36 protein-coding genes and 1 tRNA gene are annotated in these 54,192 nt (G+C 45.6%); 23 read left to right on the forward strand and 14 right to left on the reverse strand.

The annotated features are described in order from the left end of the window. Positions 1 to 695 precede the first annotated feature (695 nt). The 12 genes from VFC92_10980 to VFC92_11035 all read left to right on the forward strand — a co-directional run bounded on the left by VFC92_10980 (position 696) and on the right by VFC92_11035 (position 13,577). Positions 696 to 1,157, forward strand: coding sequence for a hypothetical protein (locus VFC92_10980; GenBank protein ID HZK08712.1), 462 nt, complete (start codon positions 696 to 698; stop codon positions 1,155 to 1,157). Between the two features lie 566 nt (positions 1,158 to 1,723). Continuing rightward, positions 1,724 to 2,068, forward strand: a complete 345-nt coding sequence (locus VFC92_10985) for a hypothetical protein (protein ID HZK08713.1) — start codon at positions 1,724 to 1,726, stop codon at positions 2,066 to 2,068. A 211-nt stretch (positions 2,069 to 2,279) separates the two neighbouring features. Further along, the gene (locus VFC92_10990; protein ID HZK08714.1) at positions 2,280 to 3,299 is read left to right on the forward strand and encodes a DUF3089 domain-containing protein; all 1,020 of its coding nucleotides are present in this window, start codon (positions 2,280 to 2,282) and stop codon (positions 3,297 to 3,299) included. Positions 3,300 to 3,391: 92 nt separating this feature from the next. Then, positions 3,392 to 4,654, forward strand: coding sequence for a hypothetical protein (locus tag VFC92_10995; protein HZK08715.1), 1,263 nt, complete (start codon positions 3,392 to 3,394; stop codon positions 4,652 to 4,654). A 158-nt stretch (positions 4,655 to 4,812) separates the two neighbouring features. Continuing rightward, positions 4,813 to 6,276 (forward strand): arylsulfatase, encoded by a 1,464-nt coding sequence (locus VFC92_11000; GenBank protein ID HZK08716.1) that lies wholly within the window; start codon positions 4,813 to 4,815, stop codon positions 6,274 to 6,276. Positions 6,277 to 6,325: 49 nt separating this feature from the next. Continuing rightward, positions 6,326 to 7,054, forward strand: a complete 729-nt coding sequence (locus VFC92_11005; protein HZK08717.1) for a CPBP family intramembrane glutamic endopeptidase — start codon at positions 6,326 to 6,328, stop codon at positions 7,052 to 7,054. 24 nt (positions 7,055 to 7,078) lie between these two features. After that, complete coding sequence (locus VFC92_11010) at positions 7,079 to 7,843, forward strand: type II CAAX endopeptidase family protein (GenBank protein ID HZK08718.1); 765 nt, start codon at positions 7,079 to 7,081, stop codon at positions 7,841 to 7,843. 186 nt (positions 7,844 to 8,029) lie between these two features. Beyond that, positions 8,030 to 9,253, forward strand: a complete 1,224-nt coding sequence (locus VFC92_11015) for a hypothetical protein (GenBank protein ID HZK08719.1) — start codon at positions 8,030 to 8,032, stop codon at positions 9,251 to 9,253. A gap of 10 nt (positions 9,254 to 9,263) precedes the next feature. Then, positions 9,264 to 10,442, forward strand: a complete 1,179-nt coding sequence (locus tag VFC92_11020) for a biofilm PGA synthesis protein PgaB (protein HZK08720.1) — start codon at positions 9,264 to 9,266, stop codon at positions 10,440 to 10,442. A gap of 194 nt (positions 10,443 to 10,636) precedes the next feature. After that, positions 10,637 to 11,569, forward strand: a complete 933-nt coding sequence (locus VFC92_11025; protein HZK08721.1) for a DMT family transporter — start codon at positions 10,637 to 10,639, stop codon at positions 11,567 to 11,569. A 34-nt stretch (positions 11,570 to 11,603) separates the two neighbouring features. Continuing rightward, complete coding sequence (locus tag VFC92_11030) at positions 11,604 to 12,449, forward strand: bifunctional helix-turn-helix domain-containing protein/methylated-DNA--[protein]-cysteine S-methyltransferase (protein HZK08722.1); 846 nt, start codon at positions 11,604 to 11,606, stop codon at positions 12,447 to 12,449. A 216-nt stretch (positions 12,450 to 12,665) separates the two neighbouring features. Continuing rightward, positions 12,666 to 13,577 (forward strand): FRG domain-containing protein, encoded by a 912-nt coding sequence (locus VFC92_11035; GenBank protein HZK08723.1) that lies wholly within the window; start codon positions 12,666 to 12,668, stop codon positions 13,575 to 13,577. 185 nt (positions 13,578 to 13,762) lie between these two features. Here the strand turns inward: VFC92_11035 and VFC92_11040 are convergent, their stop codons facing one another. The 4 genes from VFC92_11040 to VFC92_11055 all read right to left on the reverse strand — a co-directional run bounded on the left by VFC92_11040 (position 13,763) and on the right by VFC92_11055 (position 21,688). Continuing rightward, the gene (locus tag VFC92_11040; protein ID HZK08724.1) at positions 13,763 to 13,927 is read right to left on the reverse strand and encodes a hypothetical protein; all 165 of its coding nucleotides are present in this window, start codon (positions 13,925 to 13,927) and stop codon (positions 13,763 to 13,765) included. Positions 13,928 to 14,029: 102 nt separating this feature from the next. Then, a complete protein-coding gene (locus VFC92_11045) occupies positions 14,030 to 20,041 on the reverse strand; it encodes an alpha-2-macroglobulin family protein (protein HZK08725.1) in 6,012 nt (2,003 codons plus the stop codon). A gap of 147 nt (positions 20,042 to 20,188) precedes the next feature. Beyond that, entirely contained in the window at positions 20,189 to 21,136 is a 948-nt protein-coding gene (locus VFC92_11050) for a DUF5668 domain-containing protein (protein HZK08726.1), read from the reverse strand. Between the two features lie 30 nt (positions 21,137 to 21,166). Next, the gene (locus VFC92_11055) at positions 21,167 to 21,688 is read right to left on the reverse strand and encodes a PspC domain-containing protein (protein HZK08727.1); all 522 of its coding nucleotides are present in this window, start codon (positions 21,686 to 21,688) and stop codon (positions 21,167 to 21,169) included. A gap of 738 nt (positions 21,689 to 22,426) precedes the next feature. Between VFC92_11055 and VFC92_11060 the strand changes: the two genes are divergently transcribed. Together VFC92_11060 and VFC92_11065 are read left to right on the forward strand one after the other, a co-directional pair. Beyond that, positions 22,427 to 23,671 carry a hypothetical protein gene (locus tag VFC92_11060; GenBank protein ID HZK08728.1) on the forward strand — a complete coding sequence of 415 codons (1,245 nt, stop codon included), beginning with the start codon at positions 22,427 to 22,429 and terminating at the stop codon, positions 23,669 to 23,671. Continuing rightward, positions 23,671 to 25,293, forward strand: coding sequence for a glycosyltransferase family 39 protein (locus VFC92_11065; GenBank protein HZK08729.1), 1,623 nt, complete (start codon positions 23,671 to 23,673; stop codon positions 25,291 to 25,293). Before VFC92_11060 ends, VFC92_11065 begins: the two co-directional genes overlap by 1 nt. Positions 25,294 to 25,300: 7 nt before the next feature. On the opposite strand, the gene selB is transcribed toward VFC92_11065, so the two are convergent. From selB to VFC92_11080, 3 genes are all read right to left on the reverse strand, one after another. Further along, entirely contained in the window at positions 25,301 to 27,259 is a 1,959-nt protein-coding gene (gene selB, locus VFC92_11070; GenBank protein HZK08730.1) for a selenocysteine-specific translation elongation factor, read from the reverse strand. Beyond that, positions 27,252 to 28,670, reverse strand: coding sequence for an L-seryl-tRNA(Sec) selenium transferase (gene selA, locus VFC92_11075; protein HZK08731.1), 1,419 nt, complete (start codon positions 28,668 to 28,670; stop codon positions 27,252 to 27,254). The genes selB and selA overlap by 8 nt, the downstream gene beginning before the upstream one ends. A gap of 29 nt (positions 28,671 to 28,699) precedes the next feature. Beyond that, positions 28,700 to 28,790, reverse strand: a tRNA-Sec gene (locus VFC92_11080). A 117-nt stretch (positions 28,791 to 28,907) separates the two neighbouring features. Here VFC92_11080 and VFC92_11085 point away from each other — a divergent pair. Next, complete coding sequence (locus tag VFC92_11085; protein HZK08732.1) at positions 28,908 to 30,215, forward strand: alpha-L-fucosidase; 1,308 nt, start codon at positions 28,908 to 28,910, stop codon at positions 30,213 to 30,215. A gap of 102 nt (positions 30,216 to 30,317) precedes the next feature. On the opposite strand, the gene VFC92_11090 is transcribed toward VFC92_11085, so the two are convergent. From VFC92_11090 to VFC92_11105, 4 genes are all read right to left on the reverse strand, one after another. Then, positions 30,318 to 30,962 carry a T9SS type A sorting domain-containing protein gene (locus VFC92_11090; GenBank protein HZK08733.1) on the reverse strand — a complete coding sequence of 215 codons (645 nt, stop codon included), beginning with the start codon at positions 30,960 to 30,962 and terminating at the stop codon, positions 30,318 to 30,320. A 111-nt stretch (positions 30,963 to 31,073) separates the two neighbouring features. Beyond that, positions 31,074 to 32,108 carry a hypothetical protein gene (locus tag VFC92_11095; protein HZK08734.1) on the reverse strand — a complete coding sequence of 345 codons (1,035 nt, stop codon included), beginning with the start codon at positions 32,106 to 32,108 and terminating at the stop codon, positions 31,074 to 31,076. Positions 32,109 to 32,397: 289 nt separating this feature from the next. Next, positions 32,398 to 33,822 carry an FtsX-like permease family protein gene (locus tag VFC92_11100; protein ID HZK08735.1) on the reverse strand — a complete coding sequence of 475 codons (1,425 nt, stop codon included), beginning with the start codon at positions 33,820 to 33,822 and terminating at the stop codon, positions 32,398 to 32,400. Further along, a complete protein-coding gene (locus tag VFC92_11105; protein HZK08736.1) occupies positions 33,819 to 34,517 on the reverse strand; it encodes an ABC transporter ATP-binding protein in 699 nt (232 codons plus the stop codon). The genes VFC92_11100 and VFC92_11105 overlap by 4 nt, the downstream gene beginning before the upstream one ends. A gap of 866 nt (positions 34,518 to 35,383) precedes the next feature. Here VFC92_11105 and VFC92_11110 point away from each other — a divergent pair. The 8 genes from VFC92_11110 (at position 35,384) to VFC92_11145 (ending at position 48,339) form a co-directional block, all read left to right on the forward strand. Next, entirely contained in the window at positions 35,384 to 36,667 is a 1,284-nt protein-coding gene (locus tag VFC92_11110; protein ID HZK08737.1) for a sugar MFS transporter, read from the forward strand. Positions 36,668 to 36,671: 4 nt separating this feature from the next. Next, positions 36,672 to 37,574: a sugar phosphate nucleotidyltransferase gene (locus VFC92_11115; protein ID HZK08738.1), complete on the forward strand. Its 903-nt coding sequence runs from the start codon at positions 36,672 to 36,674 to the stop codon at positions 37,572 to 37,574. Between the two features lie 5 nt (positions 37,575 to 37,579). Then, a complete protein-coding gene (locus VFC92_11120) occupies positions 37,580 to 38,689 on the forward strand; it encodes an aminoglycoside phosphotransferase family protein (GenBank protein ID HZK08739.1) in 1,110 nt (369 codons plus the stop codon). 326 nt (positions 38,690 to 39,015) lie between these two features. After that, entirely contained in the window at positions 39,016 to 40,983 is a 1,968-nt protein-coding gene (locus VFC92_11125) for an SUMF1/EgtB/PvdO family nonheme iron enzyme (GenBank protein HZK08740.1), read from the forward strand. Positions 40,984 to 41,313: 330 nt separating this feature from the next. Continuing rightward, positions 41,314 to 43,233, forward strand: a complete 1,920-nt coding sequence (locus VFC92_11130; GenBank protein HZK08741.1) for an SUMF1/EgtB/PvdO family nonheme iron enzyme — start codon at positions 41,314 to 41,316, stop codon at positions 43,231 to 43,233. 222 nt (positions 43,234 to 43,455) lie between these two features. Next, positions 43,456 to 45,384, forward strand: a complete 1,929-nt coding sequence (locus tag VFC92_11135; protein HZK08742.1) for an SUMF1/EgtB/PvdO family nonheme iron enzyme — start codon at positions 43,456 to 43,458, stop codon at positions 45,382 to 45,384. Positions 45,385 to 45,869: 485 nt separating this feature from the next. After that, positions 45,870 to 46,028 (forward strand): SUMF1/EgtB/PvdO family nonheme iron enzyme, encoded by a 159-nt coding sequence (locus tag VFC92_11140; protein ID HZK08743.1) that lies wholly within the window; start codon positions 45,870 to 45,872, stop codon positions 46,026 to 46,028. 496 nt (positions 46,029 to 46,524) lie between these two features. Beyond that, positions 46,525 to 48,339: an LPP20 family lipoprotein gene (locus VFC92_11145; GenBank protein HZK08744.1), complete on the forward strand. Its 1,815-nt coding sequence runs from the start codon at positions 46,525 to 46,527 to the stop codon at positions 48,337 to 48,339. A 113-nt stretch (positions 48,340 to 48,452) separates the two neighbouring features. On the opposite strand, the gene VFC92_11150 is transcribed toward VFC92_11145, so the two are convergent. The 3 genes from VFC92_11150 to VFC92_11160 all read right to left on the reverse strand — a co-directional run. Beyond that, positions 48,453 to 50,003 carry a hypothetical protein gene (locus tag VFC92_11150; protein HZK08745.1) on the reverse strand — a complete coding sequence of 517 codons (1,551 nt, stop codon included), beginning with the start codon at positions 50,001 to 50,003 and terminating at the stop codon, positions 48,453 to 48,455. A gap of 133 nt (positions 50,004 to 50,136) precedes the next feature. After that, the gene (locus VFC92_11155) at positions 50,137 to 51,291 is read right to left on the reverse strand and encodes a T9SS type A sorting domain-containing protein (GenBank protein ID HZK08746.1); all 1,155 of its coding nucleotides are present in this window, start codon (positions 51,289 to 51,291) and stop codon (positions 50,137 to 50,139) included. Between the two features lie 236 nt (positions 51,292 to 51,527). Further along, on the reverse strand, positions 51,528 to 54,192 hold a 2,665-nt coding region (locus VFC92_11160), incomplete at its 5' end, for a T9SS type A sorting domain-containing protein (GenBank protein ID HZK08747.1).

Consider the following 54,192-nt stretch of genomic DNA (forward strand, 5'->3'; position numbering starts at 1 on the left):
ATTGACAAACTCGGTTACATTTCAGTAAATGGTCAGAAAACCAAAGACTTTTGGAATGGCAAAATTTCAGCAGACAAAAAAACGCTTAGGCTGAAAATCAGAAACATCAGCGGAGACGAAACGATAAAAGTTTTTGGATAAAAAATAGCCCAAATATGCCAACGCTTCAAAGCCACACACATTGCCAAGCCGCTCAAGCCAACCGCACCAGCCAAAGCTTGTCAAAGAGTGTGTCTTTCCCAACGCACGGACGAAAAGAAAGCACGGGCATACAACATTGTATAAAAGCAATAGCGGGTAAAGTGGTAAAATCAAGGTATGTGCATTTAATAAACTTTTGTAGTGGCGGACAGGTAATCGCCTTGAAATCCGCTACTGCTCTTATACTTGACCGTTACCGCCAAGTGTAAAAAAAAATAGAAAACAACGATGTATTGAAAAGTAAACCATTATGAAAGGACAGAAAAAAGGAATATTGACAATACAGAACCCGACACTCAAGCCGACCCGATGTTTATTACTTTTTGCCCAACACACATTTTTTAAAACAATTGCCGACCCACATTGCACACATTGCCAAAGCCCCACGAGCCAAAGCAGAAACCGAAAAAGAAAATAAATTTTATTCAATTCGCAATAATTGTTGAACATTTATAAAATAACAAACGTATTAAAAACTATAAATCAGATTTAGAATGGATATAATAATAAAAGAATTCTTCAGCCAAAATCAGCAGATTGTATTTGATTTGATTATAGAATTTCGTGATAATAAAGATAATATGATTATTGACGAAGAGTATCGAAAAAACTACTTCAAAATTTTGCTGGAATATTTTAAAAGGACTTCAAATATTGCCAATAATGGTATGAAAACACTATCGTATTTTTTTCTTTTAAGAAAAATTGCATCAAAATACATTTTAGTGAAAAATTTCAGCGAGGAAATCTTGATATCTCAAATTTTAAAAGACTATTGTAGAAAAATATATTCGGAAGTTGATTTCTTTGTTTATAATATTCCTTATGAAAAGCATAAAGTATCTGGGTACTGTGTCGGAATTCAAGATTTTATTGAATATAAAAATACTTTAATCATAGAAAGAGACGTTTTCGGAAATAAAAATTTAAAAATAGCTTGTGAAATGGAAAAATAAATTTAGGTCTGCATAACAAATTCTTAAAATTTTCTTTATTTAAGGATTGTTTATTATGTGAATACACATAATAATATCAGTTTTTTTTAACATGGCAGTAGTAAATAATGTAAAATCGAATGGGGTATTTTAAAGCTAATAATGATTGGATTTATGAAACAGCCAACCTATTTGCAAGCATATTGCCAAAGCCCCACGAGCCATCGCTCCAACAACCAAAAATTTGTCAAAGAGCATGCAAAGCCAACGCATATAGAGAAATTATTTCAAAGAAATGCCGGCATTAATAAAATAAAAAACGCTGACATACGAGCCGACAGAAAAAACAGAAAGTAAAATGACAATAATACGAAAATTCAATATTGACAATGGTTTACAATACTGGCAGACAGAACACCAGGCGGTAACAAAAGCTATATGCAATAAGGGTTTCAGTGGTAATTCAAGCTTTCTACCACGCATCAAGTTTAGTGTAACTAAACTGGAAAGTAGCCCGCAATCCCCAACATTTCATACCGCCAACCGTTTAGCCCACACTTAAAATGAACTTCCTGCCAAAATAAAGAATGAATAATTTAGACGACCTACACATCGAGAAGGAGCTTTTGCCGCTGTTCGACTATTCGCTGAACAAGTTCGCCAGGAGTAAGATTCTGGAGCTATTAGAAACACCTTTGCCATCGACCACGGCCATTACCGACCGGCAAAATATCCTCAAAGGGTTTACCGGCAACAACAAAAATTTAAAGGATTATTCCTACACCGTTCTCTATTTGAACGAAGTCCATTACTTTCTGAACGACGATAAAATTGAAGACCTCTCCCAAAAAAAACTCAAATACAGACTCCTTGCTTCTAAACAGGGAAAAGCTCGCTACGCAAGCAGGTTCAACCAGTTGGTGCTTAACTGAAAGTTTGAAGCTTCGAAATCGCCAACTTTTTATGGCTGCAAACCGTTTCCCAACATAATAGCAAGCAATGGACATGGTAATCAAAATAAAGGGTTGATAACCCATTGTTAAACGGTTAAATGATTAAAAAACTGGAGTCCGGTAATCCATCAAAAAACAACGGGGAAGAACCTGAAAAGCCTTAATAGTAAGGATGACATTAAAATTATTGATGATGAAAAAGGAAAAAATGATTGTTAAACTGGGGATAGGGATTTTATTTTCTCTGCTTGTTTTTGTAAATCCCGGTTGTAATAATGAGAGTGAAGTCGCAACTTCTCAATATTCGAACGCTGAAAATTGGCTGAACATGCCATCACCAACAAAAGCAGTAGATGTCTTTTATGTTTATCCTGCTGCCTGGTACAGGGTGCCTGGAAACGACTCCATCAGTTGCCCGATTGATTATCCTATGATGCGTGCGGGTGCCCGGGATGTTTATGGCAGAACGGCTACTGCATTTGAAACTCTAGGGAATGTGTTTGCCCCCTTCTATAGTCAGATGGATGCACAATATATTTTGGATTTGCCTGAGACTGACCGTTGGGAGCCTGTTAAAAATACGCCGGCCAAAGATGTAACTGAAGCCTTTGATTACTTTATCAAAAACCTAAACAACGAGCGTCCGTTTATTTTGGTCGGGCATTCTCAGGGATCGATGTCGCTGATGGTTTTCTTGTCTGAGTATATGAAACAGAATCCTGAAATCTATAAACGTATGATTGCCGCTTACATTATCGGCTACCCTGTAACTGCCAAGTACATGGCTGAAAATCCACACCTAAAATTTGCTACCGGACCTGATGATACCGGAGTCATTATTTCCTACTGCGTTCAGTCGCCCAATTTAGCTCCTGGCAGCAATACGGTAGTGGGTGATAATGTGGGTCTGGTCATCAATCCTATCAGCTGGACAACTGCCGAAACGCTTGCCACAACTGCCGAGGGACTTGGGTCATACATGCCGGATCCCATAACCAGGGAGTTTTCGAGAGTGGATCAATATGCTGATGCAAGGATTGACAAAACGCAAGGTGTGCTGATTTGTAGCACCGCAAATGAGGATTCGATGCATGTGCTTTCTCCCGGTTTTGCCAAGGGAAATTATCACAGCTTCGATTACCCATTTTATTATTTCAATCTTCGGCAAAATGCGGAAAATAGAGCCAACAAATTTTTGAATAAACAATAGAGATTCTGATAATCGTTTTAACATTGTCATGGACGATAACTGGGAGAAATTAATTTGTTGCGCCTTTAACCTTGCCAAGTGCAAAATAAAGAATGAATAATTTAGACGACTTACATATCGAGAAGGAGCTTTTGCCGCTGTTCGACTATTCGCTGAACAAGTTCGCCAGGAGTAAGATTCTGGAGATATTAGGAACACCTTTACCCGCGACAGCGGCGATTAGCGAGCGACAAAATATCCTCAAAGGGTTTACCGGCAACAACAAAATTTTAAAGGATTATTCCTACACCGTTCTCTATTTGAACGAAGTCCATTCCTTTCTGAACGACGATAAAATTGAAGACCTCTCCCAAAAAAAGCTCAAATACAGACTGTTTGCTTCTAATCAGAAAAAAGCGCGCTACGAAAGTAGGTTCAACCAATTAATACTTTTCTTTCACCGCCTGCAATCAAAGTATTTTTCGAGGCTTGACTTAGAAGAATTTCCGGAAGAATACAGCCAGAGCATCAGGCGGATATTGGAATTTCTCTCAAACTTCGAGCTGCACAAATACGAAAGTATGGTGAGGGAGCATGGGCTAAAGGATAAGCATATAATAGCGCTGACGAAGAGAATTAACCAACTCAAAAAGGAGGGACTGATTCAAACCTTTTGGGAGGATCTGTTTCTATTTGAGGCGTATCTGTCGATAAATTTCGGGATATTAAAAAACAAATTTACCTTCCCGGGTTTTACCGAAAAAGGCATTAAACTTCTCCAACTTTATCATCCGCTGATCAATGAACCGGTCAAAAACGATTTTGAGACCGACAGCAACGTAATCGTTTTGAACGGCCCGAATATGTCGGGCAAATCGACTTTCCTCAAAGCAGTGGGGCTTTGTATCTACCTTGGTCATTTAGGTTTCGGCATACCCGCCTCTATTGGCGAGATTCCTTTTTGCAACCACTTTTCTATCCAAATCAACCGAAGAGACGATATCTTAAATGGGTACAGCCATTTTATGACAGAGATTATAAACCTTAAAAACGTAGTTGAAAAGGCAGCGGAGGGGAAGCAATGCTTTGCCATTTTCGATGAACTATTCAGCGGTACAAATGCAGAAGATGCCTTCGAGATTAGTAAAACAACAATAAATGGTCTGAGCAAATTCAAAAACTCCTGGTTTTTAATATCCACCCACATACAGGATCTCAAAAGCGTTTCCAGTGGTCGGATTTCAAATTATTACATCGATTGCGAGCTGATCGGGGAGAAACCGATTTTTACATACAAATTGAAAAAAGGCTGGTCGGACATTAAAGTGGGCAGGATTTTATTTGACAAAGAGGGATTGAACGAATTGCTGGGATAAATTGGAGGGTGGAACGGATGATAACCCTAATTGCTTTTCCAGAAAGCTTTAACGATTTCCTTGCGCCACGCCCCCTGCGACTTTTAATTACAACAGCAGACAAAGCCCGTCATGGTTTGTTTCTATTAAAATGTATGGAATTATAAAAAATCCTTTTTATGAAAAAACTAATTAATACATGTACAGGCAGGATAATCCTTGTGGTTTTTGTAGGGATGCTATTGAGCGCCTGCACCGGGCAAAAGCGCACGAATGAAACTGAAGCTGCCCGAAAGCCCAACATCATCTACATCATGGCCGACGATCTGGGCTATGGCGACCTGAGCATCACCGGACAGCAAAAATTCAAAACCCCCAACATTGACAAGCTGGCGCAGGAGGGAATCCTTTTTACCCAGCACTACTCCGGCTCTCCCGTTTGTTCGCCATCGCGTTCGTCGCTGATGACGGGCACACATTCCGGCCACACTTTTATCCGTGGCAACCGGGAAGTCTATCCCGAAGGGCAATATCCGCTGGAGTCGGCAGCAGTCACCGTTGCGGAACTTCTGAAAAATGAAGGCTATGTAACCAGCGCTTTTGGGAAATGGGGTCTTGGAAATCCGGGTTCGGAAGGCGACCCAAACAACCAGGGTTTTGACGAATTTTACGGCTACAATTGCCAGCGGCTGGCGCACAATTATTTTCCGTACCACCTGTGGCACAACCAAACCAAAGTGATGCTTGAGGGCAACCAACAGAAGCTAACCAATACTTATGCGCCGGCAATCATTCACGAGCAGGCGCTTGCCTTTATTGAAACGAATAAGGATATTAGCTTTTTCCTCTATTACCCATCCATTATTCCGCATGCAGAACTGGTGGCGCCCGAAAAAACTATGCAGAAATTTCGCGCACAGTTTACCCCGGAAACACCCTACAAAGGTATAGATGATGGCGAATCGTACAAAAATGGAGGTTATGCTTCCCAGGCAGCGCCGCATGCAGCGTTTGCCGCAATGATTAGTTTGCTCGACGATCAGGTGGGCGAAATCCGACAGAAGCTGGAAGAGTTGGGCATCGCCGACAACACGCTCCTCATCTTCACTTCCGACAACGGCCCCCATGCGGAAGGCGGTGCCGATCCCGATTTTTTCGACAGCAATGCAAATTTCAGAGGGATGAAACGGGATTTGTACGAAGGCGGAATCCGGGTGCCGATGATTGCTTGGTGGCCCAAGAAAATCAAGCCGGGAAGCACTTCTGAGCATATTTCTGCTTTTTGGGATTTTTTGCCCACGGCTTGCGAACTAGCCCAAATAACCTCGCCGGAAAATATAGATGGTATTTCCTACCTGCCGGAACTGTTGGGCAACGAGCAAAAGGCACACGACAATTTATACTGGGAATTCCACGAAGAAGGCGGCAAGCAGGCGGTTAGAATGGGCGATTGGAAAGCAATACGACTGAACATGAGCAACAACCCCGACGCTCCCATTGAATTGTACAATCTGGCCAACGATGCTGCCGAACAAAACAACGTTGCTCCCGACCATCCGGAAATCGTACAGAAAATGGCCGAGATCATGGCCAAAGAACACACCTATTCAAAGGAGTTTGCTTTTGAATTTGAGAAAAAGTGAGACGACGGCGTAAGGGATGCCAGCCCTGAAAGGGATAAATGTAAGCAATATGATAAACGCAATTTTAGAACCTACTATTCATTTGATAATTGTATTACCAATTATTTTACTAACTCTGAAAAGCAAAAAAAAGGAAAGTTTGAAAATTTTGCTTGCTTTCTCAATTTTCTTCCTTTTAAATAGTACACTTCTATTTCTTCCATTGAAATTTGAGGAATTAAGGATAATTGGCGGAAATTGGAATTGGAATGGCAAAATATTTGCAATTTTAGGTTCTATAATATTTTTATTACTCTACAGAAAATTTGAATTAAAAGATTATCATTTAACTTTCAATCAAAATAAAGAATTCTTAAAAGAAGGGGTTATAATAATCTCAGTACTTTTAATAATACAAACAGTTTTGGGTTTAATCTATAAATCTCCTAAAGAATGGAATGCAGAAACATTTCTCTTTCAATTAACAATGCCTGGAATCGATGAAGAAATAGCTTTTCGGGGAATTATGCTTGGATTATTAACTAAAATACTCAAACCAACTTCTAAAACTCTTTTTCATCCTGCAATTATTATAACTTCATTATTATTTGGAATGGCACACGGACTTTTTCTCAACGAATCTTATGAACTAACATTTAATAGTCATCCGTTTTTCACCACATTAATTCACGGAATGATCTGGGGATTTGTAACAATTAAAAGTGGGAGTATTTTACTTGCACTTGTTTCTCATAATATTGGAAATGTAACAAATCAATTAATAAGTATGAATAAGTAAAAAACACTGCTTACAATAAAGATCATGAGAAAACTAATAATAAATTCAGTATTAATTGTGTTGGCTTTCATAATCGCACATTTTGGAAGGGATGTGTTGCATTCTTATGTGGCAATACCTTTTTTGACACACTTTTTTAGAGTGTCGTACTTCTATTTTTGGTGGTTTTTCCCTACTTTATTGGTTCTTGGAATATTATACGGATTTAAGGATTTACTAAAAAACTTAGGGTTAAACAAAGGATTGCTAATCGGTTTTTTATTTGCTCTTATAACAGTGCTACCCATGCTCATCAGCTCTGCAATAATTGGCAAAATTGATGAGAATCATGATTTTGGAATTTTATTTCAGAATACATTTTGTGCAGGTTTTTTTGAGGAATATTTATTTAGAGGTTTTTTGTTCGGAATATTATTCCGAAAATTAAAGTGGGGCTTTATTCCCGCATCAATATTAGGTGCCTTGATTTTTGGCTTAGGTCACATTTATCAAGGCTCAACACCTATGGAAACATTAGGAGTGTTTGCCGTAACATCCATTGGGGCAATTTGGTTCGCATGGTTGTATATTGAATGGAATGCGAATTTATGGGTTCCAATATTTCTTCACACATTTATGAATTTGTCCTGGCTTTTATTTGAAATGAGTGAAAATGCTCTGGGAGGACTCTACACAAATCTATTTAGAGCAGTAACAATAGCACTGACAATAATTATTACAATTCGCTACCATAAAGAAAGAGGATTGAAAATAAGTCGGGAAAATTTAATTATCAATAACAACAGTTAACATTTTGTTCAAGTAATGGCAAAAAAAGAGCAAAACATCGATGTTTGTAGACCGCTCAAACTTCATCACGGTTTGACAGGAAAGTGCCACGCAGCCTGCCACTACTCATGCAATTTACCATTGCCTAACGGCATAGTAATAATATTCCCCCTCCCCCAAAGTTGAAATTTTAAGTAGGTTTGTGGAATGAAAAAATTCTTAATAATTGCAATTTCCTTACTCCTGGGAAGCGCAGGGATGGCTTGCACCACGGCTGTAATTTCCGGGAAATACACGGCAGACGGCCGTCCGATGATCTGGAAGTTGAGAGATTCCGACTATTTCAAAAACAAGATGATGTACTTTGATGATGGCAAATACGCCTACATCGGACTTGTAAATTCGGAAGATGTGGAAGGAGAGCAAGTGTGGGGCGGAGCCAATGCGACAGGCTTTTCGATCATGAACAGCGCTTCGTTTAATGTGAATCTCGCCGACACGACCTCGGAAAAAGATTTGGAAGGCTACTTTATGAAGCAGGCACTTCAGGCGTGTGCCACACTTGCCGACTTCGAGCAACTCCTCACCAACCGCCCGAAACCCATGGGACTGGCAGCCCATTTTGGCGTGATCGATGCAAAAGGCGGGGCGGCTTTTTATGAAGTCAACAATTACACCTTTACAAAATTCGATGCCAACAACGGTGCTGAAGCGCCGAATGGCTATATCCTCCGCACAAATTTCTCGTTTACCGGCAAAAAAGATGTGGGTTATGGATTTATCCGGTTTCAGACCGCTCAGGATATTTTCTATCAAGCCGAGTCGATGGGGCAATTGAATTATCAGACAGTCATTCAGGATTTTTCGAGATGTTTCAAGCATGCTGTGCTGAATAAAGATTTCGAGGAGGAGTTTAAAAACATTCCGGAGGGGAAACATTTTATTAATTCCGACGATTTAATAACGCGCCACGGATCCTCTTCAGCAATATTAATCCAGGGTGTAAAACTTGGTGAACCCGCCGATTTGACTACAATTTGGACAACGGTTGGTTTCCCGAATACCTGCATCGCGCTGCCTGTGTGGGTCGGTGGCGGGAAAAGCTTACCCTACATGTTGGTTGCAGACACATCGGGCAATGCCCCGCTAAATGAAATGGCGCTGCAGCTCAAAAAGCAGTGTTATCCGATCAAACGATCGTCGGGGTACAAATACCTGCAGATGTCGAAACTCATCAATGCCGAAAAAACAGGGATTGTTCAGAAGATAGAAATAGCTGAAAAAGCTATTTTTATTAAAACCGAAGAACAGCTTAATAAATGGAGAAACGGAGACGCCGGCCAAAAAGACATTGCAGCTTTCTATGCGTGGCTTGACGATTTCGTTGGTAAAACGTATTTTGATGAATTTGGAATCGACTACAGAAACTAATATTTATACTATGAAAAACTTATCATTGCTATTACTGATTTTCACATTTGCTATTACAGCGTGTCAAAACGAAACCAAAAACAAAGTAGAAAACACGAACACATCCACGTTTATAAAAGTAGGCGTCTTCGACAAAAATGGCGACAGCCCGGATTGTATAACGGATGCCCTGGAAGCATTAAAAATTGACAAAGAGATCGAACCCCGCGTCGTTTCGGCAGCCGAAATTATGCTGGGAGATGCGGATGATATCGACGTATTCCTGTTCCCGGGTGGCAGCGGCAGAAGCGAAACCGGCAGCCTGGGAGAATTGGGTCAGCAAAAAGTTATTGAGCTGGTAAAAACACAAGGCAAAGGTGTGGTCGGGATTTGTGCCGGTGCATATATTCTAACGGAGACGCCTGATTATCCTTCATTGGCGCTGAGTGGCGGCGAAGCAATCGACATAGAGCACGACAACCGCGGACATGGTTTGGTGAAATTTTCGGTTACAGAGGCCGGCAAAAAGATTTTCCCTGAGCTTACGAATCAGGAAATTTATTTCTCGCAGTATTACGAAGGCCCTGTGCTGATTCCTGCTAAAGATTCCCAATATAAATACGAATCGTTGGCCACCATGCTGAGCGATGTGCACACTGTGGAAGGCGCGCCGGCAAACATGACCAACAACCGTCCGTTTATAATTATCACTGATGTTGAAAAGGGAAAGACAGCTTCGGTTGTCGGGCATCCGGAAAATACGCCGGGTATGCGCTGGATAGTGCCGCGCCTGGTAAGAGTTGTGGCCGGAAAGGAGCTTGTTTCGTACAATGAAAACGTTGTGCGTCCGGAGATATATACAAAGGAAATTCTATTTACGGAAGAGTTAAGCAAACACCAGCGGACGGCCTACAACAACCTGATTAAATCCAAAGAAGAAAAGCTGAAAGCGATGCAGGATATCGTTGATATGAGTTCCTGGTCGGCCAAAAAATGGATACCGCCCATGATGCGGGACAATGATTTTGATGTACGGTTATTAGCAGCCAAACTTACGGTATATCTGGAAAGAACCGATGCAATAAACGATTTGAAAGCTGCTGTGAAGAACGAATCAAACCTGGAAAACAAACGGCTACTGCAGGAGCAGCTTCAGTTGTTGGAGAATATGTTGGGTAGGAAACTATTGATACCCGGTCAAAAACAATAGATTCTTCGCTGCGCTCAGAAAGACACTGGTTGGCGATGAATTGGGGGGGAGGGTTTAGCTGGCGGCGAAGCCGCCAGCTAAACCCTCCCAAGAATCCTAACAACCTGTCATTCTGAGCAAAACGCAGTGGAGCGAAGAATCTATTTATGGAAATAATTAATAAACTCAAAATTTGCATTTTTAAACAAAAATAGATGTCAACACATAAAAATCAAAACCTGGCTTACATCGGATTGATATTGATAACCATGATCGTTGGGTTATCATTCATTTTTGTAAAAATAGCGTTGCGATATTCCGGCGCCATGGACTTGCTGGCACATCGTTTTACGGCCGCAGTCCTCTCCATCGCACTCTTGTGGATTTTTGGTTTCGTCAAGCTACCCCGTTTTAGTTTCAAAAAGGCCAGGTGGTTATTGTTACTTTCGTTGTTCTATCCACTGCTGTTTTTTGCGTTACAGACTTTCGGATTACAGCACAGCACTGCATCAGAAGCAGGAATTATTTTTGCCACAACGCCGATTATCACACTCATTGCAGCCAGTTTTTTTCTTAAAGAGAAAACCACATTAATACAAAAAATCGGGATCGTATTGTCGATTGCCGGAATTCTGTACATCATCTATTTCACCGGAGAGATTTCCGGCAGCACTACCCTCAAAGGCTTGTTGCTGCTCATGTTGTCTGTATTAGTGCTGGTGGTATATTACGTTTTAGGGAAAGTGATTAGTGCTCGTTTTTCTGCCATGGAGATTACCGTGTGGATGACAATGCTCGCGTTCGTTGTATTCAACGGCTTTAGCATTGCAAGTCATGTCCAAAGCCACACGTTGAGCCAGTTTTTTGACCCATTGGTTCACACCGAATTCGTTTGGGCGGTATTGTATCTGGGCGTGCTCTCCTCCATGCTCACGGCCGTTCTCACCAATTTCGCTTTGACGCAGGTTCCCGCTTCACAGATAGCGGTGTTCAACAACCTCAGCCCGCTGGTTTCTATCGCCGGAGGCATCCTCATTCTTGGTGAAAAACTTTTCACTTATCATATTATTGGTGGCTTAATGGTTTTGGCAGGCGTGGCAATGACCGTGTTTTTTAAATATCAGAATAAGGCAAAGAAGCAACTTTAACTTGCGAAGAAAGCATTTATAAATATTGGTTTTAATGAACGAAAAAGAATACAGCGATTATAGCTGGATAGCAGAAGTTATCGAATACCTTCAGCAAAACTTCCGTGAGCAACCATCGCTTGAAGCAGTTGCGAAAAAAGTACATTTGAGCCTTTCTGATTTTCAAAAGCTTTTTATCGATTGGGCAGGCGTCAGCGCCGAAAGGTTCATGGAATATATAAGCGTTCATCGTGCAAAACAAATTCTGAACCTAGCACAACCCACATTATTTGAAACCCCACCCAAAACAGGACTTTCAGGAACTGCAAAATCGCACGACTCATTTGTAGAAATCGAGCGGATGACTCCCGAAGATTATGAAAATAAAGGAGAACATCTTTCCATAAATTACAGTTATCACGAAACCTTATTTGGTAGAATCCTGGTGGCTTCCACCCACAAAGGCATCTGTTATCTGGCGTTTTCGGACGATGACCAGATTGCTTTTGCAGATTTGAAAAAACGTTTCTCAAAAGCCACCTTCACCCAACAAATAGACGACATTCAGCAAAATGCTTTGCAGATTTTTACCCATGATTGGAGCGGGATTAATAAAATAAAACTCCACCTGAAAGGAACAGAATTTCAGCTAATAGTGTGGGAAGCACTTTTAAAAATTCCAATGGGAAGCTTAACAACCTACGGAAGTATAGCAGAAACCATCCAAAAGCCAAAAGCTGCACGAGCCGTCGGAACTGCTATCGGAACCAATCCCATCGCCTACTTAATTCCTTGTCATCGGGTCATCCAATCATCCGGCGCATTTGGCGGCTACATGTGGGGAACTACCCGAAAAGCCGCCGTGATTGGCTGGGAACAGTCGGCGATTCTCAGTCGGTAGTTAGCGTCCGGCAACCATTATCGTAAGGGATGGCAACGCTGATTAACTTTGCGCCATGTATCAATCCCCCGCGCCCTGCCCCTTGCTAAATCGCAATAAGGAATCAATCCACATTGGCTGCGTAAATGTGCTTTTGAAAAGAGTATTGAAGAAATAAACGAAATGTTACATTTGCACAGACGTTAGTGTTTATTGAAAATAACGAATTTAGATAATATGTCAAATGTCATTCTTGTAAAAAGCGTATCTGAATTTATTCAAAATATTTTTGAACTAAATAAAATTGCAATAGACTCAAATTCACCTTCTGTAAGCAGTATTAATTTTTATAGGGGGCAATCAAATTTCGAATGGGAATTGGAACCTAAACTATACAGAGAAAACTTATTAAATAAAGAAAGCGTATTAATTGCCGAATTTTTAAGAATTGCTCCAAATCATTTTGAAAACTTGACTTATTTTGACAAGCTCGTAAAAATGCAGCATTATGGTCTACCAACAAGACTATTGGACACAACTCGAAATCCACTTGTAGCTTTATTCTTTGCATGTTATGACACAAATCAAAAAAAACAAGATGGCTCTGTTTATTTTTTCCCCCAACTTCCGGTATTAAATCAGAATACTAGTTTTATTTCACTATTAATGAAATATGCTTTCGAATACTCAGGAATATCATTGGACATTGCGGAGTTTACTAAAGATGTTTTGAATGATAAAAAAATATTTTCCTCGCACACTCTAAAATATAAAACAACTGATGATGTACTTCATACTTTGTGTAAAGTTAGGTATTATGCAGTTTTACCAACTTTAAATAATCCTAGAATATACAATCAAGATGGTGCTTTTTTACTATTTGGAATGAAAATCAAAAAAATTACAAAAAGTACAAATCCCGGAAATCTAAATAAATTATACTACGACTTTGACCCAATTAAATTCAATAATGATTTAGAAAAGTTTTGGAAAAACTCAAAAATATTTAGGATTCCAGCATCATTTAAAGAATTAGTTTTAGGTGAATTAGGTTCTATAGGAATAAGTAGAAATAAAATGTTTCCAGAATTAGAATATCAAGCTGAATTTATTACAAATATGATATTAAAAGAAAACAACAAACACTAATTAAGGCGATAAAAATGGCGGGTGAGACACATACTTTGTGGTTTTATCACTCGCACGTTCATTTGTGTTGGTTTACAGAAACGAAACACACAAGCCGCTACATTTCATAGCCTCGAACCGTTGCAGCAAACTTTTAAATCCCTCACGAAAGCAAGAATAACAAGCCCTGATTCAGCAAGGGCATTTCAATAGCCGGAATCATAATCGATCAAAAAAACAGCCAACAGCCTGTAAAAATAACCCGGAAGAGGGCTTCGACAAGCTGGCTTCGACACGGTGGCTGAGCTGGCTTCGACAAGCTCAGCCACCGTGTCGAAGCCACCACAGCCACCAAAGCCTCGTCCGAACATCACATCATAATTTAACTGCTTAATATTAGCTTCTCGCGCATTGCTCTTTGCGCCTTGCTCTCTGCGCCCTGCGCCATGCGCCCCGCGCCTCGCGCTCCGCTTCTACCGCTCTTCCACCTTCACCCTTATTCCTTCCGAATGTGCCGAAAACTCCGGGGCATACATACATTGCAGGGTGGTGATGCCATTGCTGAAATCGCCGCGTAGGGTTGCTATCAGCGGATATTCAAAAACGTAAGTTCCTTTGGGCAGCGCGTCAAAGAAGAAATCAACGACTACATCGGTGGTGGTTTCGTAATAGCCCAGGCCGCTGCTGTATTTGTAATGCGACAACACATTGATGGGTTCGAAAGCCGATGCCCGCATGTCGCGCAGATGCACATACTCCAGGTCGCGGTCGGTGCGCATGATGATTCTCACCATTAGTTTGTCGCCCACCATCAGCTTTTCGCCATCCGTTACCGGAACAATCACGCGTCCGGTTGTGGGGGAGTCGCGCTCCACAAAGAGTTTTTTCTCCACTTGCAGCGGCGTGGCGGCGGCGGTAATTTTATCGAGGTCTTCAAAATATTGCCAATACATCGCTCCCCAGGCTATCCCTTCGTCGGGTTTGGCAACGGTAACCTGCGCCTGTGCGGGCGTAATCTCCTCCGCATTCCAGACGGTTGCAAAATATCCGGTGCCGGCTTCCACTTTGCCCATTTGCTGTGCAGAGAGTTCTTTGCCGCCAACTTCAATATTTACAAGCGCACTATTTTGCAGCAGGTTGGTGCCGCGTCCAAGCAGCGCATAAATAGCCTCGGTAGTTGCGCGCGACGACTCCCACGCCTGCACCTGTTTTTGGCGCAGCAGCCATATTTTCATCTGCTCCACAGCGGCGCTGTCACGGGCAACTTCATCAAAAGCCTCTATCATCATCGCCTGCGTCTCCACCGGCGCCTGATACCAATAATATCCCGGCTCCGTGCGCCAGTACATGCCCAGCTCTTCGCTGTGCAGCGCCCGCTCGCGCAGCGACTTGATGATAAGCTGCGCCACCTGCTCTTTGCCTGAGCGTTGCAGTGCTACCGCCAACATGCCCTGCAAATAATTATTTTGCTCCGGCCAATATTTGGCAGCTTGTTCCAGATAAAAATTTCTGGCTCCTTCCTGCGACGGATTTATCATGATGTGGTTGAAGAAACTCCGTGCATAAAGGTATTGGATGATCACCGGCGAAAGATGATTTGTTGTCAAATCTGCCTTTTCCTGTTTTTTTAGTTTAATAAAATCATCCTGCATTTCGCCATCGAGATAACGGACGGCCTTATTCATCATGCCGCGCAGGTTGTTGTCGGCGATGGCATCTTTTATCCCGAGTTGGTCGAGTTTGCCGGCTCCCTGCACAATCATCTGCGTGATGTAGCGGCTGGGGCGCATGCTGTTCATCCAGCCAAAGCCGCCTTCGGGTTTCTGAAACTCCTGCATCTTGCGGATGGAATGTTGCAGGCGGTATTGCATATTATTAATATCAAAAAGCAGGGCGATGCGCTGTTTGCGTTCTTTCTCGTTGCGCGCCTGCAGCACCCACGGCGTTTGCTGCAGCACCACCTCTTTGAGGTGCTGATTCTTTTCGAGCGCCGACAGGAAAGCCTCCGGCGAGCTGTTTTTCCATTCGTCAAACACCCGTTTTATCTCCGGATTTTTGTTAGAAATATCAAATGCGATGCTGTTGGCAAACCATGCCGAGAACCAGGCGACGGCGTTGTCGTAGGCCGGCTCGCTGATAACGGGCAGCGCCTGCACGGCATACCAGGCCGGGTTGGAACTGAATTCCAGCGTAAGCTGATAGTTTTCAAGCGTGGTGCTTTTGTCGGCTTTCGCCAAATGATCAAACGAAAACCTACGCGTCTGCTTGCCGCCCACGGGCATGGGCATCGCCTCCGTAACCAACTTGCGGTTGGTAACCACCGGTACCAGGCGCTCTTCGCCATCGGTGTAGTTGCCGGCAACAGCTTTGATGCGATAGGTTACCATGCTCAATCCTTTCGGTACGGCCATCTTCCATTGCAGCGGCCGGCTTTCGGAAGCGGCTACTGAGAAATTCTGGACAGAAGCATCCAGAAGCAATCGCGACGTCACCGGTTTTTCCGTAAGGGCATCTATAAATTCCAGCGATACGACGCCAGCAAGTTTCTCGTCGGAGAGGTTGGTTACTTTGGCAGCAAAATACAAAGTGTCGCCTTGGCGGAAAAAGCGCGGTGCATTGGCGACCAGCATCATCTTTTTGGCAGCAGTAAACTCCTGCTGCAACATTCCCGTCATCAAATCTTTGGTATGTGCCAGCGCCTGAAACTTCCAGCGTGTGAACGATTCGGGCAGCGTAAACTCAATCACCACATCGCCCTGTTCGTTGGTTTTGAGCTGTGGATAAAAGAAAGCTGTTTCGTTAAAATCGCGCCGCAACTGCACGTCCTGCAAATCCATCGATGGCGACTGAGACGCGGGAGGCACAGGAATCGTCTCCTCCATCTCTTCGGCGGGGCTTTCCTCTGCATCAATCATTTCGTTTTTTACCTGCCCATTGGCCATCGTTCGATCCTTAGAGAACATTATGTCACCCCCCCGATAATAACTGTCAAAACCAAACCAATTGAGCCGGTCATAATTTTGGAAATAATAGGCCACCGATCCGCCCTGGCCTGTGTATAACTGGTTGGCTTGCGCAATGCCAAAACCATTTGCAGCTCCCCATGCTTCCATGCGGTTGTTGGGATTGTAAAGATCAAAATTCCACTGGTGCGGAACAAAAGCATCCAACGAAGCATCGTAGATCGAAGCAAGCATTTCGGCAGCCATTTTGTCGCCATTTTTGTTGCGGATGGTCACCGTCCATTTCTCTTTGCTGCCGGGCACCAGCGTGCTGCGCATGGTTTCGAAAGCAAAGTCGAGCTGCTTGTTGGTGTAGGGAACTTCTATCACCACCGAGTTGCGGTAGAGATGATTGTCGATGACATAAATGTATTGAAAGGTAAAATTCCCGCGGTATGCTGATTTGATCGGAATTTCTATCAACTGTTGGTTGTTACTAATCTTCATCCATTTGCGCTCGATGGTTTTGCCCTGAAACTGCACTTCGGTAAGCACCTGTACATCTTTGGCCGACGAGCCAAGCAGAAAAATGGCCTTCTCGCCGGGTTCTCCTTTTTTGTTTAAAACTTCAAACCATTCGTAGGTATTGAGGGGCTGCTTTTTGGCCATCGGATCAAACAGGGTGAAGTAATCGTCACGTTTAGCTTTTTCGCCGGAAACATCGGTTGCATCAATTATCACCAAATATTTCCCTTGACTCCATTTTTCGATGCCCGGAAGATTTATCAACGAATCTTTTGCTGTATTAAATGTTGTTTCGTAAACCACGCCAATGCGATCCCACGTCATAAAATCCTCATCCTTATAATTGGCCGACGGGAAATCCTTGCGAAAATCCTGTTCGGGAATCGTGTTTTGGTCGGGCGTATCCCACTGACGTTGATGCGCCAGTCCGGCGGGCTGTTTCAGATTATAAATCGTCACCTTTACATCGGCTGCCTGTGGCTGGCCATTAAGATTTTTTACCAAAACTTTAAAATCATCGGGCTTACGCTGATTAACGTTTTCGGGAATATTGGTCTCGATAAGCAACGCCTCCTTGCCAACATTTACCCATTGCGAAGCGGAGTGTGTTTCGCCGGTAATATCCGTTACGTCGGCCTCAATTTGATACTGATAAGAAATATCCTGCTGTTTGCCTGGCAGTGCTGTAAAAGTAATTTCGAAAGTTCCATCGGATTGTGTGGTTACTTCACCGGCGGCGATTTCGACTGGTTGCTGTCGTGGCCAAATGAAGCGGCCATAGCTCCCGTAACCACGCCACGGCATGAAAACATTTCGCGTTACGCGGTATTTCACCGTGGCACCATCGATGGTATTTCCGGCGTAAGCCTGCGCTTTTCCTGAAATGGTAACGGGCTGGTTAAGTTTGTAGGAGCCTTCCACGGGCAGAAACGCCACCTCGAAGTTGGGGCGCTTGTATTCTTCTACATTTATGTAATGATTGCCGTTTTCAGTTTTCAGACGCATCTGTCCGTTGAGCACGCCGGTGGGAATGGTAAAGCTGCCGCTGGCCGACCCAAAAGCATTGGTGGTGAGTTGCGTCTGCGCAATCTGCTGGCTGTTGACATCCATAAACTCCACCTTCAGTGGCGTTTGTGGAAGGATATCGTATTTGTCACCAACTTTTTCGAGGACGATGGTTTTAAAATAGACAGTCTGTCCCGGGCGGTAAATGCTGCGGTCGGTAAAAAAGAATGTGCGCGTCTGTGGTTTTTCTACACGATCGCGTGAATCGGTAAGATAAAAACTGCCGGACGAAACAAAGCGATCGTCACCCTGCACCAGCGATAGCGTGACGGCTCCGCGCACCCCGCCGTCGGATTTTAGCTCCAGAAAACCATCGCGATCAGATTGCAGCGACTTGGCGAGCTTAAGATCATAGCTGCGGCTGCGCTGATCAAAAACGCGTGTATATGCATTTACAGTAACGCCCTGCATCGGCTTTCCGCTCTCGCGGTTGAGCACAAAAATATCGTATCCGCCGGCGTTGAGACGGCGCGAAACAAAACTTATTTCGGTAATCCAAATGCCGCTATAAACCGCTTTGGGAGCAGCACTGTCCGTTTTGGGGGTCTCAGCTATTACCAAATAAAAACCCCCAGGCAATGCCGGAATTTTTATTTCGGTTTGATGATTTTCATAATCCTGCCATCCGGGCGTAGTTACTTCCCACTCCATCATCGCTTTGCGACCAGCCAGTTTCTCGGCAAAGTCGTTGTTGCGCAGCTTGTCGTATTCTTCATACTCCATTTTTATCACCTTCATCTGCACCGATGCAACATTTTTGTAACCGAGCAGTGCCAGCGAAGGTTTGCCGGGCAATACGGCAGCTTCTGTTTGCAGCTTCAGCTCTGTTTCGGTGATTTGTTTAAGCAGCAACGAGCAATTATGGGCGCCGGTCGATTCAGGATAAGTCCGGATTGCTTCGCGGCAAATTTCGGCAGCCTTCCGATTGTTCGTAGACGGAATTTGTGCTTTTAAAGGGAAATATTCGCCGGTTTGCTGATAATAAAATTGCGCCAACGCAAAAGCCACCGTAGTGGATTCGGGGGAAGTGCTGAATTTCTTTTGTAATGCTTGCAAAGCCGCGGTGTAAAGGCTGTCGGTAGCGGGAGCCGCCGACACAGAATGAACAAATTCCAGTCGCTTCACATCGGCATCGATGAGCGCGGCAGGATTTTTATCATCCAAATGAAAAGCCAGCAGTTGTTGATAAAGCTCCAACACCTGCGCGGTATTAGATTGGGAATATTGCTCCGGTAATTTGATTTTAATAAAATCAGCAGCCCGGTCGTAATATTTGTCTTCGGTAGGGATGAGCTGCTGAGCGGCAACTTTTACATCTGTTTCGTTATTACTAAAAAAATCGAGGGCGCGCCATGCAAGGAAATCGAACAAAGTGGGCCGGAAAACCTCCGATTGTTTCTCACGCTCCAGAATAGCCTCAAAACCCGTGATGTCAGTTTTTTGAAGTTCCTTTTTGTTTTCTAATGATTCCAGGAAATGACCGGCAGCTTCCTGGTGAATTTTAGTCGCATCCCAAGTAAGCATATCCTCATTGTTATAGCCGCTGGTGGCGGAGCGTTGTAGAATCTGGTAGCGGTTGGCCTGAAAATATTTGAGATACAACTCGCCGGCAATTGAATGCAGCACCTGCGTGGCTGGTGGCTCCGACTGACGAATTGCCTCTTCTGTCTGAAGGATTGCTTTTGGAAAATAATCTTCTTCAAAATCTGCTACCAACTTAATGCGGAAGATGCCCGCTTTGAGTAACTGCGGTGCATTGTTTTCGGCGGCAGCCAGGCGATGGATTTCTTCGACCACCTCCAGCGCCGAGCGCGGCTGGCTCAATGCGCTAAGCGAATCGACGCGCTGCCATAATTTGTCGTAGTCTTTTTGCATGGCGGGTGTATTAGCAATAAAAAAAATAGCTGCAACAAAAAGTAGCAGCACCGGAAAAAGAGATTTGAAAAGTCGCATAGTCAGATATTTTTGTGATCATTTTCTTATGCAATAATGATGCAAATATTTCTTATCGCCGCCAAAGTCTTTGGTAGCTGCGGTTTTATTAAAAAAATAACAACGATAAAGTGAAAAACTTTGGAAGGAAGAAAAAGTGAAGCAGCATTAATATCTGATGATTTTCAGATTAGAAACAGCGGCGTCGATAGAGATCTCGATGCGTTCGGCAGCAGTGTCGAAGTTTTCGGTGAGATAAATACCTTTTTCGTTTTTCTCGAAACCATCGAGGCTTTTGTTGGAGAGGAAGGAGTCCGTTTTTACCTGGCAGCCGGAACTAATCGGCACCCTGATGGTAACATCTGTAGCTCCGGCGTCGATGGATAGGCGGCTGAGCGAATGGCGGTTGCCCAGCTTAAGATTGATTTGGGAAGCTCCGCCGTCGATGTCGACATTATCAACTTTAAACAGTGTAAGATCGAAATCAATCTTGGCAGCTCCGGCATCTATTTTAAAATCCCATAGCGGATCAGGATGAAGGCTGATTTTAGCTTTGTTGTGGAAATTATCCATGCGCCGGATGCGCTGCTTCATGGTGAGCTTAAGCACCACCACGCCTTCGGCACTGTTGGAATTAAGATTGTAACTGCCGAAATTGCCTTCGCGTTCAAAATTTAACAAATCATCGCTGAGGCCTTCAATAATGAATTCTCCTGCCATGGCATCCAAATCGAGTACCGCATTTCGGATACCAGCTTGGTAGCCCTGGGTCAGTGACTGGTCAAAATCCTCCATCACCTCATTCTGTGCATCGGGGTCGTGGTAAAGCCCTTGCCGGTGGTCGTGTCGAAAAAAATCGCGCCAGTTGTTGCCTCCGTATTGTTGCGAATCCTTGCCGGCCAAAAACCAGATAGAAAAGCCAACAACCACAAATGCCAGCACCACACGCACCGTCCCGTTGATGGGAAGCAGCGAGATGCCGAGGAGGACCAGAATAACGGGCCAGAGCTGCCGCAGCGAGTACCAGCCAAAATGGATGTAACCAAAGTTGCGCAGCACAAACAAAAGTCCTATGCTGATGAGGATGATGCCCCAGAAAACATTTTTTGATTTCATAATTAACTTGTTAAAAGTTAGACAAAACGTTTATCGTTTGTCTTCGCGTGAGCGACTAAAAATAATGAGAATCCCCACCACGATAAGCAACACAGGCCACAGGTCGCCAAAATTAATACGCGAAATGAAATGGCTTGCGAGAAAAAGGCCGCCCAGAGTAATGAGGATGATGCCGGCGATAAGGCTGCCTTCGTTAAGTTGTTTGTGCTCGTGTTGTTTTTTTCGCATTTCTTCGTCAGGATTTAACATGGTGTTATCAAACTCGGTATTTGCTTTTTCCTTATCCGAAAATCCTGCCCCGGCGCTACCAGATTCCGGTGGAACAGTGCGGCCGTAACGACTACTGTCGTAATAAACATCGTAAGGCTCCAGCGGCACTGCAATCCATGCAATAATATAGATTAATACTCCGCCGCCACCAAAGATAGCCAATACCACAAACATTAAGCGGACGATGATGGGGTCGATGGAAAGATACTTTGCCAATCCACCGGAAACTCCGGCAATTACAGAGTCGGTGCGGCTTCGATAGAGACGTTTTGTTGTTTGCATAGTCGTTTATTTTTTTTCAAAAGTAGGATTTTTTTGGGATTGCAACCTGTGGCATCCCATGTCTGCCTTTTGACGCACGAAAGCCCTGCAAGTTACGAAGTAAAATTATTTAATCGCTCACCTCTTTCTTTTTCCACCCACCAATCGCCGTTCACCACTCATATCCGGCCGTCAAAATTACCCGCCCACTGGGATGCAATCCTCAATCGAAGGGAGAGGATGGCAACCCTAAGTCATACCGCTAAAACATTATAGCTAACATCATCTTTTTTTAGCAATCTCACAAGGTGGTTTCGACTACGCTGTTTTCGACTTGGTTCGGCTTGGTTCGACTGCGCTCACCAGACACCGCTCACCAGCCGACGCTCAACCACCGCAATCACCGCAAACATTGCAGAGCAGGCGTAAATCGAAAATCCACCTCCTAATTCAAATTTATCCATCTGTTCTAAAATTGATGCCGTCTCTTCAGGGCTTCCATTCTTTTCGCTGACTATTATCAAAGGGCTGCACCCGGTGCTATTGATTTCGCTGCGATGGGGCTAAGCCGCGCGGCATTCTATCATTCTCACCGCTCATTTCCCATCTCTCATTTCTACCTACTGCCGACTGAGAACTTAGTGACTGCGGCCTTTCCCTCCGTTACAATATCCGACGACATAAAACATAGGTACGCATTTATTGTTAATTTTGCTTGTTGCTATAAAAAACGATAGTGTGCGCTAAAAATAATAAACGATGCTGGGACGATTTTTCAAGATTATTTTCAAAATGTTGGGGTGGCTAATCCTGATTTTAGTGGTAGTTTTTTTTGTGATTTACGCCGTTGCTCCGATTTATGATTTCCCGGAGTACAAGGCTTTTTCGGGTGACAAACTCTACAATCCCTACCGTGGCATGGACAGCAGCGACTGGAAAAAAGGCAACTTTCAGGTACAGTCGCGCGTATGGCTGGGCATCACCAACGGACGCCGCAACACCAACGAAGCCATCAATACGATATACCGCCAGTTGGGTTACGATATTATCGTTACTTCCGACTATCAGAAGATCAACCGCTTTGGGCAGGAGCTGCCGCAATACATCCCTACTTACGAGCATGGCTACAGCATACGCAAGACCCATCAGGTGTGCATCGGTTCTCATGGTATCGACTGGGTTGATTACCCATTTTATCAGAACGTAAATCATAAGCAGCACATGATAAATATGCTGAGCGAAAAGAATGAAATCATCGCTCTGGCACATCCCGATCTTCGCGACGGCTACCTGCTCGAGGATATGAAACAACTTACCAACTACGATCTGATGGAAGCCATGAGCCAGGTACGTTTTTCGATAGGACACTGGGACATGGCGCTCTCTTATGGCCATCCTGTTTTTATCCTTGGCAACGACGATGCGCACGACGTGTTTGATCCGGAAGAGGTTGGCCGGGTGTGTACCTTTATTAATTCGCGAAGCATTGATGGCGATCAGATAAAACGAAATCTGAAGGCCGGTAACGCATTTGGCGCCCGAGTGGCGATGCAACCCGACGAAGATTTTATTGAAAAAGCCTCCGTCCATCAGAATTTGCCAATAGTAAAAAATGTCGATTTAGTTGGCGACACACTTACCGTTAAACTTAGCGAAACTGCGGCGCTGATAGCTTTTGTCGGGCAGGGTGGCACATTGCGCCGTACTTTTAGCGACACCTCCGGAGCCACTTACATCATTCGCGCCGACGACACATACATACGCACGGAGGTTACTTTCGACGATGGCACCATGTATTATCTCAACCCCGTTTTCCGCTACAGCGGACTAACACCCGGACAACAACCTTCAGCCACCATCAATTGGGCGAAGACCTGGGTGCAGCGCGGCGTTGCAATAGTGATATTCATCGTGCTGCTGCTCATCGTAATTCGCATCATGCGTCCCCGCAAAATAAAAGGTAAAGGCAGAATCAGCCGCCGGACTTATTATTACCAGAGCTGATGGCGCAAAGCACAGTAATTTTACCATTAGAAAAAACACCGACGCCTGTAAAAACCAAACAGACGCTTGCGCTGATAATTGTTTTGTCAGTGCTTGTGCGCGGCTTGCTGGCCTGGTGGCTTGAGCTTGGCAACGACGAAGTTTATTACTGGACGTATGCCCTCTATCCGGCGCTAAGCCATTTCGACCATCCGCCCATGGTGGGGTTTTTTATCCAGGTCTTTAGTTTTAATTTGTTTTGGGATAATGAATTGTTTCTTCGCCTTAGCTCCGTGGTTTTGGGTGGCTTCAACACGTGGATTATCTACAATATTGGGCGGGAAATAAAAAATCCAACTACCGGATTGTATGCAGCGCTGCTTTACAATGCTTCTGTATATTGTTTTGTGATCGCGGGTATCTTTATCCTGCCCGATACGCCACAGCTCTTTTTCTGGCTGCTGAGTCTTTATCTGCTTGTCACATCTTTGCCGGCGCAGCCCGTGGAGAAGCGGCATGGATGGCGATTGCTCCTGGCTGCCGTTACTATCGGACTTGCGATGCTATCGAAATACACTTCTGTTTTTCTGTGGCTTGGCGCCGGACTCTATATTTTGCTCTATAACCGAGCATGGCTGCGGCGCGCTGAACTCTATGCAGGCATCGCAATTTCTGCCATTATCTTCGTGCCGGTGATCATCTGGAATTTCCAAAACAACTTTATCAGCTTCACCTTTCAGAGCGAACGAATAGGGTTTTTTGGCAACGGCTTGCGGCTGGATTATTTCTTTACAGAATTGTTCGGACAAATCGGATATAACAACCCCGTCAACTTTGTACTCATCGTGCTTGCGCTTATCGCAATATTGCGGAAACGGAAATTTCTGTCAGCAGCGCCACAACGCATGCTGCTGCTCACCTCGCTTCCGCTGATAGGATTGTTCTTGTTTTTCGCACTCTTCCGTCGCACGCTGCCCCACTGGACCGGCCCGGCTTATCTGAGCCTGATAATCATAGCTGCTGCCTGGCTTGCCGATATTGCCGCAAGGCGAAAAAAAACAAAGCTGTGGATACCCCGTTCCGTCGTTGCTTCTGTTGGGTTATTAATGGTGGTGCTGACAGTGGGCGTGGTTGAAATAAAATCAGGCCTGTTGGTTCCGACTCGTTACGATGATCCGCGCACAGTTGGCAACAACGACATAACCCTCGACATGTATGGATGGCGGCAGCTTGCCACCAAATTCGACTCGCTTCTACAGGCCGATGTGAGCTCGGGCTATATGCCTGCTGATGCCCCGATGATCAGCCACCGCTGGTTTCCGGCAGCACACCTCGACTATTATGTTGCGCATCCTGCCGGCCTGCCGCTCATCGCCATTAGCAGCCTCGGAGATATTCACAAATATGCCTGGATCAACCGGGAGCGTCCGCCGCTGCAACCTGGCAGCGACGCCTGGTATATCACCGGCAGCCGCGACTTTAATATGCCGGCCTATCTGTTCGAATATTACAAACACATCGAAGTGCCCGATATCATCAGAATTACCAAAGGGAACAAACACGTCGAAAATTTCTTTGTTTATCGTCTGCGCGACCTTTACCGCCAGCCCAAAGACGTTTTGACCGGTATAGAAAAGGAATGAATTTTTTCTAACCTTCCACCAACCCGCTGCCCTCCGGGGTAATGTGCAGGAAAAAGGTTTCTTTTTTAATCACACCTTCTTTCACAAAAATCTCTATCAGCATCTGAACAGTTTTTCTGGGTGCATCCACCAACTCTCTGAATTCTTTCTCGTTGAGTCCACGCGGTGCCTCAGCTAGTGCCCGCAGTATGGTGTAGCGGCTGGCATCCACGGCAGCAGCATCCAACACATCCTCACCGTCGGTGTAAATCTCTTTGCGTGCTTGCAGGAACCGGATTAATTGGTTTATTGTGTTTTTTTTGATGTTGCGTTCATGGGCTTTTTCTCCCAGCTCTTTTAGGGTGAGTCGGTTGAGACGATTATCTTTCAAACTTTCCCGCAACCATTCCAGGGCTTCCTGCTGCTTTTTGTCCATTGCGGCGCGATGGCTTCTCAAGGCGAAAGTCTTGCCTGCATTTTTCAAAGTATCTTTTTCAATCATGGCTTGCAGCAGCAAAATCAGCAGTTCTCTCTCCACCGTCGAACGCAACCCAAGTTTCCCTTGCAGTTCCGTTAGCTCCAGACCGGCTTCAAAAAGTGCATTTTCCTGATGCCAGGATTGCAGGATTTCAATGATTTTTGTGGTAAGTTGTTTTTGATAGGCAGCAGTGACCAGATACTCATCGCCACCGGCAATCAGCAGCGTGAGTTTTATAGGATTTCCGGCGGCCAACTGTTTTATCTCCTCAGCGGAAACGCCGGTGCGATGCACGATCTCCTGAAGCAGCATGGGCTTTCCTTCTTTTTCTGTTTCGATAAAGATATGCTGCAATTTATTCTCTTCGTTCACCGCCGCCTCGGCAAGTTGCGTCATCCGTTGTTTCAGTGTCACGGTGCGGCGGCGGTGGTGCAGCGGCTTCACGTCAAGGATGGTACCACCGCCCAGGGTCACGTCATTGGAGCTGTTGCGAATCACAAATTTGTCCTTATTAATCAATACCGCCGGTTTCTCAAAATGCAACTGAACAACCATTTGTGGGGTCGAATCATTTTCAAGGGTAACGAGCAGGTGCATGCGGGCGTAGGTGGTAAAGGTGCCGGTGTGAAACAGCACCTGCGACCAGGTTTTGGGTTGCGTCAGCGGCTCAAAATATTCTATAAGTGCATCGGCCATAGTGGTTTCGTCCAACTGCCGGTCGACCAGAAGCTGACCCCGCTCAAAATCATCATATTTAAGTCCGGATACGTTGATGGCAGCACGATCGCCTGCCGTCGTCTCCTTCACAGTTTTGCCATGACGTTGTATTGATTTAATCCGAATCTTGTCGCGATTATCCGGCAAAAGCAAAAGCTCCTGTCCGGTAGTTACTTTGCCACCCAGCACAGAACCTGTAACCACGATGCCATGGCCTTTTACATTAAAAATACGATCGATATACATCCTGAAAATGCTTGCCACAGGTTTTTCGCCGACCTGCCGCGCCAGCTTCAGCATCTCTTCTTTTAATTGATCGATTCCCTCCATCGTCACCGCCGAAACTTCTACGATAGGTGCGTCGGCCAGCGGAGTATGATCGAGAAATTCCATGATCTCAAGTTTGGCCATCTCGCGCATCTCTTCGTCAGCAAGGTCGGATTTGGTAAGGGCAACGATTCCGTGTTGGATTCCAAGCACACGCATGATGTTGACATGCTCGCGCGTTTGTGGCATAATGCCACTGTCGGCGGCCACCACCAGCAGCACGAAGTCGATTCCATAAACGCCCGCCACCATGGTTTTGATAAAATCTTTGTGACCCGGAACATCCACAATACCCAGCGAAATATCCTCGGAAAGTTCCAGATGAGCAAATCCCAGGTTGATGGTGATGCCGCGGGCTTTTTCTTCTTTGTGTGTGTCGCAGTCGATGCCGGTAATTGCGCGAATCAGCGCGGTCTTGCCATGATCGACATGGCCGGCGGTACCCATGATCAGATTCTTACTCATGGGCGATTACCTCCTTGTAACATTCGATGATCAGCTCTGCCACCACTTTTATCTGCCGATCGAAAAGCGTAAGCACATCAAACTGCACTTCACCCTGCCGTAAAATACCCAGCAGTGGCTGGTTGCCGGTGAGCAAGGTGTGATAAATAAGTTCGGCATTCCGGGCTGCTATTTTGCGGGAAGCATTTTTAAAATGAATTGCCACAGCAAAACTATCAATGGTTTTTCCGGGCAGCGATCCGCCTCCTGCCTGCCCCTGACTTGCTGCCACCGAGCAAGCTATTCCTAAGGTTTCGAGCTGCTGCTGCAAACTTTCGGCTTTGGTGCGCAAATCATCTGCTTTGGCCGTCATCATGGCAAAGATCGGGCTTAGCGCAATAAGTTTATCGGTGTCGAGATAGGCCAGTGCGATGGCTTCGAGCATTGAAAGGGTTTCTTTGCCCACCCGCAGTGCCCGTGTAAGTGGCTCCTTTTTCAGTTTAGCGATCAGCTCCTTTTTTCCGGCGATGATTCCGGCCTGTGGACCACCCAGCAACTTGTCGCCGCTAAAAGTCACCAGGTCGATTCCAGTAGCCAGCGTTGAGCGAACATCGGGTTCATCGGCAAGGAAAGCAATTTCCGCTTTGCGCAACAATCCCGATCCCATGTCGTAAACCACGGGCAACTGATGTTGTGCCCCCAGGGCAATGAGTTCCTGTAGCGAGGCTTCGGTGGTGAAGCCGCTGATGACATAATTGGAAGGATGCACCTTCAGCAACAAAGCTGAGTGTGGCGTTATGGCACTGGCGAAGTCAGTGATTTTGGTTTTGTTGGTGGTGCCCACCTCCACCATGTTGCAATCGGAGGCAGCCATGATGTCGGGCATGCGAAACGAGCCGCCAATCTCGATAAGTTCGCCGCGTGAGATAATCACTTCGCGGTTTTTGGCCAGCGAGCGCAGCACCAGCATGATGGCCGCCGCATTGTTGTTGACCACCAGCACATCTTCGGCGCCGGTGAGATGGCGCAGCAGCCGTGTGACGTGCGTATAGCGTGTTCCGCGTTGCGCCTTTTCCAGATCAAACTCCAAATTGTTATAGCCTGTCAGCACCTCATTTACCTCTTCCAGCAATTTCTGCCCAAAAGGCGCTCTGCCCAGGTTGGTATGGATGATAATGCCCGTGGCATTAATGACTGGTTTCAGACTTTTGGTGGTGAGTTCTTCTGACGTCCACAAAACCTGTTTTATAATATCCGCAAGCGGTGGCACCTCGGCGCCCTGCAAGGCAGCATCACGAAGGCCGGACAAGACATCCTGAATAATGCCGGTGATAAAAGTAGCAGGGAAATTTTGCATCAGCAAGCGAACAGGTTCCTGCTGCAACAACTTGTCGACGCCGGGCAGTTTTCTCAGTTCGTCTTGAATGGGCATAGCTGCGTTTTTTTTATTAAAAAAAAGCAGAGAGAGCAGGAATCGAACCTGCCACAGCCGGTTTTATCCGTCTGATATTGGTTTTGAAGACCAACCGGAACACCAGTTCCAACCTCTCTAAAGAAATCAGGCTATTGTTAAATAAAATTAGCACGTTATTGTTCATCAACAAACAACCCTGCAATAATAAGGCTTTTCATTGTCATAATATTTACATTTGCGCGAAATTTACACGTCATGAAAAATATAACGCTCTCGCTATTGCTGCTATTAGTTGCAACTACAGGATTCTATAGCCAAACCATGGCACAGGCGCCTGACAAAATGCAATGGTTTAAAGATGCCAAACTGGGGATATTTATTCACTGGGGTATCTATGCAGTGGATGGCATCGACGAATCCTGGTCGTTTTTTAACGAATACGTTTCGCACAAAGATTACATGAAACAACTCGATGGTTTCACTGCGCAAAAATACGACCCTGAGTTGTGGGGCAGCCTCCTAAGCAAAAGTGGTGCCCGCTACGTGGTAATTACCAGCAAACATCACGATGGGGTAGCGCTTTGGGATTCGGATTTCAGCAATTTGAACGTTGTGGATAAAACCCCCGCGGCCAGAGATTTGATTGAGCCGCTGGTAAAAACGCTTCGTAAGCAGGATTTGAAAGTGGGTCTTTACTACTCACTTTTGGATTGGTCGCACCCCGACTATCCGAACCTTACACGAAATACAAAACGCTATGAAACCGACACAGTGAAATGGAACCGGTTTGTGAATTTTAATTTTGATCAAATCAATGAAATTTCGCAACGATACCACCCCGACCTGATCTGGTTCGACGGCGATTGGGAGCAAACTCCCGAAGCCTGGAAAGCCGAACAAATCAGGGAATTACTTTTGGCCAACAATCCTGATGTCATCATCAACTCACGTTTGGCTGATTATGGCGATTATGCTACTCCCGAGCAGGGTCTTCCTATTACCAGACCGAAGGACGAATATTGGGAGCTGTGTATGACCATGAACGACTCCTGGGGTTTTCAGCATAACGACCACAACTACAAAACAGCCAACCAGATTATCCGGATTTTTACTGATGTGATAAGCAAAGGCGGCAACTTGTTGCTCGACATCGGTCCAAAAGCCGATGGCACCATTCCGGCTGAGCAGGTGGCAATAATGCAGGAGCTGGGGCGATGGATCAACAAAAACCAGGAGGCCATCTATGGAACCGAAGCAGGCATTTCCAAAGATTATTTCGCCGGCCCCTCCACACTTTCACCCGACAGCACCACGCTTTTTCTTTTTGTCGAAAACCGGCCTACCGGGCCTGTTGCTCTCAAAGGCCTCAAAAACAAAATCAACCGCATAAGGATAGTGGGAGAAGGCACTAAACTGGCATGGGAGGAGAAGATGAAAGCCTACTGGAGCGAGAAACCCGGAATAATTTATATCGACATCCCGGCAACTTCAGTTGACGAAAATATTACGGTAATTGCGCTGCAGCTCGATGGGAAAATAGCGCTGTGGAGCGATCCGGAATAAACTGTTTTATAACCAATGCCGATAATTTTTGGAATAAAAAAAGAGCCTGACAATCATCACCAGGCTCCTTTTTTCGCTATCGCTAAATGAAAATATTTTCGTTTAACGAATCACCACTTTGCCAGTTTGGCTGCCGGCATTTGTTTTAATATTATAAAAATAAATTCCCTGCGGCATATCAGCGGCGTGCCAATGGAACTGATGTGTTCCGGCAGATAAATTCTTTTCTGTATCCTGGCGAACCAATCTTCCGGTTGCATCGTAAATGGAGAACGCTACCGGGGAAGCATCGGCAAGATGAAATTCGAAATGGGTTAGTCCGGACGATGGGTTGGGAAAGGCCTTTGCGGAAATTTGTGCAAACGACGCAAAAGCTTCCTGCAGGTCGGTGATGGTGGAAATATTGAGCAGATAATTAACGATTTCGGCCATCATGTATGCCTTTGTACTGAGGCTGTCGCCATCGGCAATAGCGCCAAAGGTAACCGTGGACGAAACGACGCGATAAGAATTATCCTGTACTTTTACAAAGATGCGGTCGAAACCATCGGCGGAAGCATAAAGCGGCAAGCTGTTGGTTGCTGACATCCTGTCGATGCTGTAATGGGGCGAATCGCCACCAAGATATTCGAACCGTATGCGAGCCAACAAGCTGTCACTTTTTGGATTGAGGTCATGAACGTTATCCTCGAGGCCATCATCCATAAATTTGAGTCCTAATACCTGCAGCAAATCGGAGCCGCGCATATCGAAACCGAGATTAACACTTTCGATATAGAGTTTACCATCGTAGTTTTCGAGGTAATCAATGATCCTGGCCTGGTCTGCTTCAATTACAATACCGGGCGGGGTGAGTCCTCAGCTCAGGCAGTAGTTGCCCATGGTGGTTATCACCAGATCGTAGGCTACGAGGTCTTCAGGTAAATCATACACATAGTCAAAATTGATTCCGGACATTTGCAATGCTTTTTTCAATCCTACATGAGGCTGTTGCAATTGTCCGGTTTCGGGCGACACCACCGACTCGATGCCGTTGTCGTTGTTCCAAAAAAGAATGTTGTAATCAGTTTCCGGCTGCACACGCAAAAAATAGCCTGAAGATTTGTTGTTGGCGGGATATTCATCCTGCGGTGCGTCGATGGTAGCATACAACATGGTGTTGTGCACCTGGTGAGGTGTGTAGTTAATGTTAAGGGTAGCCGTTTCGCCCGATCCAAGGTTGCCGTTGTAGGCAGTGGATGCAAGCACTTCGCGGCTTTTGTAACTATGGAGATTCACAATAAAACCTGTCTCCTGGCTCAACCCCTGGTTTTTAACGTTCACTTCCCAAATGCCTTCCTGCGACACGCCCAGATGCATCGGGCCATTGATCTGCATTGCGCTAAGCTCATGCTCGAACCAGGTGGTAAGATTGATATTAAAAATAAACCAGCCCCACAGCGCGCTGGTTGACGCGCCAAGTGAACGAAACCGCAGACGCACGTTTTGGCCGCTAAAGTCGTCGAGTGAAAGCGTAAGATCGCTACCCTGGAAAGTGCCAAAGGGGCCTTCGGTAAGCGGCCGGTTCCAAAGCTCGGTTTCGTTGTCGCCGGAAACTACCGAGATGATGCAGCTTTCGTCGGTAACGTTGGCCGCATAAACATCAAGAAAAGTGCTGATGACCACTTCGCCACCACCTGCCGGCACATCAAAAGCATTGGTGTAGGCAGAAAAGTCGTAATTGGTTACGATGGGATAATAATAAAGCATCAGGTAGCCATCTTCCTGCATCCAGTTGCCCTGCATTTCCCAGCCAACCGGATTGGAAAAATCCTCCGAGATGATGGCTGTTTGAGAAATAGCGGCAGACTGTAGCACAAGAAAAGCTATCAGTGTGTAAATAAGTTTTTTCATAAGCAATAGAAGGTTATTAATTTTAAAAGCTGCAAATCTAAATCTTAAATTATTCGACAAAGCAAGATTAACAGTAATTTAAGAAAATGGTTGCGAAGAGATAAAAAAAGGCTGCGGGCAAATCATATAAAAGATGTTTGTTATAAATTGCCAAAAGCTTCTGACTTTTTTAATCCAATTAACCGTAATTGATCATTCATTCCTCGCTCTGTATGATTTAGAGTCAGGCTCTAGCAGAACAATTTCTTTATGGCTGTTAGGATTTTTGAAATGATCTATTTGCTTATTTCTAATCATGCCTAAGTGCTCGCACCGGATCGATGCGTGCGGCGCGGGCAGCGGGATAAAGGCCGGCAGCAAGGCTGATGATGATTGCAAATGCAATGGCACCCACGATGAGCCAGGCCGGGAAATAAAACAGATTGACCGGTTCCGTACCATCCGGCAATATTTGAGTATTCACCACTACGGTAGCAACCTGCGTTACCAGCCAGCCAAGCACAAGCCCGAACAAGGCACCAATAAGCCCGATTACGCCTACTTCTACAAAAAATATCATGCGTATTTCTTTTTCGCTGGCGCCGATGGCTTTCATAATACCAATCTCCCGTTGACGCTCCAGTATCGACATCACCATGGTATTGATAATGCCCAGGCCGGCCACGATGAGGGCAATAGCACCCACCGCTCCCAGCAAAGAAGTTAGAATCAGGAAAACTCTTTTGATCTCGTCCATCTGGTCGAGTATGGAAAATACACCCACGTTCATCGTGCGCAACTGCTCCGACACCGGGTCGATTTGCTGCATATTTTCCACGCGCACCTGTATGGAGCCATATGAGTCGGTTTTTTTGTTGCTGCCCAGTAAATCCCAAACACTCGAAAAGCTCAGTTGTGGTATTTTTTGCGCTGTTATTATCGGGATAAGCATACCTCCGCCAATAGCATTGCGGCCAAATTCGCCTGCACGTCTGGTTATTCCTACAATCTTTAATTCGCTCACAGTTTCATCAAAAGGCATCTCCGACTTGTTGTGCATCATATTGATAACAGCTCCCGGAATTTTAGAGGCATTCATCGATAGTGATACCAGCCTTAAGGTTTTATTAATCAACGAATCGGGATGAATCAGTTGGAAACCACGCGCCGAATCTTCTTTCGAAAGCACAATATCTTTTCCGTCTTCCAGCAATCGTATTTTTAGCTTGTGGAGAAACTCCGCTCCAAGGATGCACTGCAGTGCTGTGTCGTTGATAAAAAAACTGCCGGTCAGCAAATTATCAAAGGGCTTAAATGCCCCCATGGCGGAGGGTATAGCTTGAACTCTGGAAGTAGTGGAATCACCTAAAAGCACCACCCTGGCAGGGAATTCCAGATTGGGATAAGCAATCTTTACACCCGGGATATTCTTAATTTCCTGCAAAAGCGAATCGGTCAGCGGGATGCTTTCCTGTTTTAAAGCGCTGGCCATTTCGGCTACGTTGCCCGAGGCAATATCTTCGAGATTAATTTCTTTAGGGGTAACGGTGATGCTGGTAAACAAATCGTTGGCTGCAAAGGCATCGGTAATATTTTTCTGCATCCCGGTGCCAAACGACACCATCGAGGTAAGCGCGCCAATTCCGATAACTACACCCAGCGTAGTGAGAAAAGTACGTAATTTGGTTCGGCGCAGGTTGGCAAAGGCCAGCAATATCATGTCGCTTATATTCATCGCGTTTCCTCCCCTAGTATTATTTCGTCGATGTTACCATCTTTCAATTTCACTATCCAATCCGATACTTGTAGGGCTATTTCCTGGTCGTGGCTTACCATGATGATGGTGATGCCCTGATTTTTGTTGAGATCAACAAGCAAATTAATAATCTCTGTAGAAGTTTCGCTGTCGAGGTTTCCGGTGGGTTCGTCGGCAAGCAATACTTTGGGATTGTTGGCCAGGGCGCGGGCGATTGCCACGCGCTGGGTTTCGCCACCCGAAAGCTCGTCGGGTAGGTGGGTTAGTCTGTCGCCCAGCCCAACTTTTGTTAGCAGATTGGTGGCGATGGCTTTGCGTTTGTTGCGCGGAACGCCGCCAAAAGTCAAAGCCAGATCTACATTTTCGAGGGCATTGCGGCTTTGGATGAGGTTGAAGGACTGAAAAATCATGCCTACGGATTTCTTGCGATGTTGGGCAAGTCCGGAACGGCTCATTTTGTTAAGGTCGTTTCCGTTGAACAAAATTCTCCCTTCGGTGGCGCGATCAAGTCCCCCAATTAAGTTCAGCAACGTTGATTTACCCGAACCTGATTTCCCAACAATGGATACAAATTGACCTTCTTCAATTTCCAGGTCGATATTTTGCAGGGCAGGAATATTGATTTTTCCTTTTTGATAAATCCTGCTAAGATTTGATATTTGGATAAGCTTCACAATGTCGCGAGTTTTGTTTTGATAGAACGAATCACTTAAAACATCATTACAATCTTTTAAAAATTTCCTTATGGCTATGAAATATTTTTTTAGTATTTAAACCGCAGCCAAAAGGGGAGGGGAGCAATTCTTCGAGGCGGTAGGAGTGTTTGCAAGTCGAAGCACGTTGCTTTGGTTTTTTCACTATGCCATGAAAGAGAGTTTTATTCAGTGTTGAAATTCCAAAATATTGGTGTCCGATAAAGTCCATAGATTCTTCGCTACGCTACTAATGACAATGGTTTGCGATGAATTAGGGAAGGGAGGGCTTAGCTGGCGGCGCAGGCATTTAGTAAGCGATACAGAAGCATGCGTAGGCCTGTGCGTTGGCGCGGCTTGTATCGCGTGGGGAATCCGAGCCGATAGAAAACCACAGAACTAATTTTAAGCCTTGATTTTTTCTTTGTTACTTTCTTTTGTATCAAGACAAAAGAAAGTAAGCATGAGTTTTAAAACTATGAATGAATTTTAAAATGTCTCACATTAACACAGAAGCTACTGCCTTTCTGTAAATTACAAAAACTTGTCATTAGTAGCGAAACGTAGTGAAGCGAAGAATCTATATTAGCAAGGATTTTCTTTACCGGACAATAACGATTCCAAAATTAAATCTTAATCTAAAAATCCCACAATCTGACAACTCGATAACTTGTTAACCCGACAACCCAACAACTTTCCCTTTTCATCCTCTCACAAAACAACCGCCGGAAATAAAATGTAGCTATATTCGCCGCCTGAAAAAGCTGATTGCTGCCATTGCGTTACAGGCCTCGGACAGCTGCTCATAAAATAACTCGATAAACGAACATTTTAAACTAATACCGCACATGTCAGTAACTCCTGCTGCCGCTTCCCGGCGCACCTCCACCGCCGTAGCCATCACCATCATCGGCGTTTTGTTTTTTATCTTCGGATTTGTAACGTGGCTCAACGGCATCCTGATACCGTATCTGCAGATAGCCTGCGAGCTTACTAACTTCCAGGCACTATTCGTGGCTTTTGCCTTTTACATCTCCTATTTCATTACGGCGCTGCCTTCGGCGTGGGTGCTTGAAAAAACAGGATTCAAAAATGGGATGACGCTCGGATTGCTTGTGATGGCAGTCGGAACATTACTCTTTGTGCCCGCGGCATTGTCGCGTACTTACGGGCTTTTTCTCACTGGACTTTTTGTAATGGGCACTGGATTGTCGATTTTACAAACGGCCTCCAATCCTTATGTCACCATCCTCGGGCCACGTGAGAGCGCTGCCCGCCGCATCAGCATCATGGGCATCTGCAACAAGCTGGCAGGAGCTATCGCACCACTTATTTTGGCTTATTTCATCCTGAGCGATGGCGACGCCTTTGTCGAAAACCTTGCTTCGTTAACCGAACCTGCCCGCCAGCTTGCCCTCGACGGGCTGGCACGTCGCGTTATCAATCCTTACCTGGTGATGACCGTGGTGCTCGTGTTGTTGGGTATCGGCATACGTTTTACTTCGCTGCCCGACATCAATGCAGAAGATGACGAAGATGCTGATCAACACATTGAAGCTCCGCGAAAAAATATTTTTGCCTACCCGCATCTTATCCTTGGCGTTATCGCAATGTTTTTTTACGTGGGTGCCGAAGTGGTTGCCGGCGACACCATCATACGGTACGGCATCTCGCTGGGCATTAATATCTCCGTGGCCAAAGCATTTACCTCCTACACGCTGGTGTCGATGCTCGCAGGCTACATTCTGGGAATCATACTTATTCCGCGTTATCTTTCCCAGCGCATGGCCTTGCTTTACTCGGCTGTATTGGGTTTGCTCTTTACGTTGGCCGCAGTATTTACGTCAGGAATTACGTCGGTATTTTTCATTGCCATTTTGGGTTTTGCCAATGCAATGGTATGGCCGGCTATCTGGCCTCTGGCCCTCCACAATCTTGGACCATACATCAAAGTTGGTTCTGCGATGCTCATCATGGCCATTGCCGGGGGGGCCGTGCTGCCGCTTATCTGGGGCTGGCTCTCCGACCTTTTGCATGCAACTCCACAGCTTGCTTACCTGATGCTGTTGCCAGGCTACTTTATTATTTTGTATTATGCCACCAGAGGTTATAAAATAAAGAATCATGTATAAAAACATTAAACCAACACTCCTGGTGCTGGCTGCCGGTATGGGAAGCCGCTACGGCGGATTAAAACAGATCGACAAAATTGGGCCGTCGGGCGAAGCCATCCTCGACTATTCGGTGTACGACGCCATCAGAGCCGGCTTTGGCAAAGTGGTGTTTGTGATCCGTCACGAACTTGAAGAGGATTTCCGGAGCTTTTTCGATCATAAACTAAAAGGCAGAATTGAGGTAGAATACGCCTTTCAGGAACTCGACAATGTGCCCGAAGGGATTGCTGTTTCGGCTGATCGCAAAAAACCCTGGGGTACAGGACACGCCATCCTCGTGGCAAGGGATTTTATCAAGGAGCCTTTTGCAGCCATCAATGCCGACGATTTTTATGGTGCTGGCGCTTATCAGGCTGTAGCCGAATATTTTAAAAATAACGACAACCCCAGCCATCATTGTATGGTAGGATACCGTCTCGGAACCACTCTGTCAGAACATGGCACCGTGTCGCGGGGCGTTTGCGTCACCGACAAGGCAGGCTTTCTGGAAAGTATCCGCGAAGTGACCAACATCGGTCAGAAAAATGGCCTGCCAGGTTACGAAGATACCGCCGGACAATGGCAGCCGCTCAAAGGTGACGAAATCGTTTCGATGAACATTTGGGGGTTTTATCCCGAAATGTTTGGGGTTTTCCGTGAAGGTTTTACCAATTTTATCCAGCGCGCTAAAGACGATCCCAAAGCTGAATATTTCATTGCGCTTCCGCTGATGGATGCCATCCGCCACGGCAAGGGGAAGATTAAAGTTTTAAAAACCGATGACCAGTGGTTTGGCGTAACTTATAAGGATGATAAAGCTGTGGCCATCGAAAGCATCAACCGTTTTATTAATGCCGGGAAATACCCAGACAACCTTTGGAAATAGTGACAATGCAAAAGTTTTCTTCTCAGGATATTTCTCCGATAATCAGTCGCTTTCCCATCCGAGGCACTTTTACGCATGCGATTCCACTCAAGACCGGGCATATCAACGATACGCTGCTGGTGCATGTGGACGACCGCAAGCAACCTGATTATGTGCTGCAACGCATCAATACCCATATTTTCAGGAATGTTGATCAATTGATGGAAAACATCTGGAATGTCACCAGCCATCTGCAGAAAAAGATGAGCAATGATGATTACACCGGTGAAAAATTAGGAACTTTGGAACTGGTAAAGACCACGGACGATCGGTTGTACTGTACCGATGCTGAGGGCGGTTGCTGGCGGTGCTTCATTTACTGTCGTAACAATGTTGGCGCTAGTGCACACATTACCACGGCTATCGCTGCCGAGGGAGGCAGGGCGCTGGGATTGTTTCAGTCGATGCTGGCCGATTTGCCGGCGCTACGACTACATCAGACTATTCCCGATTTTCACGATCTTCCCTCACGGCTGCTGCAATTTGAAACTGCCATGCAAAAAGACCCGCAAAAACGATCTCTCGTAACGGTTTTAGAAATTGAAGCTATTAGAAGTCGGGCCGATGGGATGTTGCTGGTTTACCGGCTGGCAGAAGAAGGGAAAATTCCGCTGCGCATCACCCACAACGACACAAAAATTAACAACATCCTCTTCGATGACCAGGAGAAAGCCCTTTGCCTGGTCGATCTCGATACCGTGATGCCCGGCTATGTCCACTTCGACTTTGGCGATGCAATCCGCACGCTGGCAAGCACTGCCACAGAGGACGATCCTGAAATAGAAAATATCGCTGTCGATTTAAACCTGTACGAAAGTTTTGCGCAGGGTTATCTCAAGGTGATGAAAGATGTGCTCACTCCTACAGAAATTGAGACGCTTGCTTATTCAGCCCGCCTGATGACTTACATTATGGCCGTGCGTTTTTTCACCGATTATTTGCTTGGCGACACCTATTATAAAACCAACTATCCTGACCACAACCTCGTCCGCACCCGCAACCAACTGGCGCTGCTGCAAGCCATGGAAGCAGCCTCCGATAAAATGGAATCGATCATCCGGGAAATTGTGGATTAGTTTTAACTGGGCGAAATCATTAGCCCGGCTTGTTTTTTTACCTCACCCCCGGCCCCTCTCCAATTGAAGAGGGGCGCACTTCTGCCGGGGCTTTATGGGAGTTCGCCAGGCGGAATGCTTCGTTTGGGTTTTACTTGGGTTTGGTCGAGGTTGTACCTCGTCCACTTTATTTTTGCAGGCTTAGCCTGTTGTGAAACAGCCACTTGCATAAACTTGTTATTCGCACTAAAAAATCTCATCCTGCCTCGCCCACCTTTCTCCTAATTTAAAACCAGTCTAACGACCTTTTTCTTTACTTTTGCTTCCGTTACAAAAAGATCGAAAAGATGAAAAAACTATTAATCCTGATTTTGACGTGCTTTATCACCGTTACCCTTTATCCGCAGAAGACTAAACAAATGCACATCGTCGGGAAGCCGCAACTGCTGCCCAACGAGATGGTGGCCAAGCAGGATGCAAATGGCGAATATGCGGCTGCAATACAGGTGATTTCTGAATTGGAGGGGTTGAGTTATGATGCAAATGATGGCATGGTTACCGGCATCGATCATTGGCCGGGTAAAGATATGGTGTATGTAACCCACCGCGAACGCATGCTTTATGTTTATAAACAGGGCTACGAACCCTTCAAAATTATCCTTTCTGATCATGGCATCGTATTGAAGTCGCGGCAAGTGTGGGAAGTCAAAATCTCCGGCGATGAAACCGCCGATGTGCTGCCGGTTACCTTCCGTTTTACGCCCGCCGATGCTACCCTTTTTATCGATGGTAAAAATGCCGGAAAGGAGCTAACCCAAAACCTGAACGTAGGCGAACATCAGATAAGATTGGAAAAAGCTGGCTATCAAACCATCGAGAAAACGGTTACCGTTAATGAAAAGCAAGTGTTTTTTCAATGGCAGATGGAAGATGATCCCGATGCTGGATTGCAGATTACCACCACGCCTGCAGGAGCAACCATTTTGCTTGATGGCGTAAGGATTGGCGAAAGCCCGGTGGCTGCATTTTATCCACCCGGCACCTATCCAATAAAGATCTCCAAAGAAGGCTATGTGACCATCGAAAATGAAACCCTCGAAGTAAAAGTGCCACAAACCCGAAAGAGCTACACCCTCGACGAAAACGTGGGCTATCTCACCATAAATACCAACCCCGGAGCCACGATTTATTTTAACGATCAAAAGATCAACAACCCAAAAAACGTAAAACTTGCACCACAGTTGGTAAAAGTAAAAGTGACCATGCCCAAGGCCGAAACGCTTGAACAGCAGGTGGCACTTAAACTCAATGATAAACTTTCGCTGGATATGTTCTCCAACGTGCAAACCGGAACCCTGCAGGTTGCCTTAACTCCCTTCGATGCCAAAATTGAACTTACCGGCGATGCCGGCGAAAAATACACCGCCGAGGGAATGAAGATTTTTGAAGAAATCCCCGTTGGTGTTTATACCATAAAAGTGAGCGCTGCCGGCTATACCGCCGCCACTGAAACCGCCACCGTAAAGCAAGACGAAACCACCAAAAAAACCATTAACCTTGTAAAGATTAATGCCGGCAATACCAGCACAGGTGGCGCTACAGCTACTTCTGATGATGGCATCGAAATGATCTTTGTAAAAGGCGGCACTTTTACCATGGGCTGCACTAGTGAGCAAAGCGATTGCTCTGGGAATGAAAAGCCCACCCACCAGGTTACGCTCAGCGATTTTCAGATCGGGAAATATCAGGTGACGCAAAAGCAGTGGCGGGAGGTGATGGGCGCTTCGACTTTGCGCAGCAACCCAAGCTATTATAAAGGTTGTGATGATTGCCCGGTTGAAAATGTAAGCTGGAAGGATGCCACGGAATATTGTAAATGGCTGAGGAGCCGTAAAACAGGTAAACTTTATCGTTTACCTACTGAAGCTGAATGGGAGTACGCCGCGCGTGGTGGGGCTTCGACAAGCTCAGCCACCGGTGCAACCAAATACGCTGGCAGTAATAATATTAATGAAGTGGCGTGGTATTCTGGTAATAGTTACAGTAAAACCCACCCGGTGGGACAGAAAAAGCCCAACAAACTTGGCATTTATGATATGAGTGGCAATGTGTGGGAGTGGTGTAGCGACTTGTATGGGAATTACAGCAGCGGCAGCCAAACCAATCCGAATGGAGCTTCCACAAGTACTTACCGCGTTCTCCGGGGCGGCTCGTGGTACGACAGCTACGGGTTCTGCCGCGTGGCCTTGCGCAACCTCGACAACCCGGTCAGCAGGAGCAGCAATTTCGGGTTCCGGCTCGCCCAGGACTTTTAAACTTTATTACTTTCACACTATTACCCTTTTGTTCTTTTATTTTTATTGAATGGCTGAAAACGAAAGCATCATCGCAAAAACGCAGGATGCCCCTGTTCCCAATAGTTTACCCTGTGAAATAAGGCGAAGCCTTCCGCAAAGCGGATTTCGCAGGGTGAAGTTGGTTTGCTTTTCCGGTCTTGCCTTTTGAGCTAAAGTAGGCATGGCTTAAGAAAAATCTTCTATTTTTGGAGCGGCTTTTATACCTGCCTCTTCTTTATGAAAAAATTATTGATCCTTCTTCTTGCTTGTTTACTTTTTTCTTCTGCCTTTGCCCAGGAGCTTAAAAAGATGGAAATCATCGGTAAGCCGCAAAAGCTCACCACCGGCGAAATGGTTGCCCGGCGCGATCAGAACGGGAATTACTGTGCAGCCATCCAGGTGGTTTCGGATATGGATGGCTTTAGCTACGATTCGTTTGATGGCATCGTTGGCGACATACTCGACAACCCGGGCGAAGACATTGTTTATCTCACCAAAAGTGAGCGCGTTTTAAAGATTTTCAGAATTGGCTATGAACCATTGCAAATCATTCTTTCTGATGTTGGAATTGTGCTGAAGGAGCGCGAAATATGGCAGATCAAAATTGCCGGTGAAGAAACCGCCGATGTGCTGCCGGTTACTTTCCGGTTTACGCCCGCCGATGCCACCCTTTTTATTGATGGTAAAAATGTCGGCAGTAAGCTAACGCAGGAGCTGAGCGTGGGCGAGCACCAGGTTAAGTTGGTGCGCGATGGCTATCAGACCATCGAGAAAAATATTGATGTAAATAAAGGAAAAGTGTTTTTTGATTGGCAGATGGAAAAAGAGCCGGATGCCGGATTGCAGATTACCACCGAACCTTCCGGAGCCACTATTTTTCTTGATGGTGTGGAATTAGGTGAAAGTCCGATTGCCATTTTTTATCCGCCTGGGATTTATCATATAACAATTACTAAAAGGGGGTGTTTTTCCATTGAAAATGAAACGCTCGAAGTGAAATTGCCCCAAACTACCAAAAGCTTCATCCTTGAAGAAAATGTGGGTCTTCTCACCATCAACACACGACCCGAAGCTAAGGTCTATTTTAATGGGGAGCTTGTTTCTAATCCCGAAAAGGTAAAGCTTTCCCCGCAACTGGTAAAAATTAAGGTTACCATGCCTAAAGCGGCTGACCTTGAACAACAGATTGTACTAAAAAAAGACGACGACATTGTGCTGGATATGTACCCTGACATCCAAGTCGGAACCTTGCAGGTAGCCGTAACTCCATTTGATGCTGCTATAGAACTTACCGGTGATGCCGGAGAGCATTACATTGCGCAGGGTATGAAGATTTTCAGTGATATTCCTGTGGGAACCTACACATTAAAGATTGCTGCCGAAGGCCATAGAACCGCTGAAGAAATTCTGGTTTTAAAAGCCAGCGAAAAACTCAGCAAGAGCATTTCCCTCGAACAAGGAAGTGATCCCGAACCTGATACTGAAAAGGTCGTATCCCTTGAAAAAGTAAATTACACAGATCACGGTATCGATATGGTTTTTGTAAAAGGCGGCACCTTTACCATGGGCTGCACCAGCGAACAAAGCAACTGCCGTGGTGACGAAAAGCCCACTCACCAGGTTACGCTGAGTGATTTTTACATAGGGAAATATGAGGTAACACAAAAGCAATGGCGAGAAGTGATGGGTGCTTCGACTTCGTTCAGCAACCCAAGTTATAATACAGGTTGTGATAATTGTCCGGTTGAAATGGTAAGTTGGAATGATGTGCAGGAGTTTATTAAAAAGCTGAACCAAAAAACAGGGAAAAAGTACCGCCTGCCTACTGAAGCCGAATGGGAGTATGCCGCGCGTGGTGGGGCAAAATCGGACGTTGAGCGAAGTCGAAACGCCGATTTTAAATATGCCGGTAGCAACAATATCGATGAGGTGGCCTGGTACCGCGAAAACAGCGGCATGAGAACCCACCCGGTGGGGCAGAAAAAGCCCAACGAACTGGGTATCTATGATATGACCGGCAATGTGTGGGAGTGGTGTAGCGACTGGCATGGCAGATATGGGAATGTCGACAAATCAAATCCCCTTGGGGCATCATCTGGCTCCAGTCGCGTCTTGCGCGGAGGTAGCTGGCATTTCGATACCAAATACTGCAGGTTGTCCTATCGCGGAAACTATAATCCTGATAATCCTGGAAACAATAGTGGTTTCCGTCTTGCGCGTTCCCTATAGTTTACCCTGTTAAATAGGGCGAAGCCTTCCGCAAAGCGGATTTCACAGGGTAAAGTTGGTTAGCTATTGCTGCCATACCTTTTGAGCTAAGGCAGGCGAGGTGCCATTAAAAATTCCAATTTTTGAAATGCTTTTATTACACGCTTTTTTATGAAAAACTTACTGCTTCTTCTTCTGACTTGTCTACTGTTTAACCATGCCTTTGCCCAGGAGCTTAAAAAAATGGAAATCATCGGTAAGCCCCAAAAGCTCAACACCGGCGAAATGGTTGCCCGGCGCGATCAGAACGGGAATTACTGCGCAGCCATCCAGATGGTTTCGGATATGGATGGCTTTAGCTACGATTCGTTTGATGGCATCGTTGGCGACATACTCGACAACCCGGGCGAAGACATTGTTTATCTCACCAAAAGCGAGCGCGTTTTAAAGATTTTCAGAATTGGCTACGAACCCTTGCAAATCATCCTTTCTGATCATGGAGTTGTGCTAAAGGAGCGCGAAATATGGCAGATCAAAATTGCCGGCAACGAAAGCGCCGATGTGCTGCCGGTTACCTTCCGGTTTACGCCCACTGATGCGTCCCTTTTTATTGATGGTAAAACTGTCGGAAAGGAGCTAACCCAAAACCTAAGTATTGGCAAACATCAGATAAGATTAGAAAAAACTGGCTACCAAGCCATCGAGAAAACTGTTACAGTTAACGAAAAACAAGTATTTTTTGAATGGCAGATGGAAAAAGTTTCGGATGCCGGATTGCAGATTACCACCACGCCTGCGGGAGCTGTAATTTTTCTGGATGGTGTAAAATTGGGCGAAAGCCCTGTGTCTGCATTTTATCCACCCGGAACCTATCCAATAAAGATTACAAAGGATGGCTGTATTTCCATCGAAAATGAAATGCTGGAAGTAAAGCTGCCTCAAACCACCAAAAGCTACACCCTTGATGACAATGTAGGTCAGCTCACCATCAACACACGACCCGAAGCCACCGTTTATTTTAATGAAGAGCCTGTTTCCAACCCCCAAAAGGTAAAGCTTTCCCCGCAACTGGTAAAAATTAAGGTTACCATGCCTAAAGCGGCTGACCTTGAACAACAGATTGTACTAAAAAAAGACGACGACATTGTGCTGGATATGTACCCGGACATCCAAGTCGGAACCCTGCAGGTAGCCGTAACTCCATTTGATGCCAAAATTGAACTTACCGGCGATGCCGGCGAAAAACACACCGTCGAGGGAATGAAAATATTTGAAGAAATCCCTGTTGGCACCTACACCATAAAAGTGAGCGCTGCCGGCTATACCACCGTCACCGAAACTGCCACAGTAAAGCAAGCCGAAATCATCAAAAAAACTATAAATCTTGCAAAACCCAATGCCGACAATGCAAGTACAGGTGTTGGTACAACTATTTCTGCTGATGGCCTCGAAATGATTCTTGTAACAGGCGGCACCTTTACCATGGGTTGCGCCAGCGAACAAGGCGATTGTGAAACGGACGAAAAACCTACCCACCAGGTTACGGTGAGCGATTTTTACATAGGGAAATATGAGGTAAGCCAAGAACAATGGCGGGAAGTGATGGGTGCTTCGACTTCGTTCGGTTCCGCTCACCAACCAGCGCTCAGCAGCCCAAGCTATTTTAAAGATTGCGATGATTGCCCGGTGGAAATGGTAAGTTGGGATGATGTGCAGGAGTTTATTAAAAAGCTGAACCAAAAAACAGGGAAAGAGTACCGCTTGCCTACCGAGGCTGAGTGGGAGTATGCCTCAAGAGGTGGGGCAAAATCGGACGTTGAGCGAAGTCGAAACGCCGATTTTAAATACGCAGGCAGTAATAATATTGATGAAGTGGCGTGGTATGATGGCAACAGCGGTAGCAAAACCCACCAGGTGGGACTGAAAAAGCCCAACGAACTGGATATTCATGATATGAGTGGCAACGTGTGGGAGTGGTGTAGCGACTGGTATGGAAATTACAGCAGTGGAAGTCAGACCAATCCGCAGGGATCTTCTTCAGGTTCTTACCGTGTTTTGCGCGGCGGTAGCTGGAGCAACCTTGCCGGGGACTGCCGTGTGCCCATTCGCATCGACGGCACGCCCGACGGCCGCTACCACGACGGCGGTTTTCGGTTGGCCTGTTCCCCATAGTTTACCCTGTGAAATAAGGCGAAGTCTTCCGCAAAGCGGATTTCGCAGGGTGAAGGTGGTTTGCTTTTGCGGTTCTGCCTTTTGAGCTAAGGCGGGCGGGTGTCCCCATCATCCCGAAGGGATGGCATATTTCTAGCAAAACCGGTGATAGGCAAATCTTCGACCCCGCAGGGGTCGCATTTCTCCACACACCCGGCTTTCTATAAATATTTGACCCCTGCGGGGTCGGGTGAACCGGAGTGTTTCCATAGCTTACACTGGAAAGTACCGGGGTTTGGACGAGGCTGTGGTGGCTGTGGTGGCTGAGCCTAAGCTGAACAAAGCCAAAGTCAGGGCTTGACTCAAAGTCAAACCCTGACTAAACGCTGGAAAGTTGCCCGGCGTTTGGGCGAGGTTGTGCCTCGTCCTGATTATTTTTACAGGCCTTTGCCTGTTTTATTTACGCAAAAGTTTGTTTTGAAAGCAGGCGCAGCCTGCAGAAATAGATGCAGCTTAGGCGCAGCAAAACTTCAGGTTCTTACCGTGTTTTGCGCGGCGGTAGCTGGAGCAACCTTGCCGGGGACTGCCGTGTGCCCATTCGCATCGACGGCACGCCCGACGGCCGCTACCACGACGGCGGTTTTCGGTTGGCCTGTTCCCCATAGGTTACCCTGTGAAATAAGGCGAAGCCTTCCGCAATGCGGATTTCACAGGGTGAAGGTGGTTTGCTTTTCCGATCCTGCCTTTTGAGCTAAGGCGGGCGGGTGTCCCCATCATCCCGAAGGGATGGTATGTTTCTAGCAAAACCGGTGATAGGCAAATCTTCGACCCCGCAGGGGTCGCATTTCTCCACACACCCGGCTTTCTATAAATATTTGACCCCTGCGGGGTCGGGTTAACCGGAGTGTTTCCGTAGCTTACACTGGAAAGTCGGTACAAAATTAGACGGAGGCTGTGACGGCTGAGCCTAAGCCGAACAAAGCCAAAGTCAGGGCTTGACTCAAAGTCAAACCCTGACTAACTATAAAGTGTGAAAGAATATCTTAAAAAATTGTTTGAGAAAGCAACGGCTATCTAACCACCAATAAATTGGGTGGTTTAAGTACGATGTGTAACAAAAACCCCTACTTTTGTTGATGAATCAAAATCAAAAAACCTGAAATGAAGATCACCCCGTTTTTGTTGTTGCTGCTTTTTGGCGTTTCCGCGCTGGCACAATCTCCATCCAAATCCTTCATTATCAACTCGCGTGAATATTATTACGGAACTGGCGTTTCCACCGACGAAAGCCGTGCGCTCCAGGAAGCCATCCGCGAGCTGAGCGAGATGATCTCGGTAACGGTGAAAAGCAATTTCGAGCAGCGGGCAAGAGAGGTAAACATGCAGGTGGAGGAGTTTGCGGAATCAATTGTTGAGACCTACTCTACGGCAACCCTCAAAAATGTGAAGCAAATCCGTACCATCCTGCCCGACGGACAAACGGAAATATTTTGCTACCTCTCGGCCGATGCCGTAAAACACCTGTACGACGAACGCGCCGAAATGGCGTATCAAATGTATCAAAACAGCCTCGAAAATATTAAGGCAGGTCAGTTGGCTTTTGCATTGAAAAATCTGTTTTTCGGTAACCTGCTTGTCAAATCTCTTCCCAACGAAAGGGTTATCTTCAACGAAAAAGAGATCAGCCTAGAGATCCCCCGAACCCTCAACAGCGTGATGCAGGGGATACAATTCCGGCTTACTGCCGACAGGATGATCAGCAGCCGTGAACGGCAACTCTGCTTCGATGTTACCTATCTCGACAAGCCCATCTCGCTTCTACATTTCAGGTTTTGGGACGGCAACCAGCTCGCAGGCAACGGGCAGGTGCGCGACGGAAAAGCGACAGTGAAATTGGTAGGCAACAGCGTAGAATTTGACGAGCTGAAAATGTTTGTGGAATATACTTACTATAATTCCCGCCAGGAGTTCAAAGCTGTGGAAGAGCTTTGGGAACTGGTGAAGCTGCCGGTATTTAAAAACGAGTTTGCCATCGACCTCACACATTTGGCAAATAGTCCCGACACACGGAACATTCCAGCAAAAACTGATTTGATGATAGAAGCGAATAGAGATGTGGACGCTACCAAGCAGCTTTTGCTGGCAGCCAATGACTTTATCGCTGTGCTCGAAAAAGGTAAGGAATCTCTGGTAAGGGAGCAATACGCGAATGATGAATTTTTGTGTAACAAAATTTCGGCTTACATGAGCAACAACCATCCTGAGCCTGCTGCGGGATATCTCGAAGCTGCTGTGAATAAAACGCGGTCGGGCTACGAGATTCGCAAAATGATGGTGAACCACTACTACCCGAGCCTGCACAAACAAGCCACCGAATACCTCGTCCTGGATTTTGATACCGCCGGCACTCTCGTCGATTTCAATCTTTGTATTACCGACGATCTGTATGAGAAATTTGTGCAGCAGGTCGAGTATGGCGACGATTGGGGCAACCGCCAGGAGATCATTAAGTTTATCGAAAAATACCGGACGGCCTTCATTTGCCGCGACATCGAAACCATCAACCTGATGTTTGCCGAAGAGGCATTGATACTTGTCGGGCGCAAAATACAGCCGCGGATGAATCCCGCCTCCGAAGTTACCTATCAGCAACTTCCCGGGCAGCCAGGCTTTGAGCAGATACAGCTTACCAAAAGGGATTACATCGAACGGCAGCGCAGGGTTTTTGGGAGTCAGAAGGATATTTTTATCGATTTCAGCACTTTTGAAATCATCAAGAAAAACAATGCGCCGCAGGTGTACGGTGTGGAGATGCGGCAGAACTACTCTTCCACCACCTATGCCGACGAAGGTTACCTGTTTCTGCTTATCGACTTCAATGGCATCGACCCGTTGATTTATATTCGTGCCTGGCAGCCCAACGAGTGGGATTCATCCGCGCTCGTCAACACCTCAAACTTTAGGATTTATAAATAGGTGTTGACCAAATTCCGCCTCGTACGGGACGGAACAATCGTTTGGAATATTCTTTCTATCCATATTTCATCCCTGACGGGATGTTCAGCCAACCATTGTTGAACCATCCGGCTCTAATTAAAAATCAGCTTGTTGATATAAAAAACGGAGCGTTTGCTGCCTCCACCTACGTCGCTGTTGCGCAGGGTCTGGTAGCCCCAGGCAAGATAATAATTGTTGTACCAGTGTGCGGTCATGCCATTGGAAGCCTCCAACTGCACGTCGCCCGGGTTTTTGGTGGCGAGCCTGGTTTTTTCCACCTCACCAATGTCGTAGTAACCATCGATGATTTTTGAAACGATGCGTCCGTTGTCGTTATAAAAGATCACCAACTCCTTACCAGCGCTGCTGGTCTCCACGCGCCGTAGCAATTGCATCGACCGCATATCCCAGATTTTTATGCCGTTGCTCCAGAGGAGACTTCCCTGCTTATCGAAACCGGCAACAAAAGCATTGAAGTAGCGGTAGCCATCAAAAACATTGTAATAATAGGGCATTGGCCGGCCATAGAAATCATAGCTCATGGTAGTTACCTGGTGGTATTCGGGATAATATACCTCGGCAAGCATCACAAATTCCCCGTCGTGGTGAGAAAGGTCGTGCATCAAAAACTGATAGTTGAGCGACTGCGGCTTACCTCTTTTCTTTTCCTTTTCCACCATGTTTTTTATATCCCGCAACTCTTCGTTATTTAATATGGTGGTAATATTTTTAAAATCGATCAGCTTGTGCAGCCGCAGAAACTGCTGGTTTTGCTTTTCTATTTTGGCAATATAAAAACCTTCGGAAGGTTCGCCCAACTTATCTTCTTCGGAGCGGGGGAGGCTGCCATTGAGACGATTAAAACTTCCCAGAATATACCATTCGTTGGCAGCCGCAATATGTATTTGTACATTCATCAATTTTACCGACGACTGTGCCGGCGTGAGTTGCAGCGTCTCAAGCCGCTCGCCCTGCAAGTTGTAGCTGTTGAGATATATTGCGCTGTTCTTTCGGGATGTGTAAATATTAACAGCCACCAAAACCTGCCGGTTGTGTGGGTTGTAAACGAGATTCTTTATAAAGGATGGATTTTCATTAAAAATCACCGCCTGATCATTGCCGGTGGTGAGGTCGCGTATCAGCAATAAGGCTTCTTCTTTGGGATAATTAAACCCGGCCATCATTATGTTATCGTGTACCTCGAAAGCTATAAGTTCAGCTTTTTCGGGCACAAAAATGCCCTGCGTGCTGTAGGTGCCGCTGGCAAGCTCGATGCTCACCAACTGTAGGTTGTATTCGTCGCGGCGGGGCTTAGAGTATTTGAGCCAGGTAAGATAAATCTGTCCATCGCTCACATACGACTGCGCAAAACCAAAGTCGTTGTACACCGGGATCTCTTTCGACCAGACGGGATTGAGGCTTGAATCGTAAAAAATAAAAACCCATGTTTTTCCCTGATTTTCTATTTGCTTCACACTTTCGTAAAACATCAGTACGCCGGCATCGCCGCAAGGAACCACCTGAAACACTTCGGCGTTGGCGCCAAACTCAACCCGAACCGGAGCGTCGTCGTCCTGCGCCCACAGCGTGGTTGTGGTCATTACCAAAAATAAAAAATACAGAAGTGTGCGTGTGCCTTTCATAGCCGTATCATATCGAAAACTAAATCTATTAAACCATACAGGGACAGAATTATTTTGAGTGGCAAAACAAAAAAAGCGTCACCGGCAAAAGGAGACGCTTTTTTTATGGTAGCTAAGGGTGCAACTTCCGGATTTATTGCACGATTAATTTCTCCATAAAAACGCCTTTTGAAGTTGCGAGTCTTACAAAATATACACCGGATTTTAGGGTAGATAAATCCAAATTCATTTTTTCCTTATTTAAATTGGAGTTTCTTAAAACTACTTTGCCGGTATTATCCAAAACGTCTGCATTGCTTATGATTGTGTTGTTTGCGGTAATGGTAATTAAATCGGAAGCAGGATTTGGATACACACGCAGATTGGCGGCATCAAAGGCCGGGTTTGCAATTCCGACGGAGGTTAAGGTGTCATAATCGTAAATATAATCACAAACATAAATCAAGCTACCCACATTATCCTCGGTGTACCAATGTTGAACTGTAGCCATGTTGTTCATCGCTACTAGATTTTTAGTATCAAACTCCGGCTCTACAGGCAGCACAAGCTGATCAGCGGTGTACGCCATATTGTATTCATACTCTTTTCTATCCGTTACAGTATTGCCATCTTTGTGGTCCCATTTTATGCAATTTTTATTATTGTCATAATAGAACAACTCGGTGCCATAGACGCTCCAATAGCCACTCCAAAAAGATTGTGCTGTAGTTTTAAGCGTCCCGTCTGAATTATATTGGTAATCAATCTTCCATGAATTTTCCATATTACCCGAGTTAAAGTTGTCCTGCCCAATTTCCATAATCACTTGTCCATCATTATTGTACGTCAATGTGCAAATTTGCATTAAGTCTGTTCCGCCCATGTATAGCTCCCAGTTCGTTTGTTTATTATTTTCGTCATAATAATATTTATAAATCCCGCCTAATGTAAAATTGGGTGTTCCGTAGCTGTTGTAGTTCGAGCGCGTCAAGCGATTTCCGTTTTCATCATAGGTGTAATCAATATAAGAAACGTAGGTCCAGGCACCATTTAAAAGCTGATAAAGATCGAGCTTCACGATATTATTAAATTCATCGTACCACAAAGAATCTATCAAATAATCACCGTTTTCGCTTAGCGAATTGGTAGTCTGCAACAGCATGTCGTCGTTGTAAGCGTATTTGTTGTATTCAATATCATCCGAAGAATAAACTTCTGAAAGGGCAAAAAGCTTATCTCCTTTATAATTCTGAGAAAATCCGGCAATGAATAAGGTAATGAGTAGGCCAACCAGTAAAAATCTTTTCATAGTAAATTTGTTTTAAAATTTAAGATTATTAATAATAATTTATAGTACAGCAAAAGTAGAACTTCCCGTTGATGAAGCTGTGTGGGTTAGGAATTGTATCTCTTATTATCCCGGAGCATCACGTCTGTATCCTCTTGTACGCGCAGCTTTCAGCGGCTAACCTATGATATAGCCCCCAACAAAAAAAACGCCCCCAATCAGGAGGCGCTTTTTTATTAATATAAATTTCTAAAGACTTAATTCAGGATGATTCGCTCCACCTTTGTAAAAGTACCTGTGGTAATTCTCAAATGATAAATCCCGCGGGGGAGGTTTCCAAGATCGAGTTGCGTCTGGGCTTCTTCGAGTTTCTGGCGTAGCATCATCTGTCCGTTTTGGTTGGTAACAATCACGCTGGCATCGCGCAACGAAATATTGCCCAGTGCAATGGTGAGTTCACCGCGGGTCGGATTAGGATATACTTTAATTTGAGCGGCATCTGCGGAAGTTTGGTTTTCTATTCCGGTAGCACAGGCGGCCGCGTGATCAACTACCGAAATTCCATTTTCCACAAAATAACCATCTGATGCGTTGCGGCTGGCAAAGGTGACTTCCAGTTCTGATTCAGCATTTTCGAGCTGACGCAGTGATCTAAATTTAACGAGTTCGCCTACGTCCATGCCTTTGGCAAATTCGTCGGTATTGTCGGCGCCAAACACAACAAGCGAGTTGGTATATTGCATTTTATCTACCTGCATCACGCCCATACAATCACCTTTTACGTCGAAAGCGCCAATGATGTCGCCATCGGTAAATCCGGCCAAAGCCTCTCGGGTAAAGCCAAAAACGTGGGTAATCGGTGTGGCGGTAATCATCGGCCAGGGCGAAGCCACAGCAGAAGCGGGCAATACCATAGAAGCTTTAAAACCATTGCAACCCTGATATTTCATCACGAATGGCGAGGCGTTATTTAAAATAAAATATGCTTTTCCGGGAATCAGGTTGCCAATGGTGTTGATGCCCATCTCCGGCCAATAAACTCTGGTGCCTGCGATGTCTTTGATCATGGTAATCTGTGGATAGGCAGCAAACTGCTCTACATTTTCCTCACAGGGTGTGTTCACCGGCAGATACGACCATCCGGCGGGAATCGTCAGTGCGCTCAGCGGATAGCTTACATTTCCGGAAACGGAAACCTGTCCGCTGTTTTGCATTTTTATTTTATACCCTTCTGTAATCTCCAGGTTTCCTAATGTATTGATGTTTTGTCCAGGCCAGTATACGCCCGAATTGTTGGCCATCAGAATCATGTCGTTGGCAATGGATGAGAATACCGTTTCTAAAGCCGGATTGAACGGAGTAACAAACGATGAAAATCCGCTCCAGCCCTGGGGAATGGTGAGTTGCTGCGCATAAGGCTGCAGCAGTGTTACTGTAGATACCTGGCTCACTACTATGCCACATTCGTTATTAAATACAGCCTGATACTCACCCGCATCAGCAGGAATCGCACTAAGAATAAACATGATTGGGCCGGTTTGTCCGGGAATTACATTGCCATTGGCATACCAGGTATATTGTCCTGGCTGAGCACTGGCTACGTTGAAAATGAGGACAAGACTATTGCCGGTTTTGAGCAACTGATCGTTCATGCTGCTGGAAGTAACATAAGGAATGTCGATAATCATTTTCACCTGATCTATGGCCATCGAAGTACATGGGCTGATAGAGCCGGCTGCGATAGTTAGTGTTGCCTCGCGGGCAGCAATATCCTGTGGGCCGGGAATATATACGGGCGAAAGTGAAGAGGTATTATTAAAAGTTCCATCGCCGGAGGTGCTCCAGGTTATAGTGGTGTAATTTTGAGCGCTGCCGCTAAGCTGCCCACCATCGGAGCATACGATTACGTCAGTACCGGCATTGGCAGTTGCGTTGCGAGTGATGGTAAGCGTCTTTGTGCTGGTCTTTGGTAGGCTGCATGGGCTAATGGCGGTTGCCTTCAATTTTAGCACCACGCTACCATTGTTTTTATCGGCATTACCAGGTGTATAAATAGGCTTTAATGTGGTAGTACTGTTAAAGGTTCCGTCGCCACTGGTAGTCCACAACAATGATCCATAATTGGTAGCACTGGCGTTAGAAAGATAATGGGTTTGTGTCTCGCAAATGGTAGCATTGGTACCGGCATTGGCCGCTACGGAACGTTGAATAGTCAGTTGCATGGCATCACTTGCAGATCCCACACAGGGAGCGTTTTGCTGTGCGGTAAGTGTCAGTGTTACCGAACCAGTGGTTTTATCAATTGTGCCGGGTGCATATACCGGAGTCAGTGAGTTAGGATTACTAAAAGTTCCATTGCCGCTGGTAGTCCAAACGAATGAGTTTGTGTATGCCACCGTTCCGCTAAGGGTGTAAGTGTCGGTTTCACATATTTCGGCATCATCACCGGCGCCGGCTGTTGCCTGGCGGATAATGGTGAGCGTTTTTGTGCTGGTCTTGGGCAAGCTGCAAGGACTGATGGCTGTTGCCTTCAATGTTAGCACCACGCTACCATTGTTTTTATCAGTTACGCCAGGAGTATAGGTAGGTTTAAGTGCGGTGGTACTGCTAAAAGTTCCGTCGCCACTGGTAGTCCAAAACAATGATCCATAATTGGTAGCACTGGCGTTAGAAAGATAATGGGTTTGTGTCTCGCAAATGGTAGCATTGGTACCGGCATTGGCCGCTACGGAACGTTGAATGCTTAGCTGCATGGCATCTGAGGCAGATCCCACACAGGGAGCGTTTTGCTGTGCTGAAAGTGTCAGCGTCACCAGACCTGTTATTTTATCACTATTGCCAGGCGTATAAACGGGAGTCAATGAGCTTGGGTTATTAAAGGTTCCGTCGCCGCTGGTTGTCCAGCTGAATGAATTTGTGTGC

Source organism: Bacteroidales bacterium (assembly GCA_035647615.1).
In the GTDB taxonomy this organism is placed as follows: Bacteria; Bacteroidota; Bacteroidia; order Bacteroidales; family 4484-276; genus SABY01.

Bases quoted from the DNA above. Each gene is read 5' to 3' on its own strand.
- VFC92_11100 (HZK08735.1), bottom strand. From the start codon at position 33,822: ATGAATATAAGCGACATGATATTGCTGGCCTTTGCCAACCTGCGCCGA.
- VFC92_11095 (HZK08734.1), bottom strand. From the start codon at position 32,108: ATGAAAAAACTTATTTACACACTGATAGCTTTTCTTGTGCTACAGTCT.
- VFC92_10990 (HZK08714.1), top strand. From the start codon at position 2,280: ATGATGAAAAAGGAAAAAATGATTGTTAAACTGGGGATAGGGATTTTA.
- VFC92_11050 (HZK08726.1), bottom strand. From the start codon at position 21,136: ATGAAATCAAAAAATGTTTTCTGGGGCATCATCCTCATCAGCATAGGA.
- VFC92_11035 (HZK08723.1), top strand. From the start codon at position 12,666: ATGTCAAATGTCATTCTTGTAAAAAGCGTATCTGAATTTATTCAAAAT.
- VFC92_11015 (HZK08719.1), top strand. From the start codon at position 8,030: ATGAAAAAATTCTTAATAATTGCAATTTCCTTACTCCTGGGAAGCGCA.
- VFC92_11055 (HZK08727.1), bottom strand. From the start codon at position 21,688: ATGCAAACAACAAAACGTCTCTATCGAAGCCGCACCGACTCTGTAATT.
- VFC92_11020 (HZK08720.1), top strand. From the start codon at position 9,264: ATGAAAAACTTATCATTGCTATTACTGATTTTCACATTTGCTATTACA.
- VFC92_11110 (HZK08737.1), top strand. From the start codon at position 35,384: ATGTCAGTAACTCCTGCTGCCGCTTCCCGGCGCACCTCCACCGCCGTA.
- VFC92_11135 (HZK08742.1), top strand. From the start codon at position 43,456: ATGGAAATCATCGGTAAGCCCCAAAAGCTCAACACCGGCGAAATGGTT.
- VFC92_11005 (HZK08717.1), top strand. From the start codon at position 6,326: ATGATAAACGCAATTTTAGAACCTACTATTCATTTGATAATTGTATTA.
- VFC92_11025 (HZK08721.1), top strand. From the start codon at position 10,637: ATGTCAACACATAAAAATCAAAACCTGGCTTACATCGGATTGATATTG.
- VFC92_10985 (HZK08713.1), top strand. From the start codon at position 1,724: ATGAATAATTTAGACGACCTACACATCGAGAAGGAGCTTTTGCCGCTG.
- VFC92_11000 (HZK08716.1), top strand. From the start codon at position 4,813: ATGAAAAAACTAATTAATACATGTACAGGCAGGATAATCCTTGTGGTT.
- VFC92_11130 (HZK08741.1), top strand. From the start codon at position 41,314: ATGGAAATCATCGGTAAGCCGCAAAAGCTCACCACCGGCGAAATGGTT.
- VFC92_11060 (HZK08728.1), top strand. From the start codon at position 22,427: ATGCTGGGACGATTTTTCAAGATTATTTTCAAAATGTTGGGGTGGCTA.
- VFC92_11140 (HZK08743.1), top strand. From the start codon at position 45,870: ATGCAGCTTAGGCGCAGCAAAACTTCAGGTTCTTACCGTGTTTTGCGC.
- selA (HZK08731.1), bottom strand. From the start codon at position 28,670: ATGCCCATTCAAGACGAACTGAGAAAACTGCCCGGCGTCGACAAGTTG.
- VFC92_11150 (HZK08745.1), bottom strand. From the start codon at position 50,003: ATGAAAGGCACACGCACACTTCTGTATTTTTTATTTTTGGTAATGACC.
- VFC92_10995 (HZK08715.1), top strand. From the start codon at position 3,392: ATGAATAATTTAGACGACTTACATATCGAGAAGGAGCTTTTGCCGCTG.
- VFC92_11155 (HZK08746.1), bottom strand. From the start codon at position 51,291: ATGAAAAGATTTTTACTGGTTGGCCTACTCATTACCTTATTCATTGCC.
- selB (HZK08730.1), bottom strand. From the start codon at position 27,259: ATGAGTAAGAATCTGATCATGGGTACCGCCGGCCATGTCGATCATGGC.
- VFC92_11065 (HZK08729.1), top strand. From the start codon at position 23,671: ATGGCGCAAAGCACAGTAATTTTACCATTAGAAAAAACACCGACGCCT.
- VFC92_11120 (HZK08739.1), top strand. From the start codon at position 37,580: ATGCAAAAGTTTTCTTCTCAGGATATTTCTCCGATAATCAGTCGCTTT.
- VFC92_11040 (HZK08724.1), bottom strand. From the start codon at position 13,927: ATGTTCGGACGAGGCTTTGGTGGCTGTGGTGGCTTCGACACGGTGGCT.
- VFC92_11010 (HZK08718.1), top strand. From the start codon at position 7,079: ATGAGAAAACTAATAATAAATTCAGTATTAATTGTGTTGGCTTTCATA.
- VFC92_11030 (HZK08722.1), top strand. From the start codon at position 11,604: ATGAACGAAAAAGAATACAGCGATTATAGCTGGATAGCAGAAGTTATC.
- VFC92_11090 (HZK08733.1), bottom strand. From the start codon at position 30,962: ATGCGCGGCTCCGATTTGCTGCAGGTATTAGGACTCAAATTTATGGAT.
- VFC92_10980 (HZK08712.1), top strand. From the start codon at position 696: ATGGATATAATAATAAAAGAATTCTTCAGCCAAAATCAGCAGATTGTA.
- VFC92_11145 (HZK08744.1), top strand. From the start codon at position 46,525: ATGAAGATCACCCCGTTTTTGTTGTTGCTGCTTTTTGGCGTTTCCGCG.
- VFC92_11085 (HZK08732.1), top strand. From the start codon at position 28,908: ATGAAAAATATAACGCTCTCGCTATTGCTGCTATTAGTTGCAACTACA.
- VFC92_11125 (HZK08740.1), top strand. From the start codon at position 39,016: ATGAAAAAACTATTAATCCTGATTTTGACGTGCTTTATCACCGTTACC.
- VFC92_11045 (HZK08725.1), bottom strand. From the start codon at position 20,041: ATGCGACTTTTCAAATCTCTTTTTCCGGTGCTGCTACTTTTTGTTGCA.